The 57,671-nt window shown below is 55.7% G+C and carries 48 protein-coding genes and 4 pseudogenes (1 of these 52 running past the window's edge); 15 read left to right on the top strand and 37 right to left on the bottom strand.

What is annotated here, in order from left to right; genetic code table 11:
* The 9 genes from I9188_RS13900 to I9188_RS13860 form a co-directional block, all read right to left on the bottom strand.
* Positions 1-311, bottom strand: the 5' end (the start) of a protein-coding gene (locus tag I9188_RS13900; RefSeq protein ID WP_209506773.1) for a sugar ABC transporter permease. It extends 640 nt beyond the left edge of the window; 311 of the gene's 951 nt are visible here — the first part of the coding sequence; its start codon is at positions 309-311; its stop codon lies off the left edge, out of view.
* Complete coding sequence (locus I9188_RS13895; protein ID WP_209506772.1) at positions 293-1,552, bottom strand: sugar ABC transporter substrate-binding protein; 1,260 nt, start codon at positions 1,550-1,552, stop codon at positions 293-295. The genes I9188_RS13900 and I9188_RS13895 overlap by 19 nt, the downstream gene beginning before the upstream one ends.
* Positions 1,553-1,587: 35 nt before the next feature.
* Positions 1,588-2,739, bottom strand: a complete 1,152-nt coding sequence (locus tag I9188_RS13890) for an aminotransferase class I/II-fold pyridoxal phosphate-dependent enzyme (protein WP_209506771.1) — start codon at positions 2,737-2,739, stop codon at positions 1,588-1,590.
* The gene (locus I9188_RS13885) at positions 2,732-3,481 is read right to left on the bottom strand and encodes an FCD domain-containing protein (RefSeq protein WP_348540342.1); all 750 of its coding nucleotides are present in this window, start codon (positions 3,479-3,481) and stop codon (positions 2,732-2,734) included. Before I9188_RS13885 ends, I9188_RS13890 begins: the two co-directional genes overlap by 8 nt.
* A gap of 412 nt (positions 3,482-3,893) precedes the next feature.
* Positions 3,894-5,129: a Tm-1-like ATP-binding domain-containing protein gene (locus tag I9188_RS13880; RefSeq protein ID WP_209506770.1), complete on the bottom strand. Its 1,236-nt coding sequence runs from the start codon at positions 5,127-5,129 to the stop codon at positions 3,894-3,896.
* The gene (locus I9188_RS13875) at positions 5,126-6,610 is read right to left on the bottom strand and encodes an aldehyde dehydrogenase family protein (protein ID WP_209506769.1); all 1,485 of its coding nucleotides are present in this window, start codon (positions 6,608-6,610) and stop codon (positions 5,126-5,128) included. Before I9188_RS13875 ends, I9188_RS13880 begins: the two co-directional genes overlap by 4 nt.
* Positions 6,611-6,614: 4 nt before the next feature.
* Positions 6,615-8,132 (bottom strand): tripartite tricarboxylate transporter permease, encoded by a 1,518-nt coding sequence (locus I9188_RS13870; RefSeq protein WP_209506768.1) that lies wholly within the window; start codon positions 8,130-8,132, stop codon positions 6,615-6,617.
* A gap of 12 nt (positions 8,133-8,144) precedes the next feature.
* Positions 8,145-8,684 (bottom strand): tripartite tricarboxylate transporter TctB family protein, encoded by a 540-nt coding sequence (locus I9188_RS13865; protein WP_209506767.1) that lies wholly within the window; start codon positions 8,682-8,684, stop codon positions 8,145-8,147.
* A 73-nt stretch (positions 8,685-8,757) separates the two neighbouring features.
* On the bottom strand, positions 8,758-9,702 hold the full coding sequence (locus I9188_RS13860) for a tripartite tricarboxylate transporter substrate-binding protein (RefSeq protein ID WP_209506766.1): 945 nt from the start codon (positions 9,700-9,702) through the stop codon (positions 8,758-8,760).
* A 113-nt stretch (positions 9,703-9,815) separates the two neighbouring features.
* Between I9188_RS13860 and I9188_RS20250 the strand changes: the two are divergent.
* The 5 genes and pseudogenes from I9188_RS20250 to I9188_RS13840 all read left to right on the top strand — a co-directional run.
* Positions 9,816-9,962: pseudogene (locus I9188_RS20250) on the top strand (helix-turn-helix domain-containing protein); the annotation flags it as partial.
* A gap of 48 nt (positions 9,963-10,010) precedes the next feature.
* Positions 10,011-10,625: an IclR family transcriptional regulator C-terminal domain-containing protein gene (locus tag I9188_RS13855; protein WP_245220610.1), complete on the top strand. Its 615-nt coding sequence runs from the start codon at positions 10,011-10,013 to the stop codon at positions 10,623-10,625.
* Positions 10,622-11,977: an aminotransferase class III-fold pyridoxal phosphate-dependent enzyme gene (locus I9188_RS13850; protein ID WP_209506764.1), complete on the top strand. Its 1,356-nt coding sequence runs from the start codon at positions 10,622-10,624 to the stop codon at positions 11,975-11,977. Before I9188_RS13855 ends, I9188_RS13850 begins: the two co-directional genes overlap by 4 nt.
* A gap of 148 nt (positions 11,978-12,125) precedes the next feature.
* Positions 12,126-13,415 (top strand): aminotransferase class III-fold pyridoxal phosphate-dependent enzyme, encoded by a 1,290-nt coding sequence (locus tag I9188_RS13845; RefSeq protein ID WP_245220604.1) that lies wholly within the window; start codon positions 12,126-12,128, stop codon positions 13,413-13,415.
* Positions 13,412-14,365: a phosphotransferase gene (locus I9188_RS13840; RefSeq protein WP_209506763.1), complete on the top strand. Its 954-nt coding sequence runs from the start codon at positions 13,412-13,414 to the stop codon at positions 14,363-14,365. The genes I9188_RS13845 and I9188_RS13840 overlap by 4 nt, the downstream gene beginning before the upstream one ends.
* A gap of 620 nt (positions 14,366-14,985) precedes the next feature.
* Here the strand turns inward: I9188_RS13840 and I9188_RS13835 are convergent.
* The 13 genes from I9188_RS13835 to I9188_RS13775 form a co-directional block, all read right to left on the bottom strand.
* The gene (locus I9188_RS13835; protein ID WP_209506762.1) at positions 14,986-16,767 is read right to left on the bottom strand and encodes a thiamine pyrophosphate-binding protein; all 1,782 of its coding nucleotides are present in this window, start codon (positions 16,765-16,767) and stop codon (positions 14,986-14,988) included.
* Positions 16,767-18,176, bottom strand: a complete 1,410-nt coding sequence (locus I9188_RS13830) for an aldehyde dehydrogenase family protein (RefSeq protein ID WP_209506761.1) — start codon at positions 18,174-18,176, stop codon at positions 16,767-16,769. The genes I9188_RS13835 and I9188_RS13830 overlap by 1 nt, the downstream gene beginning before the upstream one ends.
* Complete coding sequence (locus tag I9188_RS13825; RefSeq protein ID WP_348540341.1) at positions 18,157-19,086, bottom strand: sugar phosphate isomerase/epimerase; 930 nt, start codon at positions 19,084-19,086, stop codon at positions 18,157-18,159. Before I9188_RS13825 ends, I9188_RS13830 begins: the two co-directional genes overlap by 20 nt.
* Before the next feature lie 138 nt (positions 19,087-19,224).
* Positions 19,225-20,415: a Gfo/Idh/MocA family oxidoreductase gene (locus I9188_RS13820; RefSeq protein ID WP_209599100.1), complete on the bottom strand. Its 1,191-nt coding sequence runs from the start codon at positions 20,413-20,415 to the stop codon at positions 19,225-19,227.
* Positions 20,408-21,082, bottom strand: a complete 675-nt coding sequence (locus tag I9188_RS13815) for a hypothetical protein (protein WP_209599631.1) — start codon at positions 21,080-21,082, stop codon at positions 20,408-20,410. Before I9188_RS13815 ends, I9188_RS13820 begins: the two co-directional genes overlap by 8 nt.
* A complete protein-coding gene (locus I9188_RS13810) occupies positions 21,072-22,259 on the bottom strand; it encodes a Gfo/Idh/MocA family oxidoreductase (RefSeq protein ID WP_245223723.1) in 1,188 nt (395 codons plus the stop codon). Before I9188_RS13810 ends, I9188_RS13815 begins: the two co-directional genes overlap by 11 nt.
* Positions 22,249-23,064 carry a citryl-CoA lyase gene (locus I9188_RS13805; RefSeq protein WP_209506756.1) on the bottom strand — a complete coding sequence of 272 codons (816 nt, stop codon included), beginning with the start codon at positions 23,062-23,064 and terminating at the stop codon, positions 22,249-22,251. Before I9188_RS13805 ends, I9188_RS13810 begins: the two co-directional genes overlap by 11 nt.
* Entirely contained in the window at positions 23,061-23,933 is an 873-nt protein-coding gene (locus tag I9188_RS13800) for a shikimate dehydrogenase (RefSeq protein ID WP_209506755.1), read from the bottom strand. The genes I9188_RS13805 and I9188_RS13800 overlap by 4 nt, the downstream gene beginning before the upstream one ends.
* A gap of 1 nt (position 23,934) precedes the next feature.
* Entirely contained in the window at positions 23,935-25,821 is a 1,887-nt protein-coding gene (locus I9188_RS13795; RefSeq protein WP_209506754.1) for a sugar phosphate isomerase/epimerase and 4-hydroxyphenylpyruvate domain-containing protein, read from the bottom strand.
* A complete protein-coding gene (locus I9188_RS13790) occupies positions 25,821-27,116 on the bottom strand; it encodes a TRAP transporter large permease (protein ID WP_209599630.1) in 1,296 nt (431 codons plus the stop codon). The genes I9188_RS13795 and I9188_RS13790 overlap by 1 nt, the downstream gene beginning before the upstream one ends.
* The gene (locus I9188_RS13785) at positions 27,113-27,688 is read right to left on the bottom strand and encodes a TRAP transporter small permease subunit (RefSeq protein WP_209506752.1); all 576 of its coding nucleotides are present in this window, start codon (positions 27,686-27,688) and stop codon (positions 27,113-27,115) included. Before I9188_RS13785 ends, I9188_RS13790 begins: the two co-directional genes overlap by 4 nt.
* A 30-nt stretch (positions 27,689-27,718) precedes the next feature.
* A complete protein-coding gene (gene dctP / locus I9188_RS13780; RefSeq protein ID WP_209506751.1) occupies positions 27,719-28,729 on the bottom strand; it encodes a TRAP transporter substrate-binding protein DctP in 1,011 nt (336 codons plus the stop codon).
* A gap of 91 nt (positions 28,730-28,820) precedes the next feature.
* Positions 28,821-29,912: a Gfo/Idh/MocA family oxidoreductase gene (locus tag I9188_RS13775; protein ID WP_209506750.1), complete on the bottom strand. Its 1,092-nt coding sequence runs from the start codon at positions 29,910-29,912 to the stop codon at positions 28,821-28,823.
* A 207-nt stretch (positions 29,913-30,119) separates the two neighbouring features.
* On the opposite strand from I9188_RS13775, the gene I9188_RS13770 reads away from it, so the two are divergent.
* Positions 30,120-30,773, top strand: a complete 654-nt coding sequence (locus I9188_RS13770; protein WP_209506749.1) for a GntR family transcriptional regulator — start codon at positions 30,120-30,122, stop codon at positions 30,771-30,773.
* Positions 30,774-30,859: 86 nt separating this feature from the next.
* Here the strand turns inward: I9188_RS13770 and I9188_RS13765 are convergent, their stop codons facing one another.
* Positions 30,860-31,645, bottom strand: a complete 786-nt coding sequence (locus tag I9188_RS13765; protein ID WP_209506748.1) for a DeoR/GlpR family DNA-binding transcription regulator — start codon at positions 31,643-31,645, stop codon at positions 30,860-30,862.
* A gap of 204 nt (positions 31,646-31,849) precedes the next feature.
* On the opposite strand from I9188_RS13765, the gene I9188_RS13760 reads away from it, so the two are divergent.
* From I9188_RS13760 to I9188_RS13740, 5 genes are all read left to right on the top strand, one after another.
* Positions 31,850-32,797 carry an ABC transporter substrate-binding protein gene (locus I9188_RS13760; protein WP_209506747.1) on the top strand — a complete coding sequence of 316 codons (948 nt, stop codon included), beginning with the start codon at positions 31,850-31,852 and terminating at the stop codon, positions 32,795-32,797.
* A gap of 76 nt (positions 32,798-32,873) precedes the next feature.
* Entirely contained in the window at positions 32,874-33,896 is a 1,023-nt protein-coding gene (locus tag I9188_RS13755) for a betaine/proline/choline family ABC transporter ATP-binding protein (protein WP_209506746.1), read from the top strand.
* Positions 33,893-35,884, top strand: a complete 1,992-nt coding sequence (locus I9188_RS13750; RefSeq protein WP_209506745.1) for an ABC transporter permease subunit — start codon at positions 33,893-33,895, stop codon at positions 35,882-35,884. Before I9188_RS13755 ends, I9188_RS13750 begins: the two co-directional genes overlap by 4 nt.
* A gap of 1 nt (position 35,885) precedes the next feature.
* The gene (locus I9188_RS13745; protein ID WP_209506744.1) at positions 35,886-36,767 is read left to right on the top strand and encodes a phosphotransferase; all 882 of its coding nucleotides are present in this window, start codon (positions 35,886-35,888) and stop codon (positions 36,765-36,767) included.
* An 8-nt stretch (positions 36,768-36,775) separates the two neighbouring features.
* Positions 36,776-39,220, top strand: coding sequence for an FAD-dependent oxidoreductase (locus I9188_RS13740; protein WP_209506743.1), 2,445 nt, complete (start codon positions 36,776-36,778; stop codon positions 39,218-39,220).
* 158 nt (positions 39,221-39,378) lie between these two features.
* Here the strand turns inward: I9188_RS13740 and I9188_RS13735 are convergent.
* The 5 genes and pseudogenes from I9188_RS13735 to I9188_RS13710 all read right to left on the bottom strand — a co-directional run.
* Positions 39,379-39,597: pseudogene (locus I9188_RS13735) on the bottom strand (IS3 family transposase); the annotation flags it as partial.
* Positions 39,598-40,376: 779 nt separating this feature from the next.
* Entirely contained in the window at positions 40,377-41,342 is a 966-nt protein-coding gene (locus I9188_RS13725) for an oligopeptide/dipeptide ABC transporter ATP-binding protein (protein ID WP_209506740.1), read from the bottom strand.
* On the bottom strand, positions 41,342-43,225 hold the full coding sequence (locus I9188_RS13720; RefSeq protein WP_209506739.1) for a dipeptide/oligopeptide/nickel ABC transporter permease/ATP-binding protein: 1,884 nt from the start codon (positions 43,223-43,225) through the stop codon (positions 41,342-41,344). The genes I9188_RS13725 and I9188_RS13720 overlap by 1 nt, the downstream gene beginning before the upstream one ends.
* Positions 43,222-44,169 carry an ABC transporter permease gene (locus I9188_RS13715; RefSeq protein ID WP_209506738.1) on the bottom strand — a complete coding sequence of 316 codons (948 nt, stop codon included), beginning with the start codon at positions 44,167-44,169 and terminating at the stop codon, positions 43,222-43,224. Before I9188_RS13715 ends, I9188_RS13720 begins: the two co-directional genes overlap by 4 nt.
* Before the next feature lie 54 nt (positions 44,170-44,223).
* Entirely contained in the window at positions 44,224-45,798 is a 1,575-nt protein-coding gene (locus I9188_RS13710) for an ABC transporter substrate-binding protein (RefSeq protein ID WP_209506737.1), read from the bottom strand.
* A gap of 87 nt (positions 45,799-45,885) precedes the next feature.
* On the opposite strand from I9188_RS13710, the gene I9188_RS13705 reads away from it, so the two are divergent.
* Positions 45,886-46,548, top strand: a complete 663-nt coding sequence (locus I9188_RS13705; RefSeq protein WP_209506736.1) for a DUF1028 domain-containing protein — start codon at positions 45,886-45,888, stop codon at positions 46,546-46,548.
* Between the two features lie 9 nt (positions 46,549-46,557).
* On the opposite strand, the gene I9188_RS13700 is transcribed toward I9188_RS13705, so the two are convergent.
* Both I9188_RS13700 and I9188_RS13695 read right to left on the bottom strand, forming a co-directional pair.
* Complete coding sequence (locus tag I9188_RS13700) at positions 46,558-47,463, bottom strand: glutaminase (protein WP_209599643.1); 906 nt, start codon at positions 47,461-47,463, stop codon at positions 46,558-46,560.
* 7 nt (positions 47,464-47,470) lie between these two features.
* Positions 47,471-48,232 (bottom strand): FCD domain-containing protein, encoded by a 762-nt coding sequence (locus I9188_RS13695; RefSeq protein ID WP_209506735.1) that lies wholly within the window; start codon positions 48,230-48,232, stop codon positions 47,471-47,473.
* A gap of 90 nt (positions 48,233-48,322) precedes the next feature.
* On the opposite strand from I9188_RS13695, the gene I9188_RS13690 reads away from it, so the two are divergent.
* On the top strand, positions 48,323-49,549 hold the full coding sequence (locus I9188_RS13690) for a M20 family metallo-hydrolase (protein ID WP_209506734.1): 1,227 nt from the start codon (positions 48,323-48,325) through the stop codon (positions 49,547-49,549).
* Positions 49,550-49,700: 151 nt separating this feature from the next.
* On the opposite strand, the gene I9188_RS13685 is transcribed toward I9188_RS13690, so the two are convergent.
* A complete protein-coding gene (locus tag I9188_RS13685) occupies positions 49,701-50,513 on the bottom strand; it encodes an SDR family oxidoreductase (protein ID WP_209506733.1) in 813 nt (270 codons plus the stop codon).
* A gap of 12 nt (positions 50,514-50,525) precedes the next feature.
* Entirely contained in the window at positions 50,526-51,395 is an 870-nt protein-coding gene (locus I9188_RS13680) for an SDR family NAD(P)-dependent oxidoreductase (RefSeq protein ID WP_209506732.1), read from the bottom strand.
* On the opposite strand from I9188_RS13680, the gene I9188_RS13675 reads away from it, so the two are divergent.
* A complete protein-coding gene (locus I9188_RS13675) occupies positions 51,390-52,448 on the top strand; it encodes an AraC family transcriptional regulator (RefSeq protein WP_245220603.1) in 1,059 nt (352 codons plus the stop codon). The genes I9188_RS13680 and I9188_RS13675 overlap by 6 nt on opposite strands.
* Positions 52,449-52,590: 142 nt before the next feature.
* On the opposite strand, the gene I9188_RS13670 is transcribed toward I9188_RS13675, so the two are convergent.
* From I9188_RS13670 to I9188_RS13650, 5 genes and pseudogenes are all read right to left on the bottom strand, one after another.
* Positions 52,591-53,340, bottom strand: coding sequence for a peptidase (locus tag I9188_RS13670; RefSeq protein ID WP_209506731.1), 750 nt, complete (start codon positions 53,338-53,340; stop codon positions 52,591-52,593).
* An 11-nt stretch (positions 53,341-53,351) separates the two neighbouring features.
* Positions 53,352-54,149 (bottom strand): transglutaminase family protein, encoded by a 798-nt coding sequence (locus tag I9188_RS13665; RefSeq protein WP_209506730.1) that lies wholly within the window; start codon positions 54,147-54,149, stop codon positions 53,352-53,354.
* Between the two features lie 3 nt (positions 54,150-54,152).
* Positions 54,153-55,094, bottom strand: coding sequence for an alpha-E domain-containing protein (locus tag I9188_RS13660; protein ID WP_209506729.1), 942 nt, complete (start codon positions 55,092-55,094; stop codon positions 54,153-54,155).
* 2 nt (positions 55,095-55,096) lie between these two features.
* A complete protein-coding gene (locus I9188_RS13655) occupies positions 55,097-56,515 on the bottom strand; it encodes a circularly permuted type 2 ATP-grasp protein (protein WP_209506728.1) in 1,419 nt (472 codons plus the stop codon).
* 508 nt (positions 56,516-57,023) lie between these two features.
* Positions 57,024-57,392, bottom strand: a pseudogene (locus tag I9188_RS13650) (DDE-type integrase/transposase/recombinase); the annotation flags it as partial.
* A 68-nt stretch (positions 57,393-57,460) separates the two neighbouring features.
* On the opposite strand from I9188_RS13650, the pseudogene I9188_RS13645 reads away from it, so the two are divergent.
* Positions 57,461-57,592: pseudogene (locus I9188_RS13645) on the top strand (IS6 family transposase); the annotation flags it as partial.
* Positions 57,593-57,671: the final 79 nt, after the last annotated feature.

Below are 57,671 nucleotides of genomic sequence, written 5' to 3'. Positions count from 1 at the left end.
GTTATCGACCAAAAGGTCCAGAACAGCGTGTTCTCCATCGCGATCCAGAACTTGCGGTCTCGCCACAGGTCAACGTAGTTTTCAAACCCGATCCAACCAGACGCAAAAGGCTTTAACAGCTCAATGGATTGGAACGAATATGAGATTCCGATGATTAGCGGAACCATGATCACCGCACCGATCAAAAGAATTGCGGGCGACAAATAGAAAAAAGGCTCGACCATGTATTGCAGGTAGAGCGAGCGTCGTGCCCGGGTTTCCCCGGGCCTGACAGTTTTCTGAATGCGCGAAATCACTGTTTTGCCTTCCACTTGGCATGCTCGTCGGTGAGGAACTCTGCCCACTCATCCGCGACGTCCTGCGCACTGCGCTGTCCCAACAGGGCTTCCTGACTGGTTTCCAGCAGAAGTGTGCTGCCAAAATAGCCCCACTGCTCCAGGTTGGTTGGCATTGTTGTCGGCACATATTGCTCACCGTTCAGTTCTTCGAACCAGCCTTTGAATTGCTCGGTCTGGAAATGAGGATCCTGATCGGCGCCTTTGTGGATCGGAATGACGCCAACACGCTTTGCCCACGTGGCGTTGGCTTCGGGCGTCGACAGGGCCGCAACCAGATCAAATGCTTCGTCTTCATGTTCAGTTGCATTGAAGATCGACCAGCCTGCGAACCCAATGGTCGGGAAAGCTTTGCCCGAAGGTCCAACAGGCATCGGAATGACCGCGAAATCTTCGGCAGGCATCCGCTCGGCAATAGCGATCAGTGCGTCCGGGTCCTGATCGAGGAACGCACAGGTGCCGGAATAAAAACCAGCCACAATCTCGTTAAAGCCCCAACTGACGGCATCCTTGGGAGCATATCCGTTCTGATACATGTCGATCATGAACTGGATGCCTTCGACTGAACCGGGCTCGTTGATGCGGCTGACACCGTCTTTTGTGAAAAACTCGTTGGTGCCGTTCATGGCTGCGGCGAACATGATCCAGCCATTTGTTCCACCGGGGCCACCGCGCAGACAGTATCCGTACTTGCCGTCAAGCTCGGACACCGCGGCAGAGGCAGCCTTGAACTCTTCCATCGTAGTCGGAGGGGTGTCGATACCGGCTTCGGCCAGCAGTTTTTTGTTGTAGAACATCGCCCGCAGGTAGAAGCCGTACGGGATCATATAGAGATCACCCGCCTGGCTGCCCATGGCAACGGTCTTGTCTGTCAGCGTTACCCCGTGTTCCCATCCAGCAACATGGTCCTTGAGGCTGACCAGCTGATCGGACCCGGCATAAAGAGCCTGCCAGGTATCGGGCATTTCAACCACATCCGGGATGTCGCCACCTGCCACCATTGTCGCCAGCTTTTCGAACGCGTTGCCCCACGGCAGCGATACAATCTCGACAGTGACGTCGGGATTATTGGCTTCAAATTCATCAACCAGCCCCTGAAGCACCTCTGTACGCTCGGGGCTCGTAATAACCTCGACCAGTTTCAGTGTGGTCTCGGCATAAGATGCCGAACCCATGAACACGGCCGCAGCCGTCATTCCTGATAGTAGTTTTTTCATGTTTTCCTCCTGTTGATTTTATTGAGCGAACAGTTCTAAGCCGTACTTTCGGCGAGAGCCGAAGCAAAATCGGCCCATAGATCTTCTGCCGACTCGAGCCCCAAACTCAGGCGCACCAGATTGGGTGAGACCCCAAATTTCTGCATTGAGTTCTGTTCGCCAGCCTGAGCAAGCCCAACGCGCGCAGGCAGAATCAGACTTTCGAAGCCGCCCCAGCTCACGCCGAGGCGGAATAGGTTCAAAGCATCAGAAAACTTTGCGATGTCGACACTGTCATCAAACTCAACCGACATAAGTCCGGACCGCCCCGTCAACCCGGGAACGTCGTTGGCCCCGGGTGAGTTGACTCGCCTCACCTGCGAAGCAGTGGCCAGGCGATCGACGAAGATGTTGGCAGTCGCCTGATGCTGCATCATGCGCGCATGCAAAGTACGCAGGCCGCGCGTCAACAGGAACGCTTCAAAAGGTGCCAGTTTAGCACCAAGCAAAGGAAGTGTCAGATCACGGATGCGGGCGATATGGTTTTTGGAGGCAACCACCACGCCCGCAACCGTGTCCGAGTGCCCCGAGATATATTTCGAGGCTGAGTGGATGACGATATCGATGCCCAGTGTGAGGGGGCGTTGGAATACCGGGCTTGCCCATGAATTATCGATCATCGTCAGCACATTGTGGCGTCTGGCATGCTCTGCGACGCGGCGCAGATCCATCGCCTCAAAAACGACGGAACCGGGACTCTCCAGATAGGCTAGCGTTACATCGGCAAGCAGTTCGGGGTCGTTTTCGAAACGCTCCGGCACGTGATAGTCGATATGCACCCCGAACGGGCGCAGGATGCGCTCCATAAACCGGAATGTGTCCGGATAGACATGTTCGACGCAGGCAATCCGGTCACCGGGTTTGACAAATGCCAGCAGCGTCGAAGAAATTGCGGCCATCCCGGAAGCAAATGCAACGGCTGTCTGACCTTGTTCGGCTTCAGCCATGAGCGTTTCAAACGCGGCGACGGTCGGGTTTTCCACGCGCGTGTAGATGGCTGTTTCTGATCTTCCCGCCATCCGGTCTTCAAAACTCTGATAATTGTCGAAAGTGAATAGTGAGGTTTGAACAATAGGCGGCGTGACCGAACCTGCCGCGTCCGGGAAGATTGCTGCAAGACGCGTTGCAAGGTCTTTGTAATCAGACATTCTGACTTTCCATGATTTCCAGGACTTCTGCTTCGACCATGTCCATGATCTCACCGACAATCCTTGCGGCTTCTTCTGCTCTGCCAGCGACGACTGCTTCGGCAAGTTGCGTGTGCATTGGGATTGTGGCCTGACCCAAGTGCGGCTGGCCGAATGGTGCTTCGTATACTTCGTTAAAGGCTTCTTGAATCTGCCGGATTAGCTGCCCGAACAATGGGTTTCCGCAGGCTTCGTGCAGTGAAGCGTGAAACCGGTAGTCTGCCTGACGCCAGTCCTCACCCGCAGAATGAACAGCTATGAGTTCTGCAACGCGGGCCGAAATCAAAAGCCGCTGCGAGTCTGAGCAATTCAGTGCTGCCAACCTTGCTGCCTCAATTTCCAGTGGCCGACGCACGGCGTGCGTCCGCAAAAGGCTTTCGGCTTCGAGCTTCAGCGTGAATGGAAGGTGGATCGTGTTGGCAGATACCTCGGCCGCCAATCGCGTCCCGGCTTTCTTGTTCCGCACAACGATGCCCATGTTCTGCCAGCTTGTCAGGGCCTCGCGAACCTTCGCCCGTCCGATCCCAAGCTGATTTGCAATTTCGATCTCTGGCGGCAGGCGATCGCCTACTTTCAAACCTTCCAGTTCGATCATTCCAGAGAGAGCATCCAGAACGTCCCGGCTACTACTGCCAGGCGGCAGCGGCTTCAGGGAATTGCCGACACTCTCAGCCGTTTCTTGTGGAGGTGTTCTTGTTTCCACGTGCCACTGCTCCGAATCATGGTCCAATCATTGATACATTTAATGTCCGACAAAATAAACTATAATGTCGGACATTAAATTTTTCGTAAGACGATCCGGAAGGGTTCAGCGCAGATAATCTGCGGTCCATTGCAGCAGGATCGTCACCTGTCACAGGTAAGCGAAGGAAGGTGTAGCGGCCCAATATCTGAAGCTGCTGACCTGGTCCCCATAGTCGCGAAGACGAGGGGATCAGCAGTCAAGCAACTGAATCGCATAGGGATTAACCGAGTTTGGAAAACGGAAACCCTTCAGGCGCGTGTGGGGATTTGGATTGCGACCTTCAGGTTCCGCCACCGCAGGCGCATTCTAGAACCTTGGCCACCGATACCGCACCGATCGATCTTCTGGCCTTCTAAGGGTCGGCGTGCAACTAGACAGAGATTGTCCCATCGGCCCGCCAGCCGTCGAAAATCTCCAGCGCCTTGTCCGAGAATGCCTTGTCGTTGATATGACAGGCCAGCCTGTGTGCCTCGACCGTCTTGGGCAAGTTGGCTTCAATTCCTGTTAGAAACGCCTTAAGGCCATCTGGATTATGGAGGTCCGCGCCCTCGCGATCCCACTCCCCCAGGCCATGCTCAGGCAGAATGATCGCTGTGGGCCCCTTCGCCTTGGTGAGTTGATCACAGTGGGCCAGCGCCACCAGTTTCGTTTCGGCGGCTTGCAGAACGACCGAAGTAATCAGGCGGTTGTGGGCGTGCTTGAGGTGACTGTCCCACTTTGTTTCAACAGGCTGCCAGCCAACCACATCGACCAGATCATAGCACCCGGGAGATACGATCTGTGGCGTTCCGGTCAACCCGGCATTTGTCAATCGATCCGCACCAGCCGAGATGTTTGATCCGTTGACATGGTTGCCCAACTCCTGCGTGCAGAAATCGAACACACAGGCAAAGGCTCCTTGTGCTGCGAGGCTTTCAAAGGCGCGCCCGCCCATGCCGGTCGCATGGAATACAGCCACTTCGAAACCGCGCGCCTCTAGCGCGGGTTTCAGCGGGATCACGTATTTCAGTGCAGAGGTGCCAAGTGACGTCATTCCAACAAGCGGCTTGTCAGGGTTTGGCCTCTGCGCCGCCTTGGCAGCACCTAGTACAGCGCCCGCAGCCTGACTGAGGGAGGCCTTGCAGACCGAGTTCAAACCGTACAGCCCACCAGCCCAGAGGATCATCTGCGTGTCAGCAGCTAGTCTTTCGGCAGGGATCAGTGGCGAAAAGGATACCGTAGAGACGATGTATTTTGGGGTGCCGAGTGGCAGAGCCGAGGCCACGTCCAGCGCAAGATCCGTACCCATCGTACCGCCCAGCACAATCATGCCGTCAAATTGTCCTTCGGCGTGAAGGCGCGCCGCCAGCAGACTGGCACCTCGGGCCATGATTTGCATCGCGTGGTTTTCATCACCGCTATCGATAGCGGCCTGTATCGTGCTGCCACCTTCTGCGGCGACATCATGTTTCGAGTAGTCCGTAGGTTTTGACGGGTCTCCAAGTACTGAGACATCCATCGTCAGGACTTTGCCGCCCTGGTCGCAGATCACCCCCGAAAGAAAGCCAAGCTCATCATCTTTGGTGTCAAAAGTGCCAATGACCAGAATTGTTTTTGCGTCATTCATAGCTTTATCCACGCGGTTTTAAGATTCACGTATTTCTCGATGGCATGCAAAGACTTATCGGATCCATTTCCGGATTGCCCTACACCACCCAATGGCACCGTACCATCGGCCCCGCCATATGTGTTGATATGCATGACCCCGGTTCGAACGGACTTTACCATGTGGTGAGCGCGGCTGAGGTTGCTGGTCCATGCCGCCCCGGCAAGCCCGAAAACTGTGGAATTAGCCAATGAGATTGCTTCTTCCTCTGTTGCGAACGAGATAACGCCCAGAACCGGACCGAACACTTCCTTTTGTGCCAAAGTCGCGTCGCGGGTCACACCGGTCACGATTGTCGGGGCCATGTAGTAGCCGCCCGTGTCTTGCAAAACACGGGATCCACCCATGACAACCCGCCCACCTTCCCGTGTTGCGGTGTCAACGAAAGCAAGGTTCGCTTGCAACTGCGCTTCTGAATTTACAGCCCCGATTTGAGTGTCGATCCTCAACGGATCACCCACACGCATTGCTTCGGACACCTTTACGACAGCGGCGACAAAATCGTCATGGATCGCATCCTCAACCAGCAGACGCGACCCAGCCACGCAAACTTGACCTGCATTACGGAAGATCCCGGCGGCCGTAACCTTGGCGGCTTCATCCAGATCTGGGGCGTCGGCAAAGACTATGTTGGGGGACTTGCCGCCCAACTCCAGATACACCCGTTTCAAATTGGACCGCGCTGAATATTCCATCAGCCGCCGCCCCGTCATCCCCGAGCCAGTAAAAACAAGGACATCCACATCCATCGACAAGCCCAATGTCTCGCCTACGACATGGCCCTTGCCAGTGACTGCGTTAAGGACACCGGGTGGCAGTCCGGCTTCTAGCGCCAGGTCCGCCATCCGCATTAACGACAGCGACGCGGTTTCGGCCGGTTTTAGGACCACAGAATTGCCCACCGCCAAAGCAGGTCCCAGCTTCCACGCACCGATCATCAGCGGAAAGTTCCAAGGGATGATTGCCCCCACGACACCCACAGGCTCTTTATAGATCATGCCGAGGATGTCGCCAGGCGTCGGAGCGATCTCGCCATAAATCTTGTCGAGGGCTTCTGCGTAGTACCGGATCGTCGCGGCGGCAGAGAGGGGCTCGGCCTTCAGCGCCATGCTGATTTCGGTTCCATTGTCGCGCACACCAAGGACAGCCAGTTCCAAGGCATTGACCTCGATCAGATCGGCCCATTTCAACAGCACTTTCTTGCGAGCGGTTGGTGGTTGACCCGCCCAGCGGCCATCGTCGAAAGCGGCGCGGGCTGATGCGATTGCTGCTTCCATGTCGGCAGGTGTACCAGCCGCTACCGTGGTCAGGGCCGTCCCGTCGATTGGCGAGATTATCTCCATCCGCCCACCATCGGAAGCGGCGACATGCCTGCCGTCGATCAAGTGATCAAACGCGGCCACCGGTCGGGCCCGCAGGGCATCAATCTTGGACTGATCCATCAAGTTACCTCGTATGGCTGTCGTGCATGTCGTGGTCTTCTTCCGGCTGATGAGCGCGCCATTCCTTGATCAGCGTCCGTAAGTGCAGCGCCAGAACAATGACGATCAGACCGAATATTATTGCCGCAATCGGTCGGTCGATCATGTCCAGTGGCGTCTTCAACCGCGGCAGAGCCGAGCGCAGCTTTACCTCCATGATTCCACCAAGGACCATGCCCAGAATGATTGGGACAATCGGCAAATTCAGTCGCTTTAGAACAAGGCCCAACACGCCAAAGCCTGCCGAGATCATGCAGTCGGTCAGTGAATTGCGGAGCGAATAGACACCCACAAAGGACAACAACAAGATCATCACACCCAGAAAGCGAGTCGGTACGCGGATAATCCTGGTCATAAGGTTTGTCGAAAACAGCAGAAAGACCATAACGATGACGTTCAGAGCGATCAGCGCAAAGTAGAGGCCGTAGACCAGATCAATATTGTTCTGGAACAGCTGCGGTCCCGGGATAACATTGTGAACATAAAAGACCGACAGCATCATCGCTGTCAGCGCCTCACCCGGAATGCCAAGCGCAAGCAGCGGTATCATTGCCGCAGCTGGAACGGCATTGTTGGCCGCCTCCGAAGCAATCAGACCTTCCGGTGATCCTTTGCCGAAACTATCCGGATCTTTCGAAGTTTTTTGCGCATAAGTGTAGGACATGAACTGGGCTGTGAACTCGCCCGTGCCAGGGATCATCCCCAACAGGACACCAAAGCTCGACGCAACAGTTGCTACGCGCTTGTGGCCCAGCAGTTCCTTAATACCGGCCCCCATCCGGCCGGTAACTGGCTGGGCGTCGGGGCTGCTGTCGGGTGTTGTTAATAGAAAAAAAGCTTGGCTGAGCGCGAAGAGACCCAACACCACCACAATAAGGTTCACCCCCGACGATAAGAACGATAGCCCAAACGTGTAGCGTTGTGTGTATGTCACTGCGTCAAGGCCAATGGTCTGCAGGAAGATTCCGAACATCGCCAACAAACCTGCTGCAAAGATCTGCCCCCGATGCGCAAGGATCACTAGAATGATGCCTAACAAAGCGGCAAGAAAGATTTCTCGGCTACCAAACATTGGCGCGATTAAAGCAAGCACCGGAGACAGCAGGATCAGACACAGAATGCCAAATATGCCACCCCAGAACGATGCTGAATATGCGAGTGATACCGCACGGTGTGCCTCACCCCGTTCTGTCATCGGATAGCCATCATACGAGGTCAGGGCGTTTACCGCCGTGCCTGGCGTGTTGATCAGAACTGCTGGAATAGCACCTCCGTACATTGACGATCCGTAAATTCCCAACAGCATCGTAAGACCAACGATTGGATCTAGGGAGAATGTCGCCGGTAGCAAAATCGCAATAGCGACAGCCGGTCCGACGCCGGGAATTGCTCCGATAATCACGCCGCCGATTGAACCCACGAGCAAGGCCAGCATGACATCCCAGCGCGCAAGCATTTCCAGTCCGGCAATCAGGTTTTCCATATTTTGCGGCCTCTAGAAATGCGTCAGCATGATCTGCCGCAGACCCTCGGGCAAGCTCTCGTAGATCAGCCCTGACGGCAGATTGACTTTCAGAAAGGTCTTGAACAGAAGCACGATCACCACCGCCGAAAAGGTCGCAGCGATCAGGGTAGAAACCTTTCGGTAACCGGCACGCAAGGACAATGCCAAAGCGAACAAGACGGTGGACGGCAGATAGCCCAAATACGGAACGACCAGAGCATACAGGACAAACCAGCCTGCATATTCCAACGACGCGAGCCAGAGCTGAACTTCTTGCCAGCGGCCATCTAAGCGCTCGGACAAGGCGGATCCCAAAAGGTGAAACGCGGCAAAGATGACCATACCGCTCAGCGACACCGCTGGCCAGAACCGGGGTTGCGCAAACAGTTTCCCGCCATTGCGCCACGCGGTTTGGTCCATCAGTTGCGACAGAAGAAAGACCGAGACGACTAGAACTAGCCACGCGAAGACAATATCGCCGGGCCTGCGGTAGCGCTTGAAGAGCGACTGGAGCGTTTTGACGCGCGACATGGATTTATCCGTTCCAGGAGAAAGCAGGTGGATGGCTGGGCAGTCCAATGCTGCCCAGCAGGCAGGTCCAGCCCTATTCGGACAGCATGGATTCGATTCCGGCCAGAGTCTGCGTATCCTTCTCAATTTGCGAGACTACGTCCGCTGCAGGCTGCCAGTAAACCAATGCGCCAGTCTCGGCAGCCAGCGCTTGGGCGCGGTCGGACATCACGGTCTTTTCCGCGACTGCGATGATTTTGTCCTGCACGCCCTGAGGAGTGTCGGCACGGACAAAAAGTCCATTCCAGAGAGACACGTCCAGAGTAGGTGCAAGTTCTGCCACAGTCGGAGTGTCCGGCGTCAAATTGATGCGCTCGGACCCGATGGATGCCAGAACGCTCACATCTTCGAGGCAGGGCAGGATCAGCTGCAGCGTAGTGTTGATGACATCGACGTCGCCCGACGCCAGAGTGTTGCAGTCAAGCGCGTCAAAAGCGGCGTCAGAGGCGTAGGAGAAACCCATCTCCTTGGCCAGCCCAAGCGTCACCTGCGTCGGAACCAATGGCGCGCCGAAGTGACCGAGCACAACGTCGTTGTCCTGTGCGTAGGCCGCCAGTTCTTCCATAGTCGTATAGCCCGAGTCACCGCTCGTCGCGATCACAAAAGGATAGGTTAGAAAGTTGCCAAGCGGCACGAAAGGGTCGGGGTTCAGCTCTGGGATACCGATTTGCGGGCCCACAACCGGGATGGCGATGATGAATGACCCAATCGTATAGCCATCAGCGGGGGCATTTGCGACTTCAATCGCACCGGGGAATGGACCACCGCCGCCACCGGGCTTGTTCACGACAGCGGTGGGAACGCCATAAGCCTCTGAGAAGTCCTCGGCGATCATACGCGTCAAGACATCTTCCAGGTCGCCCGGAGGCCATGGAACAACAAACTCAACGGGTTTTTCCGGATATTCTGCCTGCGCTGCTCCAGCAACCGCTGAAATCGCAATCGCCATGGCCGTTGCGGATTTGGTTAGTTTCAACATTTCGCGCTCCCAGTTGGTGGTTCATATAACGAACCGTTGTTTTATAAAAAAGGTTGCCTTGTTAATGAACTTCTGTCAAACTTTTTTTGCACCCCGCAATTGAAAGGTTCTCAATGTCGTCGGCAAAGAAAGCTCTTGAACTGCTGTCTTACTTCTCGATCTCTCGCCCAGAAATCGGGTTGTCGCAGCTGTGCCGGATTGCAAAAAGAGACAAGGCGACAACATATCGACATCTTCAATCCCTTGAAAATGCAGGGTTTATTGAACAAAATGCGCTTACCAAGCAGTACCGCTTAGGTCCCGCAGTCATGCAACTTGCGCAGATACGCGAGGCCACGGTTCCCCGTAAAGAAGGCGCACGCCACGCTCTTACCGCCCTCGCGGATGCGACGGGCGAGACTGCGCATGCCACGGTACTCTCCGGGCAAACCCTTTATGGACTATGCGAATGCGAATCCCCTCGCCACGCGATCCGTGCCGTCATTGATCTGAACACCTTTCCCCTTCATGCGACTGCATCCGGCCTGTGCGCACTGGCGTTTGGGCCAGAAGATCTTCTCTGTGTCGCGGCACAGGATCTTGAAAGATTCACCGCGAACACACCAACTGATACCGATGGCCTGACCTCATTGGTTGACGCCGCCCGCGCAACCGGAATTGGGCGCGCATATAAAAGTTATGCGGAAGAAACCTATGGGCTGTCAGCCCCGGTCTTTGACCAAACAGGTCAATTCGCCGGCGCGGTGGCTGTTGCTTCTGTCGCCACGCGCTTCACCCCGAAGTTAGAGCAGACGATCCTGGCAGAGCTGATCATCGCCGCACGCGAGATTACCCGAAACTGGGGCGGAGTAATTCCCGCCCATGTCGAGGCGGCCTGGGCTCTCTCCGTCAAGAAATCGAATGCAATGGAACCTGCATCATGAAAGACTCAAATTTCCTGAAAGAACACAACGGTCGTCTGATGTGGCACCCGATGACCTCTCCGAAGGACAGTGCAGACCATCCGCCGAAGATTATAACCGGTTCAGAAGGTGTATCAATTATTGACGTCGACGGGCATCGGGTGGTCGACGGTGTTGGCGGTCTCTGGAACGTCAATCTCGGCTATTCTTGCCAACCCGTCAAAGATGCAATTGCTGCCCAGCTTGACACCCTCCCCTATTATTCCACGTTTCGCGGCACTTCGAATGACGTCGCCATCGAGCTCTCGTTTGAGCTAAACGCATTCTTTGCACCCGACGGCCTTTCGCGTGCGTTCTTCACCTCGGGCGGTTCGGACAGCGTCGAGACGACTTTGCGCCTCGCGCGGCAATACCACAAGCTTCGGGGTGAGGCCGGGCGCACAAAATTCCTCAGCCTAAAGAAAGGATACCACGGAACGCATGTCGGCGGGGCCTCTGTCAACGGAAACGCGAATTTTCGCAACGCTTACGAGCCTTTGTTGCCTGGCTGTTTCCACATCCCGGCGCCTTACACATATCGCAACCCTTTCAACGAAACAGACCCCGAGAAGCTGGCACAGCTATGCCTACAGGCATTGGAAGACGAGATTGCGTTTCAGGGAGCCAACACAATCGCAGCCATGATCATGGAACCAATCCTTGGGGCGGGTGGCGTGATCCCGCCGCATCCGTCCTTCGCTCCTGCAGTGCAAGAGATTTGTAACCGAAACGGGATCCTGCTGATCACGGACGAAGTCATCACAGCCTATGGCCGTACCGGCGCATGGTCTGGTGCCCGCCTTTGGGGCATCCAGCCAGACATGATGGCCACAGCGAAGGCGATTACCAACGGATACTTCCCGTTTGGTGCGGTGATGCTTGGCGACCGGATGGTCGAGGCCTTCGAAAACAACCCTGACGCCAAGATTGGCCATGGTTACACCTATTCCGGCCATCCAGTCGGGGCTGCCGCTGCGCTTGCTTGCCTTGCGGAAACCAAACGGCTCAACGTGGTCGAAAACGCAGCGGCACGCGGCACCCAGCTTTATGAGGGTTGCATCGCACTGATGAAGAAATACGACATCATCGGGGATGTGCGTGGTGGCTACGGCCTGATGACTGCAGTCGAAATGGTCAGCGACCGTAACACCCAAAAACCGATAGACGCACCAACCGCGTCAACCGTTCAGGAGGTGGCCTATCAGAACGGAGCAATGGTACGGGTCTCGGGACCCAACTTGATCCTTTCACCGCCTTTGGTGCTGACCGAGGGCGATGCCAGCTTAATCCTGGCCGCGCTTGACGCCGGTTTCACAGCCGCAATGGAACGCTAAGCGTGCCCGAGACCGGCATTGCCTTTCCGGGGGCAAATAGCAGACCTGCGATCCGGGCCGGAACCGCGATGCGCCAAAAACCTCACGTGCGATCAACGGCCACAACATCGTCGTTGAGCTCAGGTCATGACGGAATGGGGATTAAGCTTTGACCCGCAGTACAGCAGATCTGGTGGCCGCGCGCAGGCGGCTGATGGGGCCAAATGTTTCGACATTCTATGAGGAACCCGTCCACATTGTGAAAGGCGACGGGGTGTGGCTCTGGGATGCGGGCGGCCGCAAGTACCTGGATTGCTATAACAACGTGCCGCATGTCGGGCATTGTAACCCCCGGGTGGTCGAAGCGATTTGTCAGCAAGCCAGCACATTGAACACCCACACACGCTATCTGCACGAGGGAATCCTTGAGTATATCGAGCGTCTGACTGGAACGATGGCCGCTACGTTGGATACGGCAATCTTGACCTGCACCGGGTCCGAGGCCAATGACATCGCCTTGCGGGTGGCCGAGGCCGTCACCGGCAAACGCGGTATCATCGCCACGGATGCCACTTATCATGGAAATACCTCACTCGTTAGCCAGCTCAGTAAGTCTAACTTGCCCTCTGTGAGCTTTGGTCTGGAAAAGTACTTCCGCTTTGTCGATGCCCCGGACAGTTACCGTTCACCTGACGCCAACGGGGTTCACTTCGCCAACACAGTAGCGGCCCAGATTGCACAGCTGAAAGCTGACGGTACCGGTTTTGCGGCCCTTGTCGTTTGCCCCTACTTCCTGAACGAGGGTTTTCCCAACAATCCGGATGGCTGGCTGAAACCCGTGGCGGACATTGTGCGTAACGCAGGGGGCATGTTGATATGTGACGAAGTTCAGTCGGGCTTTGGCCGCACAGGCACGCATATGTGGGCCCATGAAAAGATGGGTGTCATCCCTGACATTGTGACCATGGGAAAACCGATGGCCAATGGTCATCCGGTTGGGGGCGTGGTTGCGAATGCAGATACAGTCGCGGCTTTCCGAAAGGGTTATCGTTATTTCAACACCTTCGGCGGAAACCCCGTCTCTTGTGCCGCTGCGATGGCCGTACTCGAAGAGATCGAGAATAGGGCACTTATTGAAAACGCAAAACGTGTCGGGGACTATGCCCACGAAAGGTTGTGGGCGTTAGCCAAACGGCATGATGTCATCGGGGACGTCCGTGGGTCCGGCCTGATTTTCGGAACCGAGATGGTCATGGATCGCGACAGCAAGACACCTGCGACCGAATTCACAGACCGCGTTATCAATGCGATGCGACAACATGGAATTCTGTTGTCCAGATTAGGGCGCTATAAGAACACACTGAAGATACGACCGCCAATGCCATTTTCCAAAGAGAACGCCGATTTGTTGGTCGATACGCTGGACTTGGTCCTGAACGAGGTGCCGCTGCACCCATGACCAATGTTGAACTCGCATTATCTCTCTGGGGTCTCGAGAACACAGAAACGACGCTCATCGCAGAACGGGAAAACGCCATCTACCGCGTTGATACACCGTTGGATCGGTATGTCCTCCGACTCCACCGCCGAGGCTATCGAACAGACGCACAGCTGCAAGCGGAACTTGCTTGGATGGCTTGGCTGGATCACGCAGGCCTCTCAGTACCCGCCCCGGTTCCAAGTCTTGCCGGTCCAAATTTACAGTTTGTCTCAGGGACACAAGTCGACATCCTGACATGGCTGGATGGTAAAACTCTTGATGTAGCTTTGTTGTCCTTGCCGTTATCCCAACAATGTGACCTCTTCTTTCGCCTCGGTCAGACCATGGCTCAACTTCATGACACTAGTGACCATTGGCCGAGCGCTAAGGGATGTGACAGACCGCATTGGGATATTGATGGACTTGTCGGCAAAGATCCCATGTGGGGCAGGTTTTGGGACAATCCAGGGCTCACACCTGACGAGAAAGCGCTTTTCCTCGCCTTTAGAACCAAAGCCCGGGATCATCTGACGCGGCTTTCTGCAACGTTGGATTATGGTCTCATCCACGCTGATCTCGTGCCTGGCAATGTTATGTGCTCGGCCGACGCATTGCATCTCATCGACTTTGACGATGGCGGCTTCGGTTTCCGCGTGTTTGAACTGGCCACGGCGCTGCTGAAACATCGCTGGGACCCAGGTTATCCGGCTTTCAAAGCTGCGATGATCGACGGATATACGCGTACTCGCCCAATGAACACAAACCACCTTCTGCTGTTTCTCGCTCTTCGCGCCGCGACCTATGTGGGCTGGAATATCACGCGCGCAGACGAAGATCCGACACAAACCCGAAATGCACGTTTCATCGCGCAAGCCAAGGAACTGGCGGTTGCGTATCTTGAGCGGTATCATCAAGTTACAAGGGATTGAGCTATCGGATCGACGAAACAACAGACCGCTTTAAAGTACGCAATGCAGATGCGGTGCTTTCATTCGCCAATGTCGTTCAAGTCGGTAGTGCGTATTTTTCACTCATAACTCAGAATGATCTCTGTCAGACCTGCCGGGACGCACTGAATGCTGTCAGGACCAGCGGCACCCGATAAACCAAGTGCACCAAGTACCTGCGCGGATGAACGACAATGGCGGTAGTTGGCCATTCATTTTGCACCGCATGATCCAACGCTGCCTGAGCCACGGTGTTAACTGCCACGTGTGTGACAAAGCAATTGACGAATGATGCAAGCGAGTATTGAAAAGACCTTCGCGCTCGACCCGATTTCAGAGAACAGGATACTGTAAACGGCAAAAAAGAACTGGATGAACAGGACCCTGCTTCGGTCAGAGAGGAACTTCGCTAAAAAAGTATACGGCTTACATGGTTTCTTAGTTCAGGAAGTGCGGACGTTTGAAAAAGACTATTTTAATGCCTGATCAAGCTTACTCTGTCGACCAGAGGCTCAGAGTAGGCACTCTCGTCATTCCTAGCCCAAAGTCTGCGACACATTTTAACTCCAAGTGTTGGGCGCGGTTGGCCGCGCCCAGCATCTTCAGGTCGCCACGTGAGAGATCTCTTTGTCGGGTGAGTAAATGTCCAAGATGTTCCAGTGCCCGGTCGTTGGTGTTGGATTGTTGATCATTGGGACATCAAGAACGGTTGGTTTGCCGCTGGCGATTGCCGCTTCCAATGCGGGCAACAATTCATCAGCAGCACTAAGCCTGTGCCCTTCTGCACCATAAGCTCGTGCAATGTCTGCATAACCCGGTCCGTTTGCAGGAGCTGCGGCTGATCCGGGGAACGTGGTCCCATATGTCAGACCGTAATGCGCCTTTTGAAGGCCCGCGATAGTGCCGAAGGCGTTGTTGTTCATAACCAGCCAGATAATGCCCAGATCAAGCTCGACCGCGGTTGCCAGCATCGACGGGTTCTGACCGAACCCCCCATCGCCAACAAGACTTATCACCACACGGTCAGGGGCTGCCAGTTTTGCGCCGATCGCTCCCGGAGGGCCAAAGCCCATCGTCGCGAACCCGCCCGGGGTCAGGATTGAACCGGGGGTCAGGATATTAAATTGCTGTCCGACACCGTTCTTGTTCCACCCAACGTCCGTGGTGATGATGGCATCCTCGGGCAGTGCCTTGCGGGTATCTGCCAGAATGCGCTCGGGCATCATCGGAAAGGCCGATGAGGTCGCCATGTCCACGTTGCGCGCTTTGAAGTCCGTTCGGAAGTCTGCGATCTTCTGTTCCAGCGCGGGGCGGTTGAAACCGTCCGGATACATCTCGCGGGCGACCCGATTGAGGACACGTAACGCGGCCTTGGCGTCAGCAACGACTCCGATCTCGGTGGGATAGTTCCGACCAATCTCCTGCGGTTCAATGTCGATATGAATGACCTTGGACCCGGGGATGTTGAACGTATAGCCAGGATACCAGCTGGAACAATCTGCCTCTTTAAACCGTGTTCCCACGGCAAAGATGTAGTCCGCATTCAGGCAGGATTGGTTTACCAATTCGGTGCCCCAAAACCCAGTCATTCCTAGCACAAGTGGGTGGTCGTCCCGCAGCGCACCTTTGCCCATCAGGGAATGTGCGACGGGCAAGCCCAAATGTTCAACGAACTCGCGCAACTCCTGACTGGCTTTCGCCAGAAGGATACCACCGCCGACGTAAGCAACCGGGTTTTCGGCTGTAGCCAACGCTTCGACAATCTCTCGCGCTGTTTCATCGTCAATCGACGGTTTTTTGAGCACGCGCGTGTTATCTCGGATACGGTCGAAGCTGTCCGAGGGGATCACCTCGGAGAAGATGTCCATCGGCACATTGACAAGCACCGGCCCGGGCTGGCCGCTTTCGGCGAGGTGAAACGCCTTTTCCAGAATCTCGGCCATCAGGTCTGCCCGATCTACCCGCCAAGCGCGTTTGACAAAGGGGCGATAGATCTCCCACTGGGCAGCGTCTGCGTGCAGGTTCACCTCTTGATGCGGATGTTTGCCGTAGTAATGCGTGGGAATATCGCCTGCGATCACCACCATCGGGATACAGTCCAGTGCCGCGTTGGCGACCCCGGTGGCGCAGTTAGTCAGCCCCGGGGAGAGGTGGGACAAGACCACCGAGGCCTTGCCCGTCACGCGGGCATAAGCGTCCGCCGCATGGCTGGCGATTTGTTCGTGTCGTACTGTGACGAAATCGATGGAACTTTCCGCCAGCGCAGCCAGAACCGCAATGTTCGTGTGCCCGCACAGGCCGAAAACGTGCTTGACCTCACGGCGTTCGAGAAAGTCAACGATATGTTCGGCAACGGTTTTGCCGTCCAGTTTCGCTCCGTCCATCACGCGACCTCCTGTCCGTAGAACTCACCGAACAGGTCCTGCTCCGAGGGGCGATCCTCGGGGATCGGACGGCTGACCCAGGTGTAGTTCATCATGTGTTTCATGGTGACATTTTCATTGGTGATGTTTCCGCCCCAGATGCCGCAACCAAGGCTGCTGGTCATAGGCATACCGTTAGTCCAGGCACCCGCATTGGCCTTGGACTGAGGCTGTCGAACCATCATGCGGCTGACTGGAGCCAGGCGCGCCAACCGGTCGATGTGATCGTCATTGTGGCTGTAGATGCCGCAGGAATGGCCCTTGCCCCCAGTGTTGTAGATCTGGCTGACCGTTTCCAGCGCGTCATCGAATGTGTCGAAGTGATATAGCGCCATCAGCGTGGTCAGTTTTTCCTTCGAAAACTTGTGCTGAGGCCCGATTTGCCCCTGATTTTCAACCATCAGGAATTTGCGATCTTCTGGGATCGAGAACCCGGCTACCTTGGCCGTTTGCTGAGGCGGACAGGCGATGGTCGGGAACGTGCGGTTGCCCTTTTCGTCCCACATGACCTCTTCGAGCATGGCCTTCTCTTCGTCCGAACACAGGTATCCACCTTCGGCCTCCAGCGCCTTGACCATATCGTCGTAAACCGAACGCTGGATAATGATGTTGCCGTCGGCCGAGCAGCCCGACCCAAAGTCGGAGGTCTTTGAAATGCGTGTGTTCTGAGCGGCGATGTCCAAGTCGGCTGTCTCATCGATGACAATGGATGAATTGCCCGCGCCGACGCCATAGGCTGGACGCCCTGAACTATATGCCGCTTTGACCATGGGCTTGCCACCCGTCGCCAGTGTCAGGTCACAAATCTCCATGAGGTGCTGTGTTAACGGGATCGATGGTTTGCGGATCGACTGGAATAGGTCTTCGGGGGCACCGGCGGCGCGGCAGGCTGCGCGCATGACCTCGACCATCTCAAAGGTGGTATGGGCGGTTCGCGGGTGCGGGCTGAAGATGACCGCATTCCGGGCGTTCGCGGCGGACACGCCGGTCACTGGCGGTGTCATCGCAGGGTTAGTCATGGGAATCAAGGATGCGATCACACCGGCAGGTTTGGCGTATTTCACGAGCCCCTTTTCTTCGTCGACTTCGACGATCCCCGTCGAGGGCGTGCGCAAGACATCACGCAGTACCATGTGGATTTTGAACCGTTTCGCTGGACGCCCTTCGCGATCTCCGATGCCGCTTTCGTCCACGCCTTGCTGGGCCAGGCGCGTGAAGGTTTTCTCGTTCCCCGCATACCACGCGATTGCTTGGGACAGGCGGTCCAACCTGCCCTGATCCCAACCCTCGATCTCGGCCATGGCGGCGCGGGCGCGTGCCAGCATGTCGGCCGCCATGTTGCAGTCGTTTTCAGTGAGCTCTTTGCCCATGATGATCCTCTTGGTGTTTTGGAATTGCAGCATCGGGCATACGACGCTGTGACCGCGCCTCGCCGAATGTTCGCTTGGCGTGGCTGAGACAGCGACGCGCGTGTTCTTCATATCCCAACTCGGCCACGCGGCTTTGGTTGGGCAGTTCAATTGAATAGTCGACGGGTGGCATCCGTTCGATGATGCCGGTGAAATCGATCCATCCCTCACCGGGATATAGCCGCGCATCACGGGCCAGTTGGATCATGCCCTCACGCGTATCGGCGATGCCGGGCAGGCAATCAGAGATATGCAGGAAGTGAAACAGGTCTGAGGGGACGTGCAAGAGCTCTCCCAAATCCACACGGCTGAGGTGCAGATAAAGCGTATCGACCAGAATACCTCCATTCGGCTGATCAGAGGCGCGGACTATGTCCAGCGCCTCATCCAGAGTGCGCAAGCGAGAGAAGCTTGGAAATTCTAGGTCCACAGTTAGACCATACGGCGCCGCCAGTTCGCAGGTCTCGGAATATACGTCGATCAGGAAATCACGATCATCGCGGGTGTTGGTCCACGCGCTCATGATCATACGTTTGGCGCCGAGTTTCCCACCGATCTCCAACGAAGGCTCAAAACTGCGCGGATCGACATCTTCGGTGATGCGCGCAAGCTCGACATCAAGGACTTTCAAACCGGTGGTAGTGAGAGCAGTTTTGGTAGCCTGCACCTGTGCCTTGTCGATTGGGGATTGACTGAATTCACCGGGCACATGCATCGGAATAAATCGGGGACTGACGGCATCGTAACCGGCCCGTGCGGCGATATAGACCAACTCGGGCGGCGTACAGCCAATCAGCGTCAGATGCGCCAAAGAATAGAGAGAGGGGCTTGCGCCTGCCTCTTCGGGTTTCACCATGAACGACAGCTCCACGTGCCTGCGAATCTTATTTCATCACACGTTATTAAAAATATCTGGTATTTTATAAAATATCAACTTTTAATGCTAGGAAGGAAATGAAAACGCCCGGGCAACGGCCCGGGCGTGTTTTACATTCGTGTAGGCAGAGCCTTAGAGAGTGACCCAGCCCCCTCCGGACTGGTGAGAGCGCACAGAGGCGTCAATGAATCGGACACCGTCTGCGCCTTGTTCGACACTGGGATAAGCAAGCCAATCGGTCGGAACGGTTACGCCATCCCGACGCGCGGCTACGGCCATTGCGAACTCAGTATAAAGATTAGCCCAAGCTTCAATAATCCCTTCAGGAAAGCCGCGCGCGGTACGAATCAGACGTTCCGCACCGGGTCCCATACCGTGCCCGTGACCTCGGCTGATGATACGATCCGGCTCACCAAACCGATTGAATTTCAGCTGTTCTGAATTCTCCAAGTCCCACTCCAGACCTCCTTCGCTCCCGAAGATCCGCAACCGCAACCCACCCCGATTTCCGGGGGCAAGTCGTGTTGCCATCAAAGTTCCCGGAACCTCATTTTGGTAACGAGTGAACATCAACACCGTGTCTTCCAAAGGCTTTGGCGCGCCGCAGACATGAAACTCGGCCCGCAGGTCGGTCAAGGGCAAGCCCGAGACAAAACTGGCGAGATGCGCGGCATGGGTGCCGATATCGCCGACACAGCTGGTTGGACCAGAAATCTTGGGGTCCAGCCGCCACTTTACATGAGGCGCATCAGCCACATCTTCGGGCGTCATCCAGTCTTGCATGAACTCGACGTGGATTTGGTTTATTTTACCGATAGCTCCGTCGGCCACGATTTGCTTGGCTTGCCGGATCACTGGAAAGCACGACATCGCATATCCGACGGCAAAGACCTGTCCCGTGCGCGCGGCGATCTCCTCAAGCCCCTCGGCCTCGGCAACTTCGTTGGTCAGGGGCTTGTCGCACAGTACATCAATACCTGCCTCCATAAACGCTTTGGAACCTTCAAAATGAACGTGGTTCGGGGTAGTGATCATGACGGCATCTACGCCATCCGTACGTGCCGCCTCGGCCTGTGCCATCTCTTCGAACGACGCGTAGCACCGGTCGGCCGGCAGGAACCACTCGGCCCCACGCGCCTTACTGCGAGCTGCGTCAGAACTGAGCGCTCCTGCGACGACCTCCCACCGGTCGGTCATCCGCGCGGCCGTTGCTTGCGTGACAGAGATACGTCCTCCGCCAACAACGCCTAACCGCAAACGGCGAGACAAGCGGGGGAAAGGACCATCAAAGTTCAGGTTTTCTGGTAATAGTCTCTCAGCCATTCTGAACCTCCATTTTCGGGACCCATACCCCCTCGGGTAGTATTTCTACCGCCATGAAAATGCTGGGGGTAATCGTCTCGTACTGATGCCAGGGATAGTTGCCTTCGGCGTCATACATCGGTTTGTGCGTCGTGCCAGGGGCCATGAATTCTTCGAGGTAAAGGGTTTCAACATCCCGCTCACGGCATTGCTGCATTTTGCCGAAGCCTACGATTTGAGTATGCACTTCGCGAAACCCCGGTACCGGGCAGAACGGATGATCCTTATGCAATCCGACATTCAAAGGGACCGAGCCGGAATGGTACATGGTCAGTCCAACATTACCCACAAAGACTTTTGGCGACATGTAATGGCTGACACCGCGCAGACGCTCCTCTTGGCGGATATCAAAAGCAGATGGCCACGTATCTTTCACCTTTGCGAACAACTCGTTGTCATCGGCATGGGCGTCGAAACCGTGGACAATGACTGCACGTTCCACGCCGTCAAACGCGCTGTCTTGCACGATCACAGACGAAAGCGGTGCAATGGTCTGATCCTCGACAGAGAGATTTCGTCCCCCAAGGTTAAGGACGATGGCGCGACCCTCGATAGAAATTCTGCGCTCGTCAGTTATGTGCTGCACGCGAAAGAATGGCTGGGCAAAGTCGAGTGTCTCAATCGGCATGGGCCGACTCCTTCCTCTCACCGTTCAGAAAATCGACCGGCAAAGGCTCCGGAGCCGCGCAACGACTTTCTATTGTCTGATAGGCCCCGAATTTCGGTGCCCGCTCAATCGCGTCCATCACCTCGAAAACATGGTAGGCCAGCGAACCACTTGCGCGCGGTTGGCGTCCTTCTTGCGCCGCCAGGGCCAGATCCAAAAGGCCGAGCCCGCGGCTGTCTTCATTGAACCCGTGTTTGTTTTCGACCACCTGCCAGTCTTCGCGACCAGTTGGACGAGGCTGATGAGACCAGCGCGAGGTGTCCCGCGTCTTCAAGCAGACATCCCCCTGAAAGATGTTGGCTCCGTGAACCGGGTCAGGGTCAGGGATACTGATGGTGCCGGTTTCACCGTAGATTTCGAACCGTGGGGTTTCGCTGTCCCAGACGTCGAAGCTCATGGTCATCGACCCTATTGCTCCGGAAGAGAACTGCAGCAGGCTTAGAGAGTGCGTGTCCACCTCGACATCTATCCATTCGCCGCTGCGAGGGCCGTTTTCGATCATCCTTTTGTCGAACGTGCGCCGCGCCATTCCGGCGACCCGGTCAATTTGCCCAAGGCAAAAAATCATCGCGGTCAGGTAATAGGGGCCCAAGTCCAGCAATGGCCCACCACCCGCCTTATAGTAGAAATCCGGGTTGGGATGGTGGCGCTCCGTCCCGTGGGTCCCGACATGGGCAAAAACCCCTGTCGGTTTGCCAATGGCACCCTCTTCGATCAAGCGCCGAACGGTCTGCCAGCGACCGCCCAGAAATGTGTCGGGCGCGCAACCGACCAGGAGCCCCTTTTCAGAGGCCATGTGCAGGATCGCCTTACCATCCGTTCGATTCATAACCAGCGGCTTCTCGGAATAGACATGCTTGCCCGCCTCCAACGCGCGCAAACTGATTTCCGCATGCGCCGCCGGAATTGTCAGATTCAGAACGCAGTCTATCGTTGGATCGTCAAACACTTCATCTGGCGTGCAGGCCTTGGCGATGCCGTATTGATCCGCTTTGGCGCGGCTTTCCGAAGGATCAAGGCTTGCACAAGCCACGACCTCGACACTTGAGAATTTAGATATTGTTTTTAAATAGATATCGCTGATACGACCACAACCGATAAGGCCGACCCGGAAGGATTTCGATGTCTCACGTGTCATCATTCCTGTCTTCGTAGAGGGGTAAGTAATTCGGGGGCATGGGCCCTTTGTTGCGGCCACCTTGGTTCATCTGTTCCCAAGCGTGGGCGAGTATTCCGACCGAGCGGGACAGGCAGAACAGCCCCCGCGACAAGGGCGCGGGAAAGCCAAGCTCGCAGAAGATCACAGCTGTTGCGCCGTCGATATTCATGGCAATGGGCCGACCACCGCGTTGACGACCGAGTTCGGACTGAACCTCTTCTCCGATATCGGCAAAGCAGCCAGAAACTGTACCTTCTGTCGCCGCATCACGAACAAGTTGCATCAATCGTGGTGCGCGTGGGTCGACAGGCTTGTGAAAACGGTGGCCAAAGCCAGATACGATCTTGCCATACGTCTCGTGCCAGCTGTCCAAGCCATCCCGAACAGCGTCATTCAGCGAAGCTCCCGCATCCATGCGGACCGCGATATCATAATACAGCTCTGCGCATTGTTCACCTGCTCCACCGTGCACATCGCCCAGCATGTTCACCGCAGTCGCCATCGCATTATTGAGACCCACCCCGCAGGTGGCAGCCATGCGCGCCGCCGCGATCGAGGGGGCCTGCGGGCCGTGATCCACACCTGCGACCAGAGCAGCCTCGAACAAGCGTGCTTGCGCATCACTGGGCAATTCGCCCCGCACCATCAGCCAGATCATTTGCGGGAAAGATACTTTCCCGATCAGGTCCTCTATGGCGTTGCCACGAAACGCGATCTTGCCGGGTTTCATGTCGATGATTGAGGTACGCCACCATTGGCGGATTGCTTGCTCGTCGTTTGTCATACCGTTGCACCTCTAAACTCGCGCATGCGCTGCTGACGAAGTGAATCGAAAACGTTTTGAAGGCGACTGATTGAGGCGGTGCAGCCGGTGAAGATTTCAAAAGACGCTGCAGCCTGATGAACGGCCATTCCAGCACCATTCATCACTTTCAACCCAGTTGTGCGGGCACTGCTCAGTAGGTGTGTCTCAAGCGGGAAATATACGATATCTGCCACCCATGCATCGGCCCGCAACAGGGATGGTTCAATGACTGTTCCGGGGTACTTGTCCATTCCAAGTGGTGTTGCGTTGACCACTCCGTCCACAAGTTCGATCCGATCCAACGAAATCGAAGGGGAACCCTGAATCTTTGCATAAGGGCGCAAGACCTCTAGTCGACTGACCAGCGCCTGCGCTCGGTGGAAGTCAGGATCAATGATCTCCAGATCTCGAACACCTGAATCAAGCAAAGCCAAAGAGACTGCACTGCCCGCGCCACCAGCACCAAACATGAGAACCGTTTCAGTCTTCGATGATCCTAAAAATTCTCCGAAGGCACCGTGGAAGCCAATGTAATCAGTGTTGTGGCCAACCATTCGGTCATTACAAAAAACCACCGCGTTGACAGCTTGAAGCTCCTCAGCAGTCTTGGAAAGCTCATCAAGATGATCAATGACTGATGCTTTGTAGGGATGTGTCACGTTGACCGCCGCACAGCCCAATTCAACTGAATAATGCAGTAAATCAGCGACCGACATTCCACGAAATGGCTCTTTTGCAGTGTCGATCCTACCGTAGCTCAGATCGATGCCCTGCGCCCGACCTTCTGCCTCGTGCATCTCAGGCGTCATGGAGCCAGAAATCCCTTGTCCGATTAGTGCGGCCTTCATATTAGGTTGTTCCTTCCGCCATGTGGTGTCGCGCTTGGGCCGCCAATCGGAACGCAGCATTGCGCGCGCCATAGCCGGAATAGCCAGATCGGCGCTCAACAATTTCAAAGAAGAAGCCGTTAAAGATTGGTCGGCTGTAGATCTGAAAATACTCGGCACCCGCTGCGCGGTCGTAGAGAATGTTATCCCTGCGCATTTGGTCGATCAGGTCTTCACTTAACCCGAATGTCGCTTGCAGATCAGCGTAGTAGTTTTCTGGGATGGATAGGCTGGGAAAGCCGGACTTCCGCATTTGGGCTGAGGTTTCAAATATGTCGTCCGACTGGAAGGCTATGTGCTGAACACCGGCGCCAAAACCGTCTTCAAGGAATGAAGCCGCCAGTGTTCGATGCCCAACTGCACCATTCAGGTTTAAACGCACTTCGCCCTCGGGGCTTTCGATGGCTTGGCTTTGCACAACACCCGATGGGTCGGCAACGTTCACGATCGGGGATTTTGCCATTTCAAAAGTCGAAATGTAATAGAGCAGCCAGCTTTGCATCTCATCGTTACGCATCGTCTGCGCCAGATGGTCGATGCGGCGCAGACCGGCAGGCTGGATCGCTTTGGTTTTGGCGACTGGCTCAAACTCGATGTCCCAAACCCGATGCAGATCGGATTTCTCATCTATGAAGTGGACAACATTTCCACCAACACCTCGAATGGCCGGGATGTCCAGTTCCCCGGTCCCTACCGGCTGTGAGAAATTCGGCGCGCCCAACGCGGTCGCTCGCTGAACCGTCTGATCCGCATCTTTGACACGCAACCCCATGTCACAAACGGAGGGACCGTGACCCAGGAACGCCGAATGGGCAAAACCTTCTTTTTCGGTGTTCACAACAATGTTTATCGCGCCCTGCCGCCACAGCTCGACAGATTTGGTGACATGTTTTCGCTCCATTCGAAAACACATTGCTGACAGCATATCTGCCAACTGCGCGCCGCTTGTTTCGTCGGCTGTAAATTCTATGAATTCGAAGCCTGACGCATAGACGCGTTCCGGCAGGTCCGGGATGCCGAAATCGGTTCCCGGCTCGGTCCGGGATACCTCATCTAGGAGGTTCACCAGCGACCTGTAACTGTCTCGGGCCAGATTTCGGCCGCCGGGTTGAGGAGCTGCTTCGTTGACGCGCGCAATGGACCAAGGCCCCTTGTACCCAGCGCGGGACAACACGCGTACGAAGCCAGTAAGGTTCAGCGACCCAAGCCCCGGCAGAAGTCCAAAGTGCCGTTTGAGCCGACGTATATCCATCTCAAGCCGGGGTGCATCGGACAGTTGCACATGGAACAGCCGCTCTCCGGGAATGTCCCGAAGGCGCGCTGGTTTGGACCCGTCGGCAAGCGAAAAGAAGGAATTCAAGGCCAACCCCAAATGAGGGTTGTCGATAGCTTCAACGACGCTTAACGCCTGTTCATCCGAGTGAATAAGATCCGACCATGGCAAGCCCATATAGGCCAGACGCAGCCCCATTACCTTTGCTATCTCGGCCGCCTCGCCAAGATCTGCGATCACCTGTTCTTCGGTCGGGGCGACATCTACATCAACGGCAGATCCGATAAGCAGCAATTCTGTTCCCAACTCACTCATCAGGTCGAGTTTGCGCTTCAGTCGATCAAAGGCGCGCTCACGTCCGGCTTCTGGCTGGCCTTCAAGGTTATGGAAAGGTTGTAGCAGGCAAATCTTCAGGCCGAGGTCCGATGCAATTTCTCGGACTTGCGATGGCGGTCCGTCAAAAGCGGTCAAATCCGGTTCGTGTAATTCGACACCCCCGAATCCTGCGTCAGCGATAGCACTCAGCTTTTCGGCCAGATCACCGGGGATCGACGTTGTCGAAACCGAAAGGCACATTATCCCTGATATCCAAACATACGCGGCAACCACAGGACCAAATCCGGCATCAGTATCATGATCACCAAGGCGACGATCAGAACCGCGAGGAAGGCCCAGATTTCCGAAATGATTTCACGCAGCGGAATGTCCGTCACGGCGTTGATCACAAAGAGTAGAATGCCATAGGGCGGCGTGATCAAACCGATCATCGAGTTCACGACGACCAGCACTCCGAAATGCACCAGATCAATCCCAAGCGCTTCGCAGGTTGGAATGAACAGGGGCACGATCACAAGAATGATCGTTGTCGCGTCCAACACGCAACCCAGCGCGAGGATCAGCAGGTTAACCAGGATCAGGAAAACAATCGGACTAACATCTGAACCCTCCAGCAGTGCCGAGATCGACTGAGGTATTTGCTCCTGAATGACGATGAAGTTCAGAATGAACGCGCCGCCAATGACAACCCCGACGGCTGCGGAAGAGCGCGCGCTGTCGACGAACACTTGATAAAGGCCACGGAAGGTCAGCGCGCGGTAGAACAGAGCTGCCAGTAGCAGGGCGTAGAATGCAGCAACTGCGGCGGCCTCTGTCGGAGTAGTGACACCCCCATATATGCCGTAGAGCAGGATTGCGGGCATCAGCAGAGCCGGAAATGCGTTGGCGGTTTTAGCCGGCAATTCGCGCAGTGGAACAGGTTCTTCCAATGCAAAGTTCCGCTTTCCGGCCAGATAGTAGTTTATCGCCATGAGGACGACGCCCATGATCAGGCCCGGCAGAATACCGGCGAGGAACAGCGACCCGATGGAGGCCTTGGAAACGAGCGCGTACAAAACCATCGGGATAGAAGGCGGAATAATAGGGCCGATCGTTGCCGACGCCGCCGTGATTGCAGCTGCGTAGCCTCGGCTGTAGCGGCCATCCTTGGTCATCATTTCAATTATGATCTTCCCAATCCCCGCAGCATCCGCGACGGCCGAGCCGGACATACCCGAAAAGATCAGTGACGCTACCACGTTTACGTGCCCGAGGCCGCCTTTGAAACGACCGACAGCAGCGACGCAGAAGTTCAGCAGCCGGTCCGTGATCGACCCTGCGTTCATGATATTCGCGGCGACGATGAACAAAGGCACGGCAAGCAGGATCGTGCTTTTGTAGAAGCCTTGCAGGATCTTCTCGCCCGCGAGGGCGACGTCCAGTCCGGCCGTGCCCAGGTACACTAATGAGGCCAGGAGGATGGAATAGCCGATAGGTGTCCCGATGCCTGCCAGAAGAAACAGAGCGAGCAGGCAGGAAAGAAGTTCAAAACTCATTTCTTAACTTCCTCGTTCTCTTCGACGTCGACACGGGGATGATCGTCAACCACGTTGTACCCAACGACCAGTTCCAACTCTGTCTTTGGTGGGCCATTGCGCATGACGTCGAAGAATAGCCACGCGTACCGCGCTGCTACGACCAGCATGAATACCGCGTAAATCGAGAATACTGTGCGCAGCGGTATCTTCTCACCGGAGAACGGATTGCGGACAGTCGATGTCTTGCGGATTTTCATCCAGTCTATGTAGTCCCACGTCGGAAAGAAGCTGTAGAGCATACCGACTACGATCGCTGCGGCCGCCAGCATCGCAAAGACCTGCCGCACGCGCATCGGCACCGAAAGATAGATGATGTCGAACTTCACGTGATCCCGTTCGCGCACGATGAAAGCGCAGCTGAAGAAAATCACCCAGACCCACAGAATGCCGATGAGTTCAAGTGTCCATCCGGCGGGGGTAAAGAAGTAGCGCAAGAGAATTTGCAATAGGAAGATCAGGAAGATTGCCGCCAGCATCCCGCCGGCAATCGCTTCGGTCAGTCGGGAAAACCCCTTGATAAAGGCTTTCATTATGGTTCTCCCTCCCGTGTCTTACTGGGTTCAGTTGCCCAGAGCGTTGATCTGATCCAGAACGCCTTCGGGCCATGAGCCAGCGAACTCGCTGTCCAGATACATAGACTGTACCTGATCGCGGAACGCAGCGAGATCGGGTTCGTAAATATCCATGCCCTGCTCTTTCAGGAAGCTGACAAGATCCTCTTCTTTCTGAAGTTGCTTCTGACGGCCTGATTCAGCTGCTGCGTCCGCAGCTTCCTGAACCTTGGCTTGCTGTTCCGGTGTCAGCCCGTCCCAAACCTCTTTGCTGATTGCGATATAGTTCAAGTCGACCAAGTGCGATGTCAGGATGATCTGATTGGTCACTTCATAGAACTTGGCATCAACCACGGTCGGCAATGGGTTGTCCTGACCGTCAACGGCACCGGTCGACAGAGCTGTGTAAACCTCTGAGAACGCCATTGGTGTCGGGGCAGCACCTAGCGCTTTGCCAAGGAACTGCCACGCATCGGTGCCCGGCATCCGCAGGTTCACACCCTCCAGATCAGCCGGAGTTCTGACGGTCAGTTCGTCCTTGGGTTGGCGCAGGTTCACCTGACGACGGCCCAGATACATGACCGACAGCAGTTTGACGCCTAGTTCTTCTTCGGCCTTCTGCTTAAAGGCATCCATCAAGGGATCGTTGAAGACTGCCACCTGATGCGCGGCATCCTGGTGGACATAGCCTGCAGTAAAGATCGAAAACTCGGGGAAGAACTGCGCCAGTTCCTGCGCCGAGGTGATCGACATTTCCAGATTGCCGCGACTGATGGCATCCAACTCCGTTCCCTGTGCGAAGATGGTGCCATTGTAGCTGGGCTCATAACTTGCGAAATCGGCGACCATCGGCGCAAAAACTTCTGCCATAGCGACCGAGCGTTGGTCGGTCTCCGATCCTGATGTTGCGAGACGAAGTTGGACTTTGTCTTCCGCCAGCGCACCGCTTGTTGCGCCAAACAGAACACCGGTTGCAACAAGGGCTGATACAGCAGCCCGGCGGGTAAGTTTGGTAATCACTTTGCTCCTCCCTGAGACATCATGATGCTTCTTTTTTGCGATTCAGAGTTTTGACCTATTTTGGAATTTTTGCAAGATTTTTTGCAAAATATCAGATATTTTTTACTGCCGCCATATCTACCATTGGTGTTTTTTGCAAGTTTTTGATCCTGACTGTTTCACCTGTTCTGCAGGAACTCTGAATAGCTTCAATAACTTGAAGCGTTCTGAGACCTTCCCATCCAGACACAATCGGCTCTGCTTCGTGCCGAGCTACTTCAACAAAGTGCCTGAGCTGATTGACCAAAGGGTCAGACGCACCCTTCTTCAGCGCGGTCGATGAGATAGGCGTCCACCAGTCCCGTAGCTTACTCTGGTAACTCCACAGGCGAAGATCGGGAACGGACAACGAACCATGAGAGCCACCTATCATATAGCTACTCTCTGTGGTTGAAGGATAGATTGGATATTCCTGAGACGTCATCTCCCAGCTCCATGGAGCAACGATGCTGTCGGACACACTTATGGTCCCTATCGCCCCGCTTTCGAACGTCAACAGAGCACCGGCAACATCTTCGTTGTCGTAACCCCGCTGCGATGCAGCCGACTGAGCCTGCACGGTCACAACTTCTCCGGCCAGGTACCTCAGCAGATCCACATCGTGGACAAGATTGACCGAGATGGGCCCTGCACCGGGTTTCTTTCTCCAAGGCGCAGCATCAAAATACTCGTCTGGCTTATAAAACCAGCAATTCGCATGGACAGCGCGCACATCTCCAATCTTTCCATCGACAATGGCTTCTTTAGCCGACCGGATCAAAGGATTGTGTCGACGATGATGTCCGACCATCAGTGGCACATTGTCCTTCTCCGCAGCTTGAACAAGCTCAAGTGCAGCGGTGGCTTCTACGGCGATCGGTTTTTCGACAAGAACAGGACAACCATGTCGAACACACGTTAGGCCTTGTTCAACATGAAGCGTGGTCGGGGTCGCAAGAACAGCTCCGTCCGGCGTCTGATTGGCAAACATTTTCTCGAGGGTCTCGTAGCATGCGACCCCGTGCTCAACGGCGTAGGCGCGACCTTCATCGCTGGGGTCGACTACCGCGACGAGATCAACATGGCGCAACGCTCGGATAGCGTCTGCGTGGCGGCGTCCAACAAGACCAATGCCGACAATGGCAATGCGAAAGTTCTTAGACACTTTGCTTCCTTCTGGAGGGCCCGGCGAATCCCGAAACCGATGATTGCGATCGGGCTGCTTGCCCAACTTGGCCACGACCGTATTGGGGTTTTCGCGATTCCGCAATAATGTATGATATTTTTATTTTTACCATACATCAGTTTGGATTGCTGATGTCTCTGAAAAATGCTAATTGAACGAGGAAACTGAAAATATCGGGTGAAACGCATGGCGAAACAGCCGTCTACGATAGGTGCAAGCACCTATCAGCGCATCAAGCGGGACATCATCTTCGGGGAGCTGCAGCCCGGCTCCAAACTGAAGCTGGACGCCTTGAAGGAACGCTACTCGGCAAGCCTTTCGACACTTCGTGAAACGCTAAACAGGCTCGCCAGCGACGGATTTGTCGAAGCTCCTGAGCAACGGGGTTTCCTGGTCACCCCAGTTTCACGAGAAGACCTGACCGAGATTTCAGAGCTGCGCGTTCTGCTGGAATGCCACGCGCTGGAGTTGTCCATTGCGAATGGCGACACGGATTGGGAAGGCAACCTGGTCGCTGCGCATCATAAGCTGCATTTGATGGAGCAACGGCTTCTCAAGGGAGATGACTCTGAGAAGGAAACCTGGAAGAGGTACGATTCAGAGTTCCATCAAGCGATGATTGCAGCCTGTAATTCCAAGAACCTCTTATCTCTTCACTCAATCATTTATGACAAGTACCTTCGTTATCAGATGCTCGTACTGACCTACCGAGGTGAGGTTGCAGCCCAAGAACACAAACGCATGTTCGATGCCGCGTTGGCCAAAGACGCTGATACAGCCAAGAAACTGTTGGAAGATCACATCAGAAATGGCCTCGCCCACACCTTGGAAGCCATGTAAGGTGGCCAAATCCGCAGGTAGCACGGTACGGCTGTCTGACCTTCCTCAAGGCTAACGAACAGGTCTCTGACTAAGCACAAAACGCTTTAGTCCGACCCTGCGACAACAACTTCGATATCATTTTTGTTGAGCATGTCCTGGATGTTTGCAGGAGGAAGGCGATCGGTAAAAAAAACATCAATTCCAGCCATGTTGTGCAGAGATATCGGAGCCCGCTTGTTGAATTTTCCGCTGTCGGCGACGACGATGCGCACCTGCGCATTTTCTGCCGCCGCACGTGCGATATTGGCTTCTTCAAGATCATGAAGCATGAAACCCAAGTCGCCATTCACGGCTCCAACCGAGAACACTGCCAGCTGTACGTTGAAACGCTTTACAAGATCCAATGCCTCTGCACCGAAAGCACCCCCATCATGGGCGCGCAGTTCTCCACCCGCCAGAAACACCCGGTTGTTGTTGTGCTTTGACAATGTGTAAGCGACGAAAACCGAATTTGTGACAACAAACAGGTCTTTGTGTTTCCGCAGTGCAAGCGCGACGTAAGCGGTTGTCGAACCAATATCCAGAAATAAGGAATCCCCGTCGCTTATAGTGTTTGCGACTGCCCGGGCTATTGCTTCTTTCGCATGCGCTTGCGTTCCCAAGCGGTTTTCAAAAGGTGGTTCTATTGCGTCTTCGCTAAGGTGTACGCCGCCATGAACCTTCCGCACGATCTTGCGCTCTTCCAGCGCCTTGACGTTGCGACGGATCGTTTCATTGGAAACATTCAGTTTTTGAGCCAAGAGGCTGACTCTGCACGACCCGCCCGCATGTTGCAGTTCGCGAAGGATTTCTTCCTCGCGCTGATTTGTGGTTTTTCGTGGCTTTAGCATGCGACCTCCTGAAAGGGGGGATACGGCAGTCATCCCAATAAAACAATATTGCGCCCAATTCAGTTCTGATCGGGGCTTTTTGTGTGAATTATAACCATTATTCGTGGCGAAGTGTGGTTTTTATTGACGTACTCGTCAGATTGGCGCAGCATGGAAGTGTAATAAAAGAAAAACACTCAAAAAGCCACATTCAGGGAGCGCAACATGATCAGGAAATTCAATGCACTACACGCAATGGCATTAGTCGCTGGCGTAACTGCTTCGGCTTCTTGGGCCGCCGAATCGACGGACCCAATCAAACTGACGTTGCATGATTGGTCAGGACAGCTGATCAACACCAAGATAATGGGATCAATCCTGCAAGAGGCAGGGTACAACGTTGAATATGTTCAGGCGGACTATATCGCTCAGTTTGCGGGCCTGAAGACAGGTGATCTACATCTGGCAATGGAAATCTGGGAAACCACCGGGCGTGAAGCACTGGACGAAGCCACCGCCTCTGGCAATGTGGTGAACGTTGGTGAAACCGGTCTGATGGCGATCGAAGAATGGTGGTACCCGACTTATATGAAAGAGCGCTGCCCCGGCCTGCCAAACTGGGAAGCTCTGAAAGACTGTGCAGGGGAATTCGCCACCGCTGAAACCTCGCCAAATGGGCGCTATGTCGGCGGGCCCGTGACCTGGGGCGGTTTCGACGAAGAACGTGTCGAAGCGTTAGAATTGGAGTTTGAAGTTGTCCACGCAGGCACGGATGCTGCGCTTTTTGCTGAGCTGGAATCCGCATATCAGCGCGAAGATCCAATCATGCTGTGGGTCTATGTTCCGCACTGGGCCCCGGCCAAATATGACGGCGAATTCGTGGAGTTTCCGCCATTTTCGGCCGAATGCTACAGCGACCCGTCAGTCGGTGTGAACCCGGATTTGGCCTATGACTGCGGAAAACCGCGCGGTCCGATCTGGAAGGCTGCTTGGTCTGGCCTGCAAGAGAAGTGGCCGGGCGCGTATGACATCATCGAAGCCTACAACATCAATAACGACGAGATGAGCGCTATGGTCGGCAAAGCCGATCTGGACGGTGTTGAAATTGATGCAGTTGTCGCGGATTGGATGGAGACGAACAAAGACCGTTGGTCCGGTTGGATCTCTAAATAATCTGCTTGACCGAAGCGGTTACCCCGCTCTCCTCTGCCGCTTCGGTCTTTTTCCGTCTTAGTACCGGACACTACAGATGACCCCCACAACAAAACTGTCCTGCCGAAACGTTTGGAAGCTATACGGTCCAAACGCCGAGACCCTTCTGGCGCAAAACCCGAACCCATCGGCAGATGACATTCGAAATGCGGGTGTGATCGGAGCGGTACGCAACGCCAATATTGAGATCGTTGAAGGAGAAATCTTCATCATCATGGGCCTGTCCGGTTCAGGCAAATCAACCCTGGTTCGTTGTCTGTCCAGGTTGATCGAACCCACAAGCGGTGAGGTTCTGTTCGACGACGCCGATCTGCTGCGCGCCAGCGAGAAAGAAATGATTGAAATCCGCCGGCACAAGATGGGCATGGTGTTTCAGCATTTTGCCCTGCTGCCGCACCTGAGCGTGTTGCAGAATGTGATGTTCCCCTTGACCATTCAGGCTACGCCCAAACACGAGGCCGAAGCAAAAGCGAGAGACGTGGTGGAACTGGTCGGCCTGAAGGGGCGCGAGGACTACTATCCACGAGAGCTCTCAGGTGGTCAGCAACAGCGTGTGGGGATTGCCCGATCATTGGTGACAGAGCCCGATCTGTGGTTTCTGGACGAACCTTTTTCGGCCCTCGATCCGCTGATCCGTCGCGAAATGCAGGACGAGTTTCTGCGACTACAGGAACGGTTGCATAAAACAATTGTCTTTATCACGCACGACTTTGAAGAAGCTGTTCGCTTGGCCGACCGCATCGCAATTATGAAGGACGGTGAAGTCATCCAGATTGCCACCCCGGAGGAACTGGTGATGAATCCTGCGACCGACTATGTTGCTGAATTCACGCGCCATATTCCGCGCTCCAAGGTTTTGACGGTTGGTGGTGTAATGACCGTCGGCGCTGCGGGTGAAGGTGAGCCCATTGTGCAATCCACCCGCGTCTCGGCCGTGGCGGAACGGATCATCACCGCAGATGCACCAATTCCCGTGACAGACGGCAAAGGTCTGGTTATTGGCGCCATTGATCGCAAGGCTGTGGCCCATGTGCTATTCGGTGAAGGGGACGCGGTATGAGCCGCCTGTCCCGCAGCCAACTTGTCATTCTGCTGCTTGTCGGACTCACGATCCTGCTGGGGTATTTCGGCAGTAACCTGGGAAAAGCGCTCGATGCGCGCTGGATCACCAAATTCCCGTCGGCTTGGGTCGTCCCGTTCAAAACTTATATCTCATCCGCAATGTCCTGGCTGATCGAGGATGCTGCAATCGGCCCAGTTTCGTTCACCGACGTTACCCGCGCTGCTGCTTGGTTGATAGAACAGCCCTATGACCTTGTTTTGTCTCTGCTGGCCGAAGGTTTTGTCACCGGGCAAGGCAATGATGCGCAAGTCATTCTACCTGCGATCAGCTGGATTGTAGTGATCACCGCCGTAGTAGCTTTGGGACAGTATTGCCGGGACTGGGGGCTCGCGGCGTTGGTCGGCGGCTGCTTTACCTATCTGGCCGTCTTTGGCCAATGGGACAGCGCGATGGTTACGCTTGCCTCGGTCCTGATTGCGGTGCCCATTGGCGCGGGCGGTGGGCTGTTGTTGGGGATATTGGCCTATCGCCACCTGACTTTCGATCGCATCATCTCGCCCATTCTGGACTTGATGCAGACAATCCCGATCTTTGCCTATCTGGTACCAATTCTGTTCATGTTCGGCTTTGGACCGATTTCGGCGCTGGTCGCCACGATCATCTATGCGACGCCGCCTATGGTGCGGATCACCACGCTTGCCTTGAGAGCCGTCGACCCCGAGATTTTGGACTTCGGGCGCATGGCAGGCACGACGCAAAAACAGTTGATGTGGCGCGTTTTGGTTCCTTCCGCCAGCCACAGTCTGATGGTGGGTGTCAATCAGGTGATCATGCTGACGCTGAACATGGTCATCATCGCCTCGATGATCGGGGCCGGAGGATTGGGGTTCGACGTCCTTGCCGCGCTGCGCAGACTGGATATCGGTGCAGGGTTCGAGGCCGGTATTGCCATTGTCGTTCTGGCCATTGCGGTTGATCGCCTAAGTCAGGCTTTCGCCGAGCGTATGGGGCAGGTCCATCACGAGCTCCCCGGCTCGTGGCTCACCCGCCATCGCCGGACAATTCTGGTATTGATCCTGCTGATTTTGACCTGGGTTCTGGGGCAGTTCTCACCCCTGTTGCTGGAATATCCTGAAAGTCAGACGATCACCACTGGCGGGTTCTGGGATGACACGGTCAAATACCTGAACATCAACTATTTCGACACGTTCGAGGCGATCAAGATCTTCTTTCTGACGTGGTTCATGATCCCGATCAAAACGGTCTTGCTGGGAATTCCATGGCCTTGGGCCATTGCCATGCTGACCTTGCTGGGTTGGCATGCAGGGGGCTGGCGGCTGGCACTGCTGTGCGGAGGACTGGCGTCTCTGATCCTCATTTCAGGACTGTGGGCCAAGGCAATGGTGACAGTTTATCTCTGCGGAGCCTCTGTGTTTCTTGCGACTCTGATCGGTGTTCCACTGGGTGTTGTGGCTGCACTGAACAAACGCGCCGGGACGGTGATCAACCTGTTGATTGATACGTTGCAGACTTTGCCCAGCTTTGTTTATCTGATCCCGGTTGTGATGCTGTTTCGCGTCGGCGATTTCACTGCGCTGATTGCCATAGTCCTTTACGCACTGGCCCCGGCCGTACGTTATGCGGCCCATGGCGTGCGCTCGGTCAGTGAGGAATTGATCGAGGCCGGATTGGTCTCTGGGTGCACACGCACGCAACTCCTGCGCCATATTCGCTTGCCCATGGCCCTGCCCGAAATCCTTTTGGGTATTAACCAGACCATCATGCTGGCGCTGTCCATGCTGGTTATCACTGCCCTCGTTGGCACCCGCGATCTGGGGCAGGAAGTCTACATTGCCCTGACAAAGGCTGACACTGGTCGAGGTCTGGTGGCAGGGCTGTCCATCGCATTCATTGCCATCATCGCTGATAGGCTGATCAACGCAAGCGCTCGTCAGGCACGCATCCGCTTTGGAATGGAGAGTTGATATGACCCAATCCGACCTGATGACCCGCATTCGCAAGCTACCGATCTGGCAGGGCGAGATCAAAGCCACCCCGTTGACGGGTGGGATTACAAATGTGAACTACAAGGTCACTGACAGCAGTGGATCCTATGTGGTGCGTGTCGGTGACGACATCCCTTTGCACCAGGTGATGCGCTTTAACGAACTGGCCGCCAGTAAGGCCGCCCATGCTGCAGGTCTGTCACCCGCTGTAGTATTTTCGTCCAACGAACTAACAGTGCTGGAATTCGTCGAAAGCCGCACTCTGACCGAAGAAGACGTACGCGACCCCAGTATGCTGCCTCGGGTGCTGGAACTCGTGAAAGCCTGCCACCTTGAGGTGCCCAAGCACCTGCGCGGTCCGTCGCTGGTATTCTGGGTCTTTCACGTCATCCGCGACTATGCCGCCACTCTCACCGAGCGTGGAAGTTCGCACACGGACCTGATCCCGGAACTTGTTCGAATTGGAAATGACCTGGAAGCCGAGGCCGGGCCGTTCGACATCGTGTTTGGCCATAACGACCTGCTTTGCGGCAACTTTCTGGACGATGGCACCCGCCTGTGGCTGATCGATTTCGACTACGCGGGATTCAACTCGCCATTATTTGACTTGGGGGGGCTGGCCTCGAACAACTCTCTTTCCAATGAACAAGAGGACTGGGTTCTGGAAACCTATTTCCAGGCACCCGTCACCAACCAATTACGTCATCGCTATACGGCGATGAAATGTGCCTCGCTGCTTCGTGAAACCATGTGGAGCATGGTGTCCGAGATCACCTCGGAAATCGACTTCGACTACGCAGCCTACACAAGCGAAAATCTCGCACGGTTTCGCACGGCCCTGACCGACTACAAAAACACCTGAGGACAGATATGACCGACCTTCCAAATACAGCCAAAGCCGTCATCATCGGCGGCGGCATCATCGGCTGCTCGACCGCCTATCACCTTGCTAAGCTGGGTTGGACCGACACGGTGCTGCTGGAACGCAAAAAGCTGACTTCGGGCACCACATTCCACGCGGCGGGCCTGGTGGGGCAGCTGCGTTCGAACGCCAATATCACTCAGCTGCTGGGATATTCAGTCGATCTGTACAACAAGATTGAAGAAGAAACCGGTCTGGGAACGGGCTGGAAAATGAATGGTGGTTTGCGCCTTGCCTGCAACGAGGAACGCTGGACCGAGGTCAAACGGCAGGCCACCACAGCCCATTCCTTTGGTCTGGACATGCAGTTGCTGACTCCGAAGGAAGCGCAGGATCTTTGGCCGCTGATGGATATCGGTGACGTCATCGGTGCGGCGTTCCTGCCCACCGATGGTCAAGCAAACCCCTCGGACATTACCCAGGCGCTGGCCAAGGGTGCGCGCATGGCAGGCGCGAAGATATTCGAAGATACCAAGGCCACCGATCTTGAGATCGAGAACGGCAAGATCCGCGCCGTAATCACTGAACATGGCCGTATCGAATGCGAAAAGGTGATCGTGTGTGCCGGTCAGTGGACGCGCGACTTTGCCGCCAAGTTCGGCGTGAATGTGCCGCTGGTGCCTATGGAACACCAGTACATGGTCACAGAACCATTTGGCGTGCCCGGCGACCTGCCAACCCTACGGGATCCCGATCGGCTGACCTATTACAAAGAAGAGGTCGGTGGACTCGTCATGGGAGGCTATGAGCCGAACCCTATCCCATGGGCAGTGAATGGAATACCAAAAGGTTTCCACTACACCTTGCTTGACAGTAATTTCGACCATTTCGAACAGATTATGGAGCTGTCGCTGGGCCGGGTGCCGGCGTTGGAAACCGCGGGGATTAAGACACTGACGAACGGCCCAGAAAGCTTTACTCCGGATGGCAACTTCATTGTGGGTGAAGCACCAGAGCTGAAGAATTTCTTTGTTGGTGCTGGTTTCAACGCCTTTGGCATCGCCTCTGGCGGTGGCGCCGGAATGGTGTTGGCAGAATGGGCCGCCAAGGGCGAGCCGCCCTTTGACTTGTGGTCTGCCGACATTCGCCGTTTTGGCCGCCCGCATTTCGACACCGATTGGGTTCGCACCCGCACAGTCGAAGCATATGGCAAACACTACACCATGGCCTGGCCACACGAAGAACACGAATCCGGCCGCCCCTGCCGCAAGTCACCGCTGTACGATTTGCTTAAGGATCAGGGTGCTTGCTTTGGTGAAAAACTGGGTTGGGAGCGCCCGAACTGGTTTGCCGACGCATCGCTGGGCGAGGCACCCAAGGACGAATACAGCTTTGGCCGCCAGAACTGGTTTGCCGCCGTTGGCCGCGAACACAAAGCGGCCCGAGAAGCAGCGGTGCTGTTCGATCAAACGTCGTTTGCCAAATTCGCGCTGAAAGGCCCCGACGCCCTGACGGCGATGAACTGGATATGTGCCAACGATGTGGATAAACCGGTAGGCACTCTGGTCTATACCCAGATGCTGAATGATAAGGGCGGAATTGAATGCGACCTGACCGTGGGCCGCGTAGCGCATGATGAATTCTACATTGTCACCGGCACCGGCTTTGCCACCCACGACTTCGACTGGATCAGCCGCAATATTCCGGACGGGCTGAACTGCCAGCTGTTCGATATCACCTCCTCAAACGCAGTATTGTCGCTGATGGGGCCGAAAGCACGAGATATTCTGGCGGCAGTTACCCGCGACGATGTGTCAAATGACGGGTTCAAGTTTGGCACGATCCGGACAATCGGCATCGCCGGTTGCCCTGTCAGGGCACTGCGGGTGACATATGTGGGCGAGCTTGGCTGGGAACTGCACTTGCCTGTTGAATACGCGCAAACAGTCTATTCTGCGCTGATGCAAGCAGGGCAGCCGCAAGGACTGGTAAATGCAGGCTACCGCGCAATTGAATCTCTTCGGTTAGAAAAGGGCTACCGGGCCTGGGGGTCTGATATCGGGCCCGATCACACACCGTTTGAATGCGGTCTGGGATGGGCTGTGAAGCTGCGCAAAAACATAAACTTCAAGGGCCGCGTGGCAAGCGAAAAGCAAAAGGCCGAGGGTGTCAAAAAGATGCTGGCCTGCTTCACTGTCGACCCCGATGTGGTGTTGTTGGGCCGCGAAACAATATACCGGAATGGAGAACGTGTGGGTTGGCTAACGTCGGGAGGCTATGGTTACACGACCGGCAAATCCATCGGTTACGGCTATGTTCGAAATCAGGGCGGCGTCGACGCGGAATTTGTTACGTCCGGCACGTTTGAGTTGGAGGTTGCGACCCAACGTGTCCCCTGCGACGTGACACTTCAACCGCTTTACGATCCCAAAATGGACCGCATCAAATCGTAACACAAACTCCTATTGTCTAGACGAGGTTGAGGCAAAAAATGGATGTGTCGCTAACTTTGGGACCGGATTGACGAGGCTGTAGATTGTCCGTCGTCAGGGTTTTTCGGAGAGTTGAGGCTGAACAATAACGGAGGCTCTGGTTCGGTTTCTGTTTCTGTCTAGGCAGCCGCGGCTTGGTGCTGCAACCGGCGTTTTCTGATTGTCTGTTTCTTGATCTCCTCTCTCATCTTCAGGACCTTTGCCCCGCGGCCGTGATAGACGTCGGCGGGGGTCAGGTTGTCCAAGCTCTCGTGGTAGCCGTGGTTGTTGTAGTGGTCAACTAAGACGCCGATCTCACGTTCCAGGTCGCCGGACAGGAAGTAGTATTCCAACAGAACAACCTTTCAAATGATTGAGGCACAATCAGAGTAACGTGGATTAACCGAACACGAGTTGCCGTACCGACCAACACGGCAGGCTGTCGACCGAACCCGTGAGATCTACTTGCGGCTCTTTGAACCAAACCGCGTATTAGACCTTTGGGGGGTGGTGCCTTGAACGCCAAGATGGAGCTCCAACAGGATGACGTCGGAAAGAACCTTGCAGGTGGTCGATACTGGAAAAAAGTCACCGAGAGCTGCTGCTCAATTAAAGAACCTTCATACGGGTTCGCGGCAAATAGGAGTATCTTTATCGTGCAGTCGAAATGGCAGGAAACACCATTGAATTCTTCCTGCCTGAGCGAATGAACCGTCCGGCAGTAGCTAGGTTTGTTACCAAAACGCTGTCGACAAATGCAATCCCGAGTAGGATTGTCATCGATAAAAGCGGCGCTAATGCGGCAGGTACTCGAAAATTGAACAGATTTCTAAGGTGGTTTGGATGCCCCGCCAAAGTACAGACAATCAGGTCCAAGTATCGGAACAACATGATCATCAGGTCATAAAACGGCGTGTTCGGCATATGTGTGGATGTAAGCCTTCGAATCCGCCTCAGCCACATTGGATAGCATTGAGGTGGCCAAAATGATCCAAAAAAAAGCAACGCCCCAGCGCTACGACCTTGGGCTTTCGGATGTTTGCCGAGATCGCAGGATAGGTGTGTCCAGTAATTGAGTGCCTATGGTCGTTCCAAAAGTTTGAGACACATCCAATAGAGGTTCCGAGACACTTGTTATCTAAAATGCGTAGGCAATCGGGTGGTGGCAGGCTACCCCCACACCATCCGACCATTTCTCAAGACGTGGCGCCTCACTCCCACATTGATCACTGGCGTATGCGCAGCGCGCGCGGAATGCACATCCCTGCGGCGGGTTTAGCGGATCGGGCAATTCGGTTTCACGTCCCTCTGGTGCAGTCAACGGACGCCCAACCACCGGCGCACTGTTAGCCAGAAGTTTGGTGTACGGATGTTTGGGATAGGCAAAAACCTCATCGGCTGGACCCACCTCAACCACTGAACCAAAATACAGCACCGCGACCCGGTCACTGACAGCTTCGACGACAGCAAGATCGTGGCTGATGAACAGATAGGTCAGCCCAAACTGCTCCTTCAAGTCGGCCAGCAGGTTCAGAACCTGCGCCTGCACAGACACATCCAGTGCCGAAACGGGTTCATCGAGAACGAGGATACGCGCTTCTGCCGCCAAGGCTCGCGCGATCCCGATCCGCTGTGCTTGCCCGCCCGAAAACTCATGCGGATAGCGATCCAGAAACTCTTCGCGCAGGTTCACCGCGGCAAAAATCTCCCGTATGCGGTCCGCGCGGGCAGCCGCGGGCATATCGTGCAAGTGCTTAAGCGGCGCTTCCATGATCTGCCGGATGGTTTTACGCGGGTTGAGGCTGCTGATCGGGTCCTGAAACACATACTGGATCTTGCGGCCAAACAAGGCCGGATCGGCATTGTCGAGCGGCTCCCCATTGATTTCAATTGTTCCGGTGCTGGGTGGCAGGAGACCAACAAGCATTCGCGCGAGCGTGGATTTTCCACAGCCGGATTCACCAACTATCCCAAGTGTTTCGCCCTCTTCGACGGTCAGCGACAGCGGTTGAACAGCACGCACCAGCGCCCGTGGTGGGCCAAACATGCGCTTGCCGACGGGGAAGACCTTGCTGAGTTCGGTCAGTTTGAGAGCGGTGATCATCAGCATGCCTCCTGCGGTGGCGTTTCTGGAGCAACGCAACGGACCAAGCTCTCGGCACCGTGCCGGACCAGTTCTATGTTCCCCTGCCGACAAGTATCGCCCGCCTTATGGCATCGATCCGCAAAGGCGCAACCCTCGGGCAGTCTGTCTACCACTGGCGGGAGGCCGGGTATGGCCGCCAATTCGCGTCGGCCCTGCCCAAGTTCAGGTACGCAGGCCATAAGGCGCGCGGTATAGGGGTGGGCCGGGGCATCCAGGATGGTCTTTGTCGGGCCCTCTTCGACAATTCGGCCCGCATACATCACCGCGACCCGGTCACATAGCTGTGCGACCACACCAAAATCATGCGTGATGAAAATGATGGCCAATCCCCGTTCACGCCGCAGGTCATCGAGCAAGGACAGGATCTGCGCCTGCACGGTCACATCCAAGGCCGTGGTCGGTTCATCCGCGATGATAACCTCCGGATCGTTGGCCAGCGCCATAGCGATCCCTACGCGCTGTCGCATTCCACCCGACATCTCATGCGGGTAACTGTCAACGCGCTGTTCGGCATTGGGAATGCGGACCGATGTCAGCAGCTCGATAGCATGGGCACGGGCCTTTTTCCTGTCAAAAAGGTGATGCGCTCGTACGGCCTCGATCAGCTGGTCACCGACCGTGTAAAGGGGGTGCAACGTGGCCAGCGGATCCTGGAAGATATAGGCGATCCGGTCTCCCCTAAGTGATCGCAGTTTTTCATAGGGTGCACCGATCAGATCCTCACCCTTGTAGTGAACTGCGCCACCCGTGATAACGCCCGGAGGTGAAGCCACCAAACCCATGATGCTGAGCGCCGTCACCGATTTTCCGGAACCGCTTTCACCAATCACCCCAAGGCATTCACCTGGGTTGACCTGTAGATCGACACCACCAACGGCCTTGTAAACACGGTCCTCGACGTGGAACTGAGTCTTCAGCCCGCGTAACGCCAGCAATGTGTCGCCTTCTGAGGTAGGAACCGGACCGGCGCGCTGGACCATGGTGGCCGGCATCGGGCGTGAGAGCGCGCCGGATTTCAGCCGAGGGTCCAGCGCATCGCGCACCCCGTCGCCCAGTAGGTTGATCGCCATGACGATGATCAGGATCATTGCGCCCGGTACGATCGAGGTATGCGGATTGGTGATCAAGGCCGAGCGAGCTTCGCCCAGCATCGAACCCAGATCGGCCTGCGGCGGCTGCGATCCCAGCCCGAGAAAGCTGAGCCCGGCGGTCTCCAGGATCATCCATCCGATGGTTGTCGACATGGCGATCACGATCACTGGGATCACGTTCGGAAGCACTTCGGTCAGGATGATGCGGGCATCCGTCATGCCCGATAACCGTGCCGCGTCGACGAATTCCTTATGTGCAATGCCAACTGTGATGCCCCGGATGTTACGGGCAAAGAAGGGGATGTTGACGGCAGCCACTGCGATCAGCGCGTTCATAAGACCTGGCCCGAGAGCCGCGACAATCGCAAGTGCCAAAAGAATGTAGGGAAAAGCCATCAGCATATCGACGCCGCGCATGATGATGTTGTCCGTGCGCCCACCGTAGTAGCCAGCGATGATGCCGATGGCCGCGCCCAGGGTCGCCGCGATGATTGCCGCTGCAAATCCCACGGCCAGCGACAGGCGTGTGCCCCAGAGCAGACGACTGAGAAGATCGCGCCCAAGGTGATCGGTTCCCAGCAGGGCACCCTCTGAAAATGGCCGCTTGAACCGGTTTGCTGTATCGGTCACGTCCGGATCCGCTAACGGCAGAAGTGGCGTCACCAAGGCCAGAAGAACCACCAGGCCCATCACGACCAACCCGCCAAGCGCCAGCCGGTTGCGCGCCAAAAGCATAAGGAAGTTCTTCATGTCTTGATCCTCGGGTCGAGCAGGCTTTGCGCGACGTCGACCGCGATATTGAACATGACGTAGCAGGCCGCGACAAAGACGACGCCGCCCTGCACCAGCAGGATGTCCCGTTTCAGGATGGCATCGACCAGCATGCGCCCGACGCCAGGCCACTGGAACACCATCTCGATATAGACCGCACCTGACAGAACAAACCCGGCCTGCACCCCCAAGACCGGAATGATGCTGACCATGGCCGCGCGCAAGGCATGGCGCCAGACAACCGAACGCTCATGAACGCCCTTGGCGCGGGCGGTACGGATGAAATCCTGACGCAGCACCTCGAGCATGGCAGAGCGCGACAAGCGTGCAATGACCCCGGTTGCCACCACCGCCAGCGCCAGCGCGGGTAAGGTCAGGTGGCTGATCAGCGCTGACAGGTCCCGCGCGCCATAGATGGGCCACATGCCGGACACCGGAAACCAGCGCAGTTTCACTGCAAAGATGAGGATCATCATCATGCCAAGGAAAAAGGACGGAATGGAAATTCCCAGAAGAACCGCAAAGGTGATGGCCTTGTCAGCCAGACCGTATTGCCGGGCGGCGGATACGACCCCGGCCGCGACACCAAGGAGCGAGCACAGGACAAATGCCGTACCCGCAAGGACCAAAGTCGCCCCGAAACGGTCAAGCACCTCGTCCAGAACGGCACGGTTGAGAGAGAAACTGCGCCCGAAATCACCCTGAAGCATGTTCCCGAGCCAGATGAAATATCGCTGCACCATCGGCTTGTCCAAGCCAAGGTCGCGGTTGAGCTTTTCTACGTTATCAGGGGTTGCATAGGACCCCAGGATCGCAGTGGCCGGATCGCCGGGGATCATCGCCATGATGACAAACACAATAATCGATATCCCGAACAGAACCGGAATCGCGGAAACCAGTCTTTTGAGTATGTACCCTGTCATTGCCCCCACCCGGAATTGTGCAGCCGCACCATGCACACGGCTGCACGAGTCGTTCTAGTTCTTGACCACGTCATCCAGCAGCAGGAAGAACGACGGCTGGAGCGAGAAGTTTTCGACACGGTCGGAGGTAACCGCATTCTGCTTCCAGTTGGCAACGAAGACCCAAGGCGCGTCTTCCTGCACGATGACCTGCATCTCCTGATAGAGACGCGCGCGTTCTGTCTGATCGGTTGCTGCGCGGGCGGCTTCCAGAAGTTCGTCAACCTTCGGGTTGGAGTAGTAGCCCGAGTTGAACCCGCCCTGATCCGGCCATGAAGCTGTGCGCAGCGCGAGGAACGGAAGCGTGTCCGGATCGTTGGTCATCCAGGCCATTTCGGCCATGTCTGCCTTGCCTTCAAGGCCCGGGTTCACTTCGCCAAGGAAGGTGTTCCATTCATAGGTCTCGATGTTGACGGTCAGGCCAACGGACTGAAGATCGGCTTGGATCGCGGTACCCATCGCCACGGGATCAAGCATCCCGGAACCGCCCTCGGTGACATAAAAAGTCAGCTCGGCGCCTTCGGCACCTGCTTCGGCAAGCAGTTCGCGCGCCTTGTCGGGGTCGTAGGGGTAAGGCTCCAGGCTTTCGTTATAGGCCCAGGCGAATGCCGGCGGTGTCGGACCGGCAGCGACAGCTGCCGTACCTTCCAGAACGTCGTTGACGATGGCTTCCTTGTTGATGGCATAGTTTGCCGCTTGGCGGACACGCACGTCAGCGAACGGGCCTTCTTTGGCGTTCAAGATGAGGAACCAGACGTGTGGACCAGCCTGTTCATGAATGGTGTAGGTATCGCCTTGGAATTCGCTCAGCGCGACCGGGGGAACCTCGACCATCAGGTCGATACCGCCTGCCAGCATCTCGGCGGTGCGGGTGTTTGCGTCCGTGATTGGGCGAAACACAACGGCCTGCAACTCCGGTGCGCCGTCCCAGTAATCGGCGTTGGCTTCGATGACCACGGCCTCGTTGGACCGCCATTCAGCGAATTTGAATGCGCCGGTGCCGGACGGGTTGCGCCCAAACTCAGCCCCGTGCTGTTCCACCGCAGCGGGCGAAACGATCAGCCCGGTGGGATAAGCCAGGTTGGACAGGAATGGTGCATAGGGCGCGTTCAGCGTAAAGCGCACAGTTAGGTCATTCACAACCTCAACGTTCTCTACAGCCGAGAAGAAGAAGGACAGCGGGAAGGGGCCAGTGTTGTGATAGGGATGGTTTTCATCCAGCATCCGGTCAAAGTTGAACTTGACCGCATCAGCGTTGAAGGCGCTTCCGTCGTGGAACGTCACGTCGTCCCGCAGGGAGAAGGTGTAGACTGTTCCGTCCTCACTGATGTCCCAGGAATTTGCCAGCGAAGGCTCAACTTCAAGCGTCCCGTCCTTGTAGCGGACCAGTCCGTCATAGACGTTCATCAAAATTCGGAAGTCGTTAACAGCGGTTACGGCCGCAGGGTCAAGCGCCTTGGGTTCAGCAATCTGCCCAACGATCAGAACATCTTCGGGCGTCTGTGCCTGGGCCAAAAGTGGAGAGAGAGCAAGTGCCGTGGCTGCACCTGCAGCCAGCATTGCCCGGCGGGACAGTTTCAGCAGTTTCATGAGGTGTCTCCCTGTTATTTATTATGATGAATTGCATTCATGCAAATTATCATGATAAATTCAAGAAAAATGTGTTAGGGCAGTAGAATGACCTTCTCGATTCTGTCTTTCGACAATAAAACAGGCGTTTTTGCCGCTGCCGCCGCAACGGGAAGTCTCTGCGTGGGTGGCTGGGTCCTGCGGGGTGACATCGAATCGGGCCTTGTGGCATCACAGGGCACCGCCCCCAGCACCTTTTGGCGAGACGATGCAGTGCGCGCGATGTACCGCGGCCAGACCGCCCGTAATGCTGTCGAGGCGGTGACGTCAGATGATCCCGGGAAGGGGCATAGGCAACTGATTGCCCTGGATCGCAGCGGCGCAACTCACGGGTTCACTGGAGCGAACAGCGTGCCGTATGCCGGTCACTTAACGCAACAAAGGTTAGCGGTTGCAGGAAACATGCTCGAGGGACCTGAGGTTCTTGCGGCGATGGTGACAGCAGCGCAAACCTGCACGGATGGGCCGGATCGGAAAATGCTCCAAGTTTTGAATACTGCCCGGCTGGCGGGCGGCGACAGCCGCGGGCTGTTATCTGCGGCCATGTTGGTCCTTGCGCCCGATCGCCCACCATTAGACCTGCGCATCGATTACAGTGACGATCCGATAGCGGACCTTGAAAAGCTCTATCTCAGGACCCGAACATCACCATACTTTGATTGGCTTGCCGAAGTCCCAGTGCTCGAAAACAAAGTCTGCGCCCCGCAGTAACATTTGACCTTAGAAGACCGACCAACACGTTGTCTGGGCCAGCATCGCTGCGGCGCGGGTGCCAGCATGTGAGTTTCCATAGAGGTTCAGCCCCGGTGACCAGATAGCGATCGAAGCGACCCTCGGTGCAATCACCAGTATGCCACCACCGACCCCGCTCTTGCCAGGCAGCCCGACCTGATAGGCAAACTCGCCTGACCCATCATAGTGACCACATGTCATCATGAGCGCATTGATGCGTCGGGCATGTCGCGGAGAAATCACGTTTGGGCCGGCTCGAAGGCGGGCAAGCGATCTTCCGGCAAGAGCAAGCTGCCGCGTGGTCATCTCGATTGCACATTGATGAAAATAGGTGCCAAGGGTCAGGTCTGGTTCATTTTGCAGATTGCCATGCGATTGCAAGTAATGTGCCAACGCCTTGTTCCGCGCACCCGTCAACCTTTCCGATGTTGCGACCTTGTCGTTGATGTGGATATCATCGGTTTCCGCCATCGCACGGATCAGTCCAAGAACCTCGGCGAGGGCCTGTTTGGGCTGCCGCCCAGCAAGAAGGACATCAGTAGTGACAATGGCCCCCGCGTTCACGAAGGGATTACGCGGGCGACCATTCTCTCGTTCCAACAGGACCACGGAGTCAAATGACGTGCCCGATGGCTCGCGCCCGACACGGCTCCAGAGTTGGTCACCAAACCGCCCCAGCGTCGCCGCGAGGGAAAAAACCTTGGACACACTTTGTATTGAGAAGGGGCGATCCGAGGCCCCCGCGTTCAGGCAGTCGCCGTTTGCCAAGCAAACACTTATCGCGAATTGACGCGGTGGAATACAGGCCAGTTCCGGGATGTATTGGGCAGGAGTTCCCCAATCGTCCAGACGAAAAATCTCATCATGGATATCTTGCAGAATGCGCTCTGTCAGGACCACTTTATTCTCCGAGAAAGCGACGCAACAGATGGGCTTCCTGAACGCTCATCAACTCTTCGGCGATCTGCATGTGCGAATACATGATGCTGCGGGCTCGTTCCGGCTCGCCTTGCCGCAACGCCTCAACCAGTTGCAATTGATGCGCTCTCCCTTTACGCCAAAGTTCCACGTTCGGCGGATCATAGAGCCTGCGATAGACTGTCAAGTCGGTCAGCGCCTGCGCCATAAACCCAATGACAAAGCCAAGCAGCCGATTGCCCGCGAAATCCGACAGCCGGGCATGAAAGTCCAGCGAGGTGATGTGCTGCACTTTCTCTTCTTCGGCCGATGTTGCCGGTTCGGGGTGGCGCAGCGCGAGATCGTGCAACTCTTCCAACTGGTTCTCGCTTAGATGGCCTGCCAGGCTGGCCGCCAGTTCAGGTTCCAGGACCTTTCGCATCTGATAGATGTCGGCGACAGACAGGTCTTGAAAGTAGAAAAAATTGGCCAACAGGGACCGGGCGCGTTCGGTCGAGACCTGACCTACGATGCTGCCGCCACCGGGACCGGTCTTGGTCACGATCAGGCCCTGAGCCTCAAGAATGCGCAGCGCTTCGCGAACTGTCCCTTTCGACACGCCGAACTGCTCGATCATCTCGCCTTCATTTGGCAGCTTGTCACCCGCCTTCAGATCGCGCTCCACCACCCATTGTTTGATTTCGTCGGCAACCAGAACTGGTCGCGATCGTCTTGGCTTGGTCGATGGGGTCCCGCTGCCGTCCATTCTGCACCTCATATTTTATCATGATAAAAACATAGACACCTAGGCGCCCTATGTGTAGAGGATAATTTATCATGATAAATGAGGAAAGTGATGAACTGGGGACAGTGCGCTCAGGATCGTCTGTCGGAAATAGCAAAATGCAGTGTCGATGAAACCGGAGTCACACGGTTTCCGTTTACGCCCGAGCACAAGGCTGCATTAAGTGTTATTCGGTCATGGATGACACAGGCCGGTCTGAAGGTCCACATGGACGCCGCTGGCACACTCATCGGTCGCAGGGAAGGGCCATTGGGGGCTCCAACGTTCCTGATCGGTTCACACCAGGATTCTGTGAAGAATGGTGGACGATACGACGGGATCATGGGGGTTGTTCTGGGATGTCTCGCACTTGAGAAACTTGCGGCAAACGGAGTCGAACTGCCCTTTTCTGTCGAAGTCCTCGCCTTTGCCGACGAGGAAGGCGTCCGCTTCCCGACCGCTCTGATGGGGCCGCGCGCTTTGGCCGGCACGTTTGACCCGGCTGTTCTGGCCATGAAGGATAACGATGGGGTGTCTCTGCGCCGCGCACTTGCCGACTTTGGTGGCGATCCGGACGGAGTTGAGGCTCTCGCGCGCGATCCTTCCACCACAGTGGGATATCTGGAAATCCACATCGAGCAGGGCCCGGTTCTGCAGGCGGCGGATGCCGCACTCGGGGTCGTCACAGGAATTTGCGGGATTGAACGAAACACAGTCACATTTACCGGTGACACGGGCCATGCTGGGACAGTGCCCATGGACAGCCGCCGCGATGCGCTGGTGGCGGCCTCTGACTTCATCTCTGCAATCCATAACGCGGCGTTGAAGATAACCAATCTGCGTGCAACCGTTGGCGCGTTGTCCCTGCATCCCAACGTGGTAAACGCCATCCCGAGGGACGTGGAACTGACCCTTGAAATCCGGGCTCTGGACGACACCGTTCGAGACAACTTCGCAAGATTGGCGTGGTCGGCAGGTGACAGGATTTCGGGGCTGCGCCGTGTGGAGTTTACAATGGAACGAACCTACGAACAGCCCGCCGTACCGTGTGATAGCAAAATGGTTGACGACTTGGAGGCTGCCATTGCCACGATCGGCCAGACCGCGACACGCCTTCCGTCTGGCGCCACTCATGACGCATCGGCTATGGCCGATCTCTGCCCGACTGCCATGCTGTTCGTCCGATGCAAAGATGGGCTTAGCCATAAGCCCGAAGAATTCGCAACTGACGATGATATGGGCGCTGCAATTCAAGCTATTTCCAGTTTTCTAGGCTCAGGACTCAAAGCCAGTAGATGATCAAGCGGCGACAGCGATTGCTGAGACGATTGAAATCTAACCGTACCGGGCCGTCTTCACGGACGGCCCAATCCGGGCTTTCGTCGTTACAAGCGATGCCGCAGCGCAGCTGCCCGAAAGCGGATTGCTGTCGCTGTGATTCCGCAAGTCCTTACGCCTTCATCAGCTGTTTGATCCCGCCGATGAATGTCGCGTCGTCCTGTGCCTTGCGATTGTCCAACAATTTCACTGCATCTGAACCTGCCCGGTAACGGAGGCGGTGACCGGTTTCATTGGCCGCGTCCCAGATAACCTCTGCAACGGTTTCGGGCTCTGACGGGTTGGACGCCAATGTTCCAAAGACCCGCCCCATGGCTTCGGCCATCGGCGCGTAGTCCGCAAGGTCTTCGTCCATGGCGAAGTCAAACGAGCTTCCACCAAAGTTTGTCTTGATCATTCCAGGTTCGACAATACGGACATGGATACCAAGCGGTTCAAGCTCGTAATGGAGCGCTTCCGACAGACCTTCGACCGCGAACTTTGTACCGTGATAGAGCGTGCCAAGCGGGAAGGTGATCTGACCGCCAATGGACGAGATGTTGATGATCGCGCCCGTGCGGTTCGCTCGCATATGCGGCAGCACGGCCTTTGTGACCTCCATCAAGCCAATCACATTGGTGTCGAACTGCCGCCGGATGCGTTCCATCGAAAAGGCCTCCAGCGCGCCATAGGCACCATAGCCCGCATTATTGAGCAACACGTCGATCTTCCCGAACCGGTCGATACCAGCGGTGACAGCTTCGGTGATCGAACTCGGGTCAGTCACATCGAGCTGCGCCACATGGACGTTTTCCAAACCAGCCAGGTCACCCGCGTTGTCGGGGTTGCGCATGGTGGCGACCACGCTCCACCCGTTGGCTTGGAAATGTCTCACGGTGGCCTCTCCTATGCCCGAGGAGGCGCCGGTGATCAGAATAGTTTTCATGGAAAGTCTCCGTCAGGCGTTGAGTTTCAACATGTCTTCGATACCGAAGCTGGTCATGACGTTGCGCGTCACATCGTGCAGCACATTGTTGTAACGTTCGATCTGCGGGCCAACGCCAACGTGATCGACAACAGTGCGGAATGGTTTCTGCCCGAAGGGCTTGTCCAGAAGAGCGACGACCGCCTCCGCAATCCGCTCCGGGCGTTGATCGGGTGTTGCTTCAAGCATCTGGGCCAACCCGGCGGCAGACATTGCCGGGACAGCTGCAAACTCTCCATATTGTGCCTCGCGGTCCGGGTCTTTGGGCGCAACCATGCCATCGAAAAAGGCCGTCGGCATGGCGCCGGGTTCGATGATGCAGGACTCAATCCCGAAGTCTGACAACTCCGTCCGATAGCATTCTACAATAGCTTCCAGCGCCCATTTCGAGGCGGAATAGGTCCCGTAGAAAGGCGTCGCGATCCGGCCGATCAGACTGGAGGTGTAGAGAACCGTCCCCTGCCCCCGCGCCCGCATATGTGGCAGCGCCGCGCGCATGACGCGCTGGACACCCAAGACGTTCACGTCGAAAACGTGTGCCATGTCGTCGGGCGACATTAATTCCTGAATGCCGTAGGAGCCAATCCCGGCATTGTTGAACAAGACGTCGAGGCCACCTAGATGTGTGATCGCATCTGCGATCGCCCGCTCAGAACTGGTCGTGTCTTTTGCATCCATTTCGACAATGGATGCCCCAGCCGCCTCAAGTGCGGCAACTGTACCGGCGTTCTTTCCCTCGCGGGTTCGGACACTTCCTGCAACCTGATAGCCCCTTTCGAGAAGTGCGAGGGCCGTAGGCTTTCCAAACCCGCCGGCGATGCCGGTGATCATGACCTTTTGCATGTCGGCCTCCTTTGTTGTGTCTTGATCACGTTAGTCGCATCAGCCGTTTCAATATTTTCCGATTGGCCAAAATACTTGCCTATTCCTCCACAAATGCGTGTATTTGTTATGCCATATTTTGTGATGATGCTATTGATAGGCGACCTTTGGGAGGCCAACGCCGTGAAGAACGAAAAACTGTTATCACGTATTGCAGCGCTGCTTGATCAAGCAGGCGTCGCTGAAGGCGCATTTCATCATACGCAGAGCGGCACCCACCTCCTGCGGCATCACGCAGCGACCGACCTGAATGCGACCGTTTATCGACCACTTCTTTGTCTGATCCTGCAAGGCGCAAAGCAGGTGGGGTCCAGCACCCGAAAACTAACGGTGGGCTCTGGACAATCCCTCATCGTGAGCCATACACTCCCAGTTATTTCACGGATTACAGAGGCGTCGCGCGAGGCCCCCTACACGGCTTTGGTCTTTCCACTTGATCTTGACCTTCTCAGGTCATTGTCCCCCGCTGTGCGACCCGTGTTGAACGCGCCGTCTTCCGATCCATTCTCGATCTGCTTGTGTGACACCGATCCAGATCTGACAGACGCGCTTCACCGCTATTTCCTTCAGTGCGAGGACGAGGAGGCGAGGCAACTGTTGGCACCGATCACATCCCGCGAAATCCATGCACGGCTTCTGATCGGGCGACACGCACAGATCCTGCAAAGACTTCTCTGGCATGAAAGCGCGGCCAGCCGTATTTTTCTTGCGACGCGGGAAATACAGGCAAACCTGTCGGAATCCATCACCGTCGGGGATCTGGCCGCGAGGATCGGGATGAGCAATTCCGCGTTTTTCGAGCAGTTCAAAGCCGTGACCGGCACTTCACCGCTCCAATACCAAAAGGACCTGCGCTTGTTGAAGGCCAGAGACGACCTGCGGACGAGCCGTGCCAAGATCTCCGAAGTAGCATTCGCTGTAGGCTATGAAAGCTCCGCGCAGTTCTCGCGGGAATATTCGCGTAAGTTCGGAAGAGCACCCAGGCAAGACCGTGCGCTAGAGGCGGCCGACTGACGCACGTTAACAGGCGTTGGCGGCCCACATGAGACATGCATCGATGTGGCCAGCCGCATTGCAGCTTCGCCGAACCGGGCTTTCGCTACCGCTGCGAAATCAGGAGCTGGCGAATTCACAGTTTGTGGACGGAAGCGGACGCTCAATCGTTTGATTTTCGCCCCAATTTGTATTCTGGAAGTTTGGCCAAGGCCGATTTCAACGCGTCACCCCATCTATTGGAAACAATGCGAAAGTATTGATCGTCGGTTTCGAATCTTGACCGCGTACCGCCTTCAAAGCTGTCTTCGTCGTAGAGAAATAGGTCAAGTGGAGCTCCGACAGATAGATTGGCCTTAATCGTGGAGTCGAAGCTGACCAGCAGGAGTTTTACGGTTTCCGAAAAACTCATTTCCGGATCATAGGCCCGCACCAGAATTGGGCGACCATATTTTGTCTCACCGATCTGAAAGAACGGGGTATCGTCGCCAGCCTCGATAAAGTTGCCTTCGGGGTAGATCAAAAACAGGCGAGACGGGCCGCCTTTGATCTGACCACCCAGAATAAGCGTCGCGTGAAAGGCACTGTCAGCTTGCTGACCGGACCGGGCATGCTCCTGAATGACGTCGTTCAGCGTAGCCGCGACCAGTTGCGCGACTTGGAACATTGTAGGTGCTTCTAAGATCGACGGCGAACGATCTGCGGGCGCTTTTGTGCGCTCTTCCAGAAGACTTATCGTGGCCTGAGTAGTGGCAAGGTTTCCGGCCGTTAGGATTGTGATCGACCGGTCCCCTTCGACTGCCCAGTTGAACATCTTGTTGAAGGTCGAAACGTTGTCCACACCTGCATTCGTGCGTGTATCGGACATGAACACCAGCCCGCGATTCAGCCGCATGCCCACAGCGTAGGTCATTTAACTCTCCGTCACTGCTGTGCGATTTGCAACTGCACTGTCAATCGCTCGCCCGCTGTCCCAATTCTATTCCCTATTACCGGTGCGGCTTGGGCATAGTCCAGCCCGGTTGCGACCCGTACGTATCGATCGTCTGGTGAAATCCCATTTGAGATGTCAAACCCTACCCAGCCAAGCCCGTTCAAATGCACTTCGGCCCAGGCATGGGTCGCGTCCTGAAGTTCCGTTTCGTTCATCATCAAGTAACCCGATACATAGCGTGCTGGCATTCCAATCTGTCGTGCGCAGGTAATGAAGATATGAGTGTGGTCCTGACACACACCGCGCCCAGCTTTGAGGGCATCTTCTGCACTCCAGCCTGGGTGCGAACTTCCGATCTCGTACGCGACCTGAGTGCGAATTCTTTCAGACAGAGAATGCATCTGTTCCAGCGGTTCGCCTTTGGGCAACGCGCCTATCAGTTCAGCAACTCCTTTCCCCGGCGTTGTCTGCGCGGTGCCCCTTATGAACAGCCACAAGGGCGATGACCCTTCGTGACGCCCCAAGACGCCGTGGGTGTCTTCCACCTCAACAACACCTTCGGAGGTCAACGAGATACTTTGGGTTTTTGCTTCGAAACTGATCAATTCCACGGTGTTGCGATGGTAGTCTTCAAATGTCAGCTCTTTGTGCCCGCCGGTGATTTCGGTGTTCCAACTTTCAATTCTTTGATTGCGAAATGACTTTGGTGTCTTCCTCAGTTGTTGCAACCCGAAGGAAACTGGTGCGTCGAAATCGTATCGTGTCTCGTGTCGAATGTGCAGTTTCATTATCTACTCGTAGAATCGGTAATCAATCTCGATCTGACAGCTTAAGTTGCCGAGGTCGGTTAGAAAATCCTGAATGTACTCATGAAGACCGAACTCAAAAATATCGGAGATCTTCTGATCCAGATATTTTTCATAGAGAGCATTTGATGCCTCGCACGAAGGCCCGGCAAAGCCATAATCTTTCTTCAGGTAAGACAGGTTTTCTTGAATCTTTCTGCAGCAAAAGCGAAGGCTGCGAGGCATCCGCTGATCCAAGATCAGAAATTGCGCGATATCAGACGGCCGTGTTTTCTCACCATGGGTCATTCGATACCCTCCACCAGCGCCGACAGAACGGAGGATGCTTTCCCATTGGATGTTGTCCAGCGACGAGCCGACCGAGAAGGCTGTGGGTAGGAGAACGTAGTACTTCACGTCCAAAATACGCCCGGTATTGTCGGCTCGCTCGACGAATGTGCCAATGCGGGTGAAGTCGAAAATGTCATTGCGTAGCATGGTCCCCAATGTAGCACCGCGCACCAGAGCCGCCTGTTGGCGAATAAGCTCCAGCGTCGCAGGCAAGTCCCGCTCATTCACGCGGCGCTTCATTACCTCATCGATTTGCATCCAAGTTGCGTTTACGGCGCTCCAAACATCGTGGGTCAGTGCGGTCCGAACAAGGCGCGCATTGTCTCTTGCCTGTTTGATGACCGACTTGATCGAGGATGGATTGTCCGCATCCCGCAGCACCCAATCAACAGCGTTGTCCTTAGAAATTTCATCGTACTTGGCGTGGTATCCATCCAGAACTCCGGCCGTTTTCAGAACCGAGCCCCACTCCTCAGCGGAGTTCTTAGTCCGGGTCAACGCCATCCTCTGACCTGTTTCAAGCAACCTAGCCGTGTTTTCCGCTCGTTCTAGGTACCGGAACATCCAGAACAACCCACCAGCAGTTTTTCCCAGCATGGTCAGTCCTCCAGAACCCAAGTGTCTTTGGTCCCACCGCCCTGGCTCGAGTTTACGACCAGTGACCCCTTCTTTAGAGCCACGCGTGTCAGGCCGCCGGGTGTGATCTTGATCCCTTCGGGTGACACCAAAACGAAAGGACGCAGATCGACATGCCTGGGGGCCAACCCCGAACGCGCGAAGATCGGAACCGTTGAAAGCGACAATGTCGGCTGAGCAATATAGTTTGCTGGCCGCGATTTGAGCTTGTCACGGAAAGCTGAAATCTCTTTCTTGCTGGCAGTCGGGCCGATCAACATCCCATAGCCGCCAGACCCGTGCACTTCTTTCACAACCAGGTCGGACAGATTGTCCAGTACGTAGGACAAAGATTCGGGGTCGCTGCAACGCCACGTAGGAACATTTTGTAGCAGAGGCTTTTCACCTGTGTAGAACTCAACGATCTCGGGCATGTAGGAATAGATCGCCTTGTCATCGGCTATGCCCGTTCCCGGTGCGTTCGTAATCGTAATGCCGCCTGCGCGATAAACGTCCAGAATGCCCGGCACACCCAAGGCACTATCGGGGTTAAAGTTCAGTGGGTCCAGGAAGTCGTCATCAACCCTACGATAGAGAACGTCGATAGGCTTGTAACCTTTCGTAGTGCGCATACAGACGCGCCCGTCGACAACTCGCAGATCATGCCCTTCGACCAACTCGACAGCCATGTGATCCGCGAGAAACGCGTGCTCGTAATAGGCCGAGTTGTATATGCCGGGTGTCAGGACAGCGACAGTGGGTTCACCCTCTGCGCAGGTGGGAGCGCAGGCAGCCAAAGACCGCCTGAGACTGCGCGGGTAGTCGGAAACGTTCCGAACGTTTGTGGCGCCAAAGAGTTCGGGAAACATCTTCAGCATCGTTTCCCGGTTCTCGAGCATGTAGCTCACCCCTGACGGCGTGCGGGCATTGTCTTCCAGCACGAAAAACTCATCCGGACCGGTACGCACCAAATCGACACCAACAATGTGCGTATAAACCTGACCGGGTGGTGAGACACCAAGCATCTGCGGCAGGAACGCTTCGTTTCCGGCAATCATCTCAGCTGGCACACGCCCGGCACGGACAATTTCCTGACGATGGTAAATGTCGTGGAGAAAAGCATTGATTGCGCGGACCCGCTGTTCGATGCCGCGTTCCAGCCGCTGCCATTCCCGCGCTGAAATCACTCGTGGCACAATATCAAACGGTATCAACCGTTCCTCGGCCTCGGCTTTGCCGTAAACGTTAAAAGTGATCCCTGTCAGCCTAAAAACTTCTTCGGCTTCGCGCTGTTTCGCTCGAAGTCTTGATGCGTCTTCAGCATTGAACCAGCGGCCGATCTCTTCATATGGACCTCTGAGTGATCCATCGCCGTTGAACATTTCATCAAAATAATCACTCATGCTTTAAGTTTCGCGCATAGGTCAGAATTTTCAAGTCAATCTGGCTTGGTTGGATGCTGCCTTGGGAAGAAGTGTCTAATTTTCAGGCTATTTGAATAACATAATGTTCTGACAACACTGTGCCGTTGGTGTTTTCAGTTGATGTTACATTCATTGAGCTAAACTCATCAGTGCGGGACTTTTTGCGGTATCGTAACTTCCGCTTTGGGTATTCTGTCAACGCACCCTGTCCGGCGTGTCTTCCAGCTTTTAAGTAATCAGGACTTCGATCCGCCGCATGACATGCTCCGAATGAGAGTTCTTCCACGAGTCCCTCGATCTTTTTGACAGCCTGCACCTGGAACCGGAGCGATCCAGGCGCCCTTGGCCCTAAGCCTACCGATGGTTCCTTGGGTCAGAGTTCCGCCGCCAGCCGTCAAGATGTCGCGCGCGCATCAAGCTGAGAGAGTATCGTCGGCTCTGTTGCGAAGTTTCGGTGGGAAGAAGAGAACGGGCTGTGGCAGCGGGTTTAAGAAGCGAGTTCCGCGAACTGGCGAAATGGACAGAGTCCGGGCGTGATTTGACCCTTGCGGATCATGTGCGCCACTTCAATTCCGTCCAGCGTTGCCGCTGCTGATGCGAAGGCTTTGAATCCCAGCATTGGGCGGGTTCGTCTTTTGATGAAACGGTGGTCCTGTTCCACAATGTTGTTCAAGTATTTCCGCCTGACCATCTCAATTTGGACTGGGCAACCAAAGCCCTTCAACATCTTGTTTATGGCCTTGATGCCAGCCGTGTTAGCTCCGCTTTTGTCGATGACAATCTTTCTCGGAAGGCCGTTGACCTCCAGCGTCCGGGCGAAGAATTTGGTGGCGGCGGGTTGGATCTGTTGCAAACTTTGACCATTGACGCTCAAGAACACAGAGAGTGAATAGCTGCCGGTGTAATTCAGCCGAAAGTCAGCTCATGATTTCCTTCAAGGGTGCGCAATATCCGAAAGATGTGATCCTATTCGCGGTGTTCTTTTACGTTCGATATTGTGTTTCATACCGTGACCTGGAGGAAATCATGGGTGAGCGCGGTGTTTCGGTGGACCACACGGATCTGTTGCAAACTTTGACCATTGACGCTCAAGAACACAGAGAGTGAATAGCTGCCGGTGTAATTCAGCCGAAAG

The sequence above is a fragment of the Ruegeria sp. HKCCSA071 genome (genome assembly GCF_017872555.1).
GTDB lineage: Bacteria > Pseudomonadota > Alphaproteobacteria > Rhodobacterales > Rhodobacteraceae > Ruegeria.
This window is presented reverse-complemented; position numbering and strand designations above follow the sequence as displayed.

Bases quoted from the DNA above. Each gene is read 5' to 3' on its own strand.
- I9188_RS13895 (WP_209506772.1), bottom strand. From the start codon at position 1,552: ATGAAAAAACTACTATCAGGAATGACGGCTGCGGCCGTGTTCATGGGT.
- I9188_RS13890 (WP_209506771.1), bottom strand. From the start codon at position 2,739: ATGTCTGATTACAAAGACCTTGCAACGCGTCTTGCAGCAATCTTCCCG.
- I9188_RS13880 (WP_209506770.1), bottom strand. From the start codon at position 5,129: ATGAATGACGCAAAAACAATTCTGGTCATTGGCACTTTTGACACCAAA.
- I9188_RS13875 (WP_209506769.1), bottom strand. From the start codon at position 6,610: ATGGATCAGTCCAAGATTGATGCCCTGCGGGCCCGACCGGTGGCCGCG.
- I9188_RS13870 (WP_209506768.1), bottom strand. From the start codon at position 8,132: ATGGAAAACCTGATTGCCGGACTGGAAATGCTTGCGCGCTGGGATGTC.
- I9188_RS13865 (WP_209506767.1), bottom strand. From the start codon at position 8,684: ATGTCGCGCGTCAAAACGCTCCAGTCGCTCTTCAAGCGCTACCGCAGG.
- I9188_RS13860 (WP_209506766.1), bottom strand. From the start codon at position 9,702: ATGTTGAAACTAACCAAATCCGCAACGGCCATGGCGATTGCGATTTCA.
- I9188_RS13855 (WP_245220610.1), top strand. From the start codon at position 10,011: ATGCAACTTGCGCAGATACGCGAGGCCACGGTTCCCCGTAAAGAAGGC.
- I9188_RS13850 (WP_209506764.1), top strand. From the start codon at position 10,622: ATGAAAGACTCAAATTTCCTGAAAGAACACAACGGTCGTCTGATGTGG.
- I9188_RS13840 (WP_209506763.1), top strand. From the start codon at position 13,412: ATGACCAATGTTGAACTCGCATTATCTCTCTGGGGTCTCGAGAACACA.
- I9188_RS13835 (WP_209506762.1), bottom strand. From the start codon at position 16,767: ATGGACGGAGCGAAACTGGACGGCAAAACCGTTGCCGAACATATCGTT.
- I9188_RS13830 (WP_209506761.1), bottom strand. From the start codon at position 18,176: ATGGGCAAAGAGCTCACTGAAAACGACTGCAACATGGCGGCCGACATG.
- I9188_RS13820 (WP_209599100.1), bottom strand. From the start codon at position 20,415: ATGGCTGAGAGACTATTACCAGAAAACCTGAACTTTGATGGTCCTTTC.
- I9188_RS13815 (WP_209599631.1), bottom strand. From the start codon at position 21,082: ATGCCGATTGAGACACTCGACTTTGCCCAGCCATTCTTTCGCGTGCAG.
- I9188_RS13810 (WP_245223723.1), bottom strand. From the start codon at position 22,259: ATGACACGTGAGACATCGAAATCCTTCCGGGTCGGCCTTATCGGTTGT.
- I9188_RS13805 (WP_209506756.1), bottom strand. From the start codon at position 23,064: ATGACAAACGACGAGCAAGCAATCCGCCAATGGTGGCGTACCTCAATC.
- I9188_RS13800 (WP_209506755.1), bottom strand. From the start codon at position 23,933: ATGAAGGCCGCACTAATCGGACAAGGGATTTCTGGCTCCATGACGCCT.
- I9188_RS13795 (WP_209506754.1), bottom strand. From the start codon at position 25,821: ATGTGCCTTTCGGTTTCGACAACGTCGATCCCCGGTGATCTGGCCGAA.
- I9188_RS13790 (WP_209599630.1), bottom strand. From the start codon at position 27,116: ATGAGTTTTGAACTTCTTTCCTGCCTGCTCGCTCTGTTTCTTCTGGCA.
- I9188_RS13785 (WP_209506752.1), bottom strand. From the start codon at position 27,688: ATGAAAGCCTTTATCAAGGGGTTTTCCCGACTGACCGAAGCGATTGCC.
- I9188_RS13770 (WP_209506749.1), top strand. From the start codon at position 30,120: ATGGCGAAACAGCCGTCTACGATAGGTGCAAGCACCTATCAGCGCATC.
- I9188_RS13765 (WP_209506748.1), bottom strand. From the start codon at position 31,645: ATGCTAAAGCCACGAAAAACCACAAATCAGCGCGAGGAAGAAATCCTT.
- I9188_RS13760 (WP_209506747.1), top strand. From the start codon at position 31,850: ATGATCAGGAAATTCAATGCACTACACGCAATGGCATTAGTCGCTGGC.
- I9188_RS13755 (WP_209506746.1), top strand. From the start codon at position 32,874: ATGACCCCCACAACAAAACTGTCCTGCCGAAACGTTTGGAAGCTATAC.
- I9188_RS13750 (WP_209506745.1), top strand. From the start codon at position 33,893: ATGAGCCGCCTGTCCCGCAGCCAACTTGTCATTCTGCTGCTTGTCGGA.
- I9188_RS13745 (WP_209506744.1), top strand. From the start codon at position 35,886: ATGACCCAATCCGACCTGATGACCCGCATTCGCAAGCTACCGATCTGG.
- I9188_RS13740 (WP_209506743.1), top strand. From the start codon at position 36,776: ATGACCGACCTTCCAAATACAGCCAAAGCCGTCATCATCGGCGGCGGC.
- I9188_RS13725 (WP_209506740.1), bottom strand. From the start codon at position 41,342: ATGATCACCGCTCTCAAACTGACCGAACTCAGCAAGGTCTTCCCCGTC.
- I9188_RS13720 (WP_209506739.1), bottom strand. From the start codon at position 43,225: ATGAAGAACTTCCTTATGCTTTTGGCGCGCAACCGGCTGGCGCTTGGC.
- I9188_RS13715 (WP_209506738.1), bottom strand. From the start codon at position 44,169: ATGACAGGGTACATACTCAAAAGACTGGTTTCCGCGATTCCGGTTCTG.
- I9188_RS13710 (WP_209506737.1), bottom strand. From the start codon at position 45,798: ATGAAACTGCTGAAACTGTCCCGCCGGGCAATGCTGGCTGCAGGTGCA.
- I9188_RS13705 (WP_209506736.1), top strand. From the start codon at position 45,886: ATGACCTTCTCGATTCTGTCTTTCGACAATAAAACAGGCGTTTTTGCC.
- I9188_RS13695 (WP_209506735.1), bottom strand. From the start codon at position 48,232: ATGGACGGCAGCGGGACCCCATCGACCAAGCCAAGACGATCGCGACCA.
- I9188_RS13690 (WP_209506734.1), top strand. From the start codon at position 48,323: ATGAACTGGGGACAGTGCGCTCAGGATCGTCTGTCGGAAATAGCAAAA.
- I9188_RS13685 (WP_209506733.1), bottom strand. From the start codon at position 50,513: ATGAAAACTATTCTGATCACCGGCGCCTCCTCGGGCATAGGAGAGGCC.
- I9188_RS13680 (WP_209506732.1), bottom strand. From the start codon at position 51,395: ATGCAAAAGGTCATGATCACCGGCATCGCCGGCGGGTTTGGAAAGCCT.
- I9188_RS13670 (WP_209506731.1), bottom strand. From the start codon at position 53,340: ATGACCTACGCTGTGGGCATGCGGCTGAATCGCGGGCTGGTGTTCATG.
- I9188_RS13665 (WP_209506730.1), bottom strand. From the start codon at position 54,149: ATGAAACTGCACATTCGACACGAGACACGATACGATTTCGACGCACCA.
- I9188_RS13660 (WP_209506729.1), bottom strand. From the start codon at position 55,094: ATGCTGGGAAAAACTGCTGGTGGGTTGTTCTGGATGTTCCGGTACCTA.
- I9188_RS13655 (WP_209506728.1), bottom strand. From the start codon at position 56,515: ATGAGTGATTATTTTGATGAAATGTTCAACGGCGATGGATCACTCAGA.